53 protein-coding genes and 1 riboswitch (2 of these 54 running past the window's edge) are annotated in these 57,671 nt (G+C 38.7%); of the genes, 21 read left to right on the top strand and 32 right to left on the bottom strand.

What is annotated here, in order from left to right; all coding sequences use genetic code 11:
• The 9 genes from DVJ99_RS12505 to allC form a co-directional block, all read right to left on the bottom strand.
• Positions 1 to 337, bottom strand: partial view of a CynX/NimT family MFS transporter gene (locus tag DVJ99_RS12505; RefSeq protein ID WP_114604497.1) — the beginning only. 884 nt of this gene lie to the left of the window's left edge; 337 of the gene's 1,221 nt are visible here — the first part of the coding sequence; the start codon lies at positions 335 to 337; its stop codon lies off the left edge, out of view.
• Positions 338 to 500: 163 nt separating this feature from the next.
• A complete protein-coding gene (gene arcC / locus DVJ99_RS12500; RefSeq protein WP_114604496.1) occupies positions 501 to 1,442 on the bottom strand; it encodes a carbamate kinase in 942 nt (313 codons plus the stop codon).
• Between the two features lie 7 nt (positions 1,443 to 1,449).
• A complete protein-coding gene (locus DVJ99_RS12495; RefSeq protein ID WP_114604495.1) occupies positions 1,450 to 2,223 on the bottom strand; it encodes an oxamate carbamoyltransferase subunit AllH family protein in 774 nt (257 codons plus the stop codon).
• Positions 2,220 to 3,485, bottom strand: a complete 1,266-nt coding sequence (locus DVJ99_RS12490; RefSeq protein ID WP_114604494.1) for a YlbE family protein — start codon at positions 3,483 to 3,485, stop codon at positions 2,220 to 2,222. Before DVJ99_RS12490 ends, DVJ99_RS12495 begins: the two co-directional genes overlap by 4 nt.
• Entirely contained in the window at positions 3,485 to 5,236 is a 1,752-nt protein-coding gene (locus DVJ99_RS12485) for an acyl-CoA synthetase FdrA (RefSeq protein ID WP_114604493.1), read from the bottom strand. The genes DVJ99_RS12490 and DVJ99_RS12485 overlap by 1 nt, the downstream gene beginning before the upstream one ends.
• A 15-nt stretch (positions 5,237 to 5,251) precedes the next feature.
• Complete coding sequence (allD, locus tag DVJ99_RS12480) at positions 5,252 to 6,301, bottom strand: ureidoglycolate dehydrogenase (RefSeq protein WP_114604492.1); 1,050 nt, start codon at positions 6,299 to 6,301, stop codon at positions 5,252 to 5,254.
• 109 nt (positions 6,302 to 6,410) lie between these two features.
• On the bottom strand, positions 6,411 to 7,442 hold the full coding sequence (gene allD, locus DVJ99_RS12475) for an ureidoglycolate dehydrogenase (RefSeq protein ID WP_114604491.1): 1,032 nt from the start codon (positions 7,440 to 7,442) through the stop codon (positions 6,411 to 6,413).
• Positions 7,443 to 7,459: 17 nt separating this feature from the next.
• Positions 7,460 to 8,248, bottom strand: a complete 789-nt coding sequence (gene allE / locus DVJ99_RS12470; protein WP_114604490.1) for a (S)-ureidoglycine aminohydrolase — start codon at positions 8,246 to 8,248, stop codon at positions 7,460 to 7,462.
• Positions 8,249 to 8,272: 24 nt separating this feature from the next.
• Entirely contained in the window at positions 8,273 to 9,505 is a 1,233-nt protein-coding gene (gene allC / locus DVJ99_RS12465) for an allantoate deiminase (RefSeq protein ID WP_114604489.1), read from the bottom strand.
• Positions 9,506 to 9,695: 190 nt separating this feature from the next.
• Here allC and DVJ99_RS12460 point away from each other — a divergent pair, with 190 nt between their 5' ends.
• Complete coding sequence (locus DVJ99_RS12460) at positions 9,696 to 10,511, top strand: alpha/beta hydrolase (RefSeq protein WP_240430859.1); 816 nt, start codon at positions 9,696 to 9,698, stop codon at positions 10,509 to 10,511.
• A 60-nt stretch (positions 10,512 to 10,571) separates the two neighbouring features.
• On the opposite strand, the gene allB is transcribed toward DVJ99_RS12460, so the two are convergent.
• Both allB and allW read right to left on the bottom strand, forming a co-directional pair.
• Complete coding sequence (gene allB / locus DVJ99_RS12455; RefSeq protein ID WP_114604487.1) at positions 10,572 to 11,933, bottom strand: allantoinase AllB; 1,362 nt, start codon at positions 11,931 to 11,933, stop codon at positions 10,572 to 10,574.
• Entirely contained in the window at positions 11,923 to 13,416 is a 1,494-nt protein-coding gene (gene allW, locus DVJ99_RS12450) for an allantoin permease (RefSeq protein ID WP_114604486.1), read from the bottom strand. The genes allB and allW overlap by 11 nt, the downstream gene beginning before the upstream one ends.
• Positions 13,417 to 13,608: 192 nt before the next feature.
• Between allW and DVJ99_RS12445 the strand changes: the two genes are divergently transcribed.
• Together DVJ99_RS12445 and DVJ99_RS12440 are read left to right on the top strand one after the other, a co-directional pair.
• Entirely contained in the window at positions 13,609 to 15,234 is a 1,626-nt protein-coding gene (locus DVJ99_RS12445; protein ID WP_114604485.1) for a PucR family transcriptional regulator, read from the top strand.
• A 94-nt stretch (positions 15,235 to 15,328) separates the two neighbouring features.
• Positions 15,329 to 16,573 carry a M20 family metallo-hydrolase gene (locus tag DVJ99_RS12440; RefSeq protein WP_114604484.1) on the top strand — a complete coding sequence of 415 codons (1,245 nt, stop codon included), beginning with the start codon at positions 15,329 to 15,331 and terminating at the stop codon, positions 16,571 to 16,573.
• An 83-nt stretch (positions 16,574 to 16,656) separates the two neighbouring features.
• Here DVJ99_RS12440 and DVJ99_RS12435 read toward each other — a convergent pair whose 3' ends face one another.
• Positions 16,657 to 17,133 (bottom strand): hypothetical protein, encoded by a 477-nt coding sequence (locus tag DVJ99_RS12435; protein ID WP_114604483.1) that lies wholly within the window; start codon positions 17,131 to 17,133, stop codon positions 16,657 to 16,659.
• A gap of 29 nt (positions 17,134 to 17,162) precedes the next feature.
• A complete protein-coding gene (locus DVJ99_RS12430; protein WP_114604482.1) occupies positions 17,163 to 17,366 on the bottom strand; it encodes a MerR family transcriptional regulator in 204 nt (67 codons plus the stop codon).
• Positions 17,367 to 17,645: 279 nt separating this feature from the next.
• On the opposite strand from DVJ99_RS12430, the gene DVJ99_RS12425 reads away from it, so the two are divergent.
• From DVJ99_RS12425 to DVJ99_RS12415, 3 genes are all read left to right on the top strand, one after another.
• Positions 17,646 to 18,578, top strand: coding sequence for an NAD-dependent epimerase/dehydratase family protein (locus tag DVJ99_RS12425; protein ID WP_114604481.1), 933 nt, complete (start codon positions 17,646 to 17,648; stop codon positions 18,576 to 18,578).
• Positions 18,579 to 18,873: 295 nt separating this feature from the next.
• Positions 18,874 to 20,487 carry a gamma-glutamyltransferase gene (ggt, locus tag DVJ99_RS12420; RefSeq protein ID WP_114604480.1) on the top strand — a complete coding sequence of 538 codons (1,614 nt, stop codon included), beginning with the start codon at positions 18,874 to 18,876 and terminating at the stop codon, positions 20,485 to 20,487.
• A 37-nt stretch (positions 20,488 to 20,524) separates the two neighbouring features.
• The gene (locus DVJ99_RS12415; protein WP_114604479.1) at positions 20,525 to 21,688 is read left to right on the top strand and encodes a cupin domain-containing protein; all 1,164 of its coding nucleotides are present in this window, start codon (positions 20,525 to 20,527) and stop codon (positions 21,686 to 21,688) included.
• 87 nt (positions 21,689 to 21,775) lie between these two features.
• Here the strand turns inward: DVJ99_RS12415 and DVJ99_RS12410 are convergent, their stop codons facing one another.
• The 6 genes from DVJ99_RS12410 to DVJ99_RS12385 form a co-directional block, all read right to left on the bottom strand.
• Complete coding sequence (locus DVJ99_RS12410; RefSeq protein WP_114604478.1) at positions 21,776 to 22,468, bottom strand: hypothetical protein; 693 nt, start codon at positions 22,466 to 22,468, stop codon at positions 21,776 to 21,778.
• Positions 22,469 to 22,562: 94 nt separating this feature from the next.
• Positions 22,563 to 24,359, bottom strand: coding sequence for a purple acid phosphatase family protein (locus tag DVJ99_RS12405; protein WP_114604506.1), 1,797 nt, complete (start codon positions 24,357 to 24,359; stop codon positions 22,563 to 22,565).
• Between the two features lie 367 nt (positions 24,360 to 24,726).
• Positions 24,727 to 25,890 (bottom strand): N-acetylglucosamine-6-phosphate deacetylase, encoded by a 1,164-nt coding sequence (gene nagA / locus DVJ99_RS12400; protein ID WP_114604477.1) that lies wholly within the window; start codon positions 25,888 to 25,890, stop codon positions 24,727 to 24,729.
• Between the two features lie 374 nt (positions 25,891 to 26,264).
• Complete coding sequence (locus tag DVJ99_RS12395; protein ID WP_114604476.1) at positions 26,265 to 26,681, bottom strand: coiled-coil domain-containing protein; 417 nt, start codon at positions 26,679 to 26,681, stop codon at positions 26,265 to 26,267.
• 36 nt (positions 26,682 to 26,717) lie between these two features.
• The gene (locus tag DVJ99_RS12390; protein ID WP_114604475.1) at positions 26,718 to 27,200 is read right to left on the bottom strand and encodes a hypothetical protein; all 483 of its coding nucleotides are present in this window, start codon (positions 27,198 to 27,200) and stop codon (positions 26,718 to 26,720) included.
• Positions 27,201 to 27,424: 224 nt separating this feature from the next.
• On the bottom strand, positions 27,425 to 28,294 hold the full coding sequence (locus tag DVJ99_RS12385; RefSeq protein WP_114604474.1) for an oxidoreductase: 870 nt from the start codon (positions 28,292 to 28,294) through the stop codon (positions 27,425 to 27,427).
• A 67-nt stretch (positions 28,295 to 28,361) separates the two neighbouring features.
• Here DVJ99_RS12385 and panB point away from each other — a divergent pair, with 67 nt between their 5' ends.
• From panB to DVJ99_RS12340, 9 genes are all read left to right on the top strand, one after another.
• Positions 28,362 to 29,171 (top strand): 3-methyl-2-oxobutanoate hydroxymethyltransferase, encoded by an 810-nt coding sequence (gene panB / locus DVJ99_RS12380; protein WP_114604473.1) that lies wholly within the window; start codon positions 28,362 to 28,364, stop codon positions 29,169 to 29,171.
• Positions 29,171 to 30,025, top strand: coding sequence for a pantoate--beta-alanine ligase (gene panC, locus DVJ99_RS12375; RefSeq protein ID WP_114604472.1), 855 nt, complete (start codon positions 29,171 to 29,173; stop codon positions 30,023 to 30,025). Before panB ends, panC begins: the two co-directional genes overlap by 1 nt.
• Before the next feature lies 1 nt (position 30,026).
• Complete coding sequence (gene panD, locus DVJ99_RS12370) at positions 30,027 to 30,410, top strand: aspartate 1-decarboxylase (RefSeq protein ID WP_105994179.1); 384 nt, start codon at positions 30,027 to 30,029, stop codon at positions 30,408 to 30,410.
• A 260-nt stretch (positions 30,411 to 30,670) separates the two neighbouring features.
• Positions 30,671 to 30,782: riboswitch (TPP riboswitch) on the top strand.
• An 85-nt stretch (positions 30,783 to 30,867) separates the two neighbouring features.
• Positions 30,868 to 31,431, top strand: a complete 564-nt coding sequence (locus tag DVJ99_RS12365) for a thiamine phosphate synthase (RefSeq protein WP_114604471.1) — start codon at positions 30,868 to 30,870, stop codon at positions 31,429 to 31,431.
• A 2-nt stretch (positions 31,432 to 31,433) separates the two neighbouring features.
• Positions 31,434 to 32,564 carry an NAD(P)/FAD-dependent oxidoreductase gene (locus DVJ99_RS12360; protein ID WP_114604470.1) on the top strand — a complete coding sequence of 377 codons (1,131 nt, stop codon included), beginning with the start codon at positions 31,434 to 31,436 and terminating at the stop codon, positions 32,562 to 32,564.
• Complete coding sequence (thiS, locus tag DVJ99_RS12355; protein ID WP_105994176.1) at positions 32,548 to 32,748, top strand: sulfur carrier protein ThiS; 201 nt, start codon at positions 32,548 to 32,550, stop codon at positions 32,746 to 32,748. Before DVJ99_RS12360 ends, thiS begins: the two co-directional genes overlap by 17 nt.
• Before the next feature lies 1 nt (position 32,749).
• Positions 32,750 to 33,517 carry a thiazole synthase gene (locus DVJ99_RS12350; protein WP_114604469.1) on the top strand — a complete coding sequence of 256 codons (768 nt, stop codon included), beginning with the start codon at positions 32,750 to 32,752 and terminating at the stop codon, positions 33,515 to 33,517.
• A complete protein-coding gene (locus DVJ99_RS12345; RefSeq protein ID WP_240430858.1) occupies positions 33,514 to 34,545 on the top strand; it encodes a ThiF family adenylyltransferase in 1,032 nt (343 codons plus the stop codon). Before DVJ99_RS12350 ends, DVJ99_RS12345 begins: the two co-directional genes overlap by 4 nt.
• Before the next feature lie 249 nt (positions 34,546 to 34,794).
• Positions 34,795 to 35,247 (top strand): arginine repressor, encoded by a 453-nt coding sequence (locus tag DVJ99_RS12340; protein ID WP_105994172.1) that lies wholly within the window; start codon positions 34,795 to 34,797, stop codon positions 35,245 to 35,247.
• 74 nt (positions 35,248 to 35,321) lie between these two features.
• Here DVJ99_RS12340 and DVJ99_RS12335 read toward each other — a convergent pair whose 3' ends face one another.
• The 6 genes from DVJ99_RS12335 to DVJ99_RS12310 all read right to left on the bottom strand — a co-directional run bounded on the left by DVJ99_RS12335 (position 35,322) and on the right by DVJ99_RS12310 (position 42,832).
• Positions 35,322 to 35,993 (bottom strand): Crp/Fnr family transcriptional regulator, encoded by a 672-nt coding sequence (locus DVJ99_RS12335; protein WP_105994171.1) that lies wholly within the window; start codon positions 35,991 to 35,993, stop codon positions 35,322 to 35,324.
• A gap of 209 nt (positions 35,994 to 36,202) precedes the next feature.
• Complete coding sequence (gene arcD / locus DVJ99_RS12330; RefSeq protein WP_114604468.1) at positions 36,203 to 37,627, bottom strand: arginine-ornithine antiporter; 1,425 nt, start codon at positions 37,625 to 37,627, stop codon at positions 36,203 to 36,205.
• A gap of 273 nt (positions 37,628 to 37,900) precedes the next feature.
• Positions 37,901 to 39,136: an arginine deiminase gene (arcA, locus tag DVJ99_RS12325; RefSeq protein WP_105994169.1), complete on the bottom strand. Its 1,236-nt coding sequence runs from the start codon at positions 39,134 to 39,136 to the stop codon at positions 37,901 to 37,903.
• A gap of 481 nt (positions 39,137 to 39,617) precedes the next feature.
• Positions 39,618 to 40,304 (bottom strand): hypothetical protein, encoded by a 687-nt coding sequence (locus DVJ99_RS12320; protein WP_114604467.1) that lies wholly within the window; start codon positions 40,302 to 40,304, stop codon positions 39,618 to 39,620.
• Positions 40,305 to 41,456, bottom strand: a complete 1,152-nt coding sequence (locus DVJ99_RS12315; protein ID WP_114604466.1) for a thiolase family protein — start codon at positions 41,454 to 41,456, stop codon at positions 40,305 to 40,307. It abuts the gene before it with no gap.
• On the bottom strand, positions 41,456 to 42,832 hold the full coding sequence (locus DVJ99_RS12310; protein WP_114604465.1) for an AMP-binding protein: 1,377 nt from the start codon (positions 42,830 to 42,832) through the stop codon (positions 41,456 to 41,458). Before DVJ99_RS12310 ends, DVJ99_RS12315 begins: the two co-directional genes overlap by 1 nt.
• Before the next feature lie 270 nt (positions 42,833 to 43,102).
• On the opposite strand from DVJ99_RS12310, the gene DVJ99_RS12305 reads away from it, so the two are divergent.
• The 3 genes from DVJ99_RS12305 to DVJ99_RS12295 all read left to right on the top strand — a co-directional run bounded on the left by DVJ99_RS12305 (position 43,103) and on the right by DVJ99_RS12295 (position 48,231).
• Positions 43,103 to 43,987, top strand: coding sequence for a helix-turn-helix transcriptional regulator (locus DVJ99_RS12305; protein ID WP_114604464.1), 885 nt, complete (start codon positions 43,103 to 43,105; stop codon positions 43,985 to 43,987).
• A gap of 338 nt (positions 43,988 to 44,325) precedes the next feature.
• On the top strand, positions 44,326 to 45,654 hold the full coding sequence (locus DVJ99_RS12300; RefSeq protein ID WP_114604463.1) for a YSIRK-type signal peptide-containing protein: 1,329 nt from the start codon (positions 44,326 to 44,328) through the stop codon (positions 45,652 to 45,654).
• A gap of 315 nt (positions 45,655 to 45,969) precedes the next feature.
• Positions 45,970 to 48,231, top strand: a complete 2,262-nt coding sequence (locus DVJ99_RS12295) for a YSIRK-type signal peptide-containing protein (protein WP_162912215.1) — start codon at positions 45,970 to 45,972, stop codon at positions 48,229 to 48,231.
• A 103-nt stretch (positions 48,232 to 48,334) separates the two neighbouring features.
• Here the strand turns inward: DVJ99_RS12295 and DVJ99_RS12290 are convergent, their stop codons facing one another.
• The 5 genes from DVJ99_RS12290 to DVJ99_RS12270 all read right to left on the bottom strand — a co-directional run bounded on the left by DVJ99_RS12290 (position 48,335) and on the right by DVJ99_RS12270 (position 54,124).
• Complete coding sequence (locus DVJ99_RS12290; protein WP_114604461.1) at positions 48,335 to 49,114, bottom strand: glucose 1-dehydrogenase; 780 nt, start codon at positions 49,112 to 49,114, stop codon at positions 48,335 to 48,337.
• Between the two features lie 17 nt (positions 49,115 to 49,131).
• Positions 49,132 to 50,400 carry an MFS transporter gene (locus DVJ99_RS12285; RefSeq protein WP_114604460.1) on the bottom strand — a complete coding sequence of 423 codons (1,269 nt, stop codon included), beginning with the start codon at positions 50,398 to 50,400 and terminating at the stop codon, positions 49,132 to 49,134.
• Complete coding sequence (locus DVJ99_RS12280; RefSeq protein WP_114604459.1) at positions 50,401 to 52,011, bottom strand: xylulokinase; 1,611 nt, start codon at positions 52,009 to 52,011, stop codon at positions 50,401 to 50,403.
• 267 nt (positions 52,012 to 52,278) lie between these two features.
• The gene (locus tag DVJ99_RS12275; RefSeq protein WP_114604458.1) at positions 52,279 to 53,394 is read right to left on the bottom strand and encodes an ABC transporter permease; all 1,116 of its coding nucleotides are present in this window, start codon (positions 53,392 to 53,394) and stop codon (positions 52,279 to 52,281) included.
• Positions 53,384 to 54,124: an ABC transporter ATP-binding protein gene (locus tag DVJ99_RS12270; RefSeq protein WP_114604457.1), complete on the bottom strand. Its 741-nt coding sequence runs from the start codon at positions 54,122 to 54,124 to the stop codon at positions 53,384 to 53,386. The genes DVJ99_RS12275 and DVJ99_RS12270 overlap by 11 nt, the downstream gene beginning before the upstream one ends.
• A 166-nt stretch (positions 54,125 to 54,290) precedes the next feature.
• Here DVJ99_RS12270 and DVJ99_RS12265 point away from each other — a divergent pair, with 166 nt between their 5' ends.
• From DVJ99_RS12265 to DVJ99_RS12255, 3 genes are all read left to right on the top strand, one after another.
• Entirely contained in the window at positions 54,291 to 54,548 is a 258-nt protein-coding gene (locus DVJ99_RS12265; protein ID WP_114604456.1) for a hypothetical protein, read from the top strand.
• 110 nt (positions 54,549 to 54,658) lie between these two features.
• Positions 54,659 to 54,955: a hypothetical protein gene (locus DVJ99_RS12260; protein ID WP_114604455.1), complete on the top strand. Its 297-nt coding sequence runs from the start codon at positions 54,659 to 54,661 to the stop codon at positions 54,953 to 54,955.
• Between the two features lie 15 nt (positions 54,956 to 54,970).
• Entirely contained in the window at positions 54,971 to 55,228 is a 258-nt protein-coding gene (locus DVJ99_RS12255) for a hypothetical protein (protein WP_114604454.1), read from the top strand.
• A 56-nt stretch (positions 55,229 to 55,284) separates the two neighbouring features.
• On the opposite strand, the gene DVJ99_RS12250 is transcribed toward DVJ99_RS12255, so the two are convergent.
• Together DVJ99_RS12250 and DVJ99_RS12245 are read right to left on the bottom strand one after the other, a co-directional pair.
• Positions 55,285 to 56,430 carry a glycosyltransferase family 2 protein gene (locus tag DVJ99_RS12250; protein WP_114604453.1) on the bottom strand — a complete coding sequence of 382 codons (1,146 nt, stop codon included), beginning with the start codon at positions 56,428 to 56,430 and terminating at the stop codon, positions 55,285 to 55,287.
• 322 nt (positions 56,431 to 56,752) lie between these two features.
• Positions 56,753 to 57,671, bottom strand: partial view of an aldehyde dehydrogenase family protein gene (locus DVJ99_RS12245; RefSeq protein WP_114604452.1) — the 3' portion only. It continues 569 nt past the right edge of the window; only the last 919 of its 1,488 coding nucleotides appear in the window; the start codon falls outside the window, past its right edge — the gene reads right to left on this strand; its stop codon occupies positions 56,753 to 56,755.

Genomic DNA, 57,671 nt, shown 5'->3' with positions numbered 1-57,671 from the left:
AGATTGTCCCTAGGATGAATATCGGAAAGCCTCCTGACACACGTATAATTAAAGCGAGAATAACGACAATTGTAGAAAAGAATACTGTCTTAGACATTGTTAAGCGTGATGATACTTTTGATACAAAAGGAGACACAATCCCGAAGATTAATAAAGGAATTGTAGTCAGAATCCCTGCCACACTATTGTTGATTGAAAGTGCATCTTTAATCTGATCAATGACCGGTCCTACAGACGTTAATGGTGCTCGCAAAGTAGAAGCGACAAAGACCATCGCTAAAACAATCAACCATGAATCTCTTAATCTATGTTTTTGGTAGAGTTCATTCTGTGCCATGTGCTCACCCTTTCTTCCTATATAGGTTCATTTTTAAATAAAGAGAGAGGCAGGACAGATTTTAAAATCTACCCACCTCATTGATTTAACTTTATTTTATGGCTTATCTCATATCAATGCAAGCGCAGGCGCAGAATATCAACCCTTGCATGAAAGATTAAGCTTATTTATTCGGAACGATACGTGTACCTGCTTTACCTTCTAAAGCTTCTACAGCATCAGCTAATGCGCAAATAATTGATTCTTTGCCTGTTTCCGCAAATTCGATAGCAGCTTGGATTTTCGGCAACATGCTTCCAGCTGGGAATTGTCCGTCAGCCACATGTTTTTTCGCTTCATCCACTGTAATCGTTTCAAGTTTTGCTTCATTTTCTTTGCCGTAGTTAATATAAACATTCGGTACATCTGTCAACATGATGAACGTATCCGCATTCACTTGTTCAGCTAATTTCAAGCCTGAACGGTCTTTATCGATAACCGCTTCTAAACCGTGAATCTCATTATTATCATCACGATATACAGGAATACCGCCGCCGCCTGATGAAATAACAACAGTGTCTTCCATTAAGCGTTTAATCGCATCTACACCGTTAATTACCATCGGTTCTGGTGAAGGTACTACACGACGGTAGCCGCGGCCAGCATCTTCAACCATAGTGAATCCTTCTTCTTCTTCCATCAATCTTGCTTGTTCTTCAGTGAAGAACACACCGATTGGTTTTGATGGATTTTTGAATGCCGGATCATCTTTGTCTACTTCTACCATAGTCAATAATGATACGACTCTTGGATCCATATTGCGTCGGATCAAATCATTTTTAAGTGCACTTTCTAACATATAACCGATGAAACCTTGTGATTCAGCGTTGCACACATCAATCGGCATAGGCGCAACTTGATCTTTTGCGGCTTCATTTTGCACGATAATGTTTCCGACTTGCGGTCCGTTACCATGTGTTACAACGATTTGGTGGCCGCTTTCTTTAATATCAGCCATTCTGCTCGCTGCATTTTTAACGTTGTTATATTGATTTTCAAAAGTTGTTTCTTGGCCAGGCTGCAAGATTGCGTTACCGCCAAGTGCTAAAACAACATATTTACCCATTCTTCTTTCACTCCTTCAATAAAGCTGTATACATTCCGTATAATGTGTCTTTACCTGATGATGAGCCTACTTGGAGGAGTTGTTTCAATGTTGACTGAGAGGCATCTTCCATCAAATCAGTTAATCTAGAACTAAAAATACCTTGAATCGCATAAGATAAAAAGGTTTGGCTGACTAATGTCGTTAAAGGTTGTGAGACAAGTTGTTCAATTTGTGCCATATGCGCTTTGGTGATGAAAGGCTGGATAAAATGAATGAATAACAATCCGACTAATATATCATCGCCTGAGGGCGTCAAACCTTGTCCCCGTCCAATCAAATAAGTTAATTCAGACTTCGCATCTCCATGTGGGTTTGACAACGCTTCGTACACAGACAGGATTTTGGCTTTGTCGAAATCACCGTCGGCATATTCACTGAAATCAAATGCTTGGATATTTGATTTTAATGCATTGACATCAACCTGCTCGAAATTTTGACTCCCTTTATAAACTTCAGCATTTAAACTGAGTTGCAGATGACGATCAAACGCTAAAGCTGTTGGTCTGACCTTCAGCGTTTGACCGACTGAAACCGATGCGAGCAACTGGTCTCTTGTATACGCATCGACTACAACTCCAAATGGAAACATACCATTTTCTGTGGTTCCGATAAAGATGAGATTGTCATCTTTATCCACCACATTAAAACCTTTATTAAAGCGACTATGCACTTTAAGTTCTGTTGTATTGTTAATTATCTTAATTGCACTTGCTCCGATAGCTTGTGCTGCTAAAATCATCCATTAAATCCTAGTTTTTCAGCATAAGCTGTGATTGCTTTTTCGAAGCATTCGATTGGAGGGTGTACTGTACCCGCACCGATTTGTCCGAAGCCTGCAATTTTGTGTGCAATACCTGTGTTGATAACTGGTGTGATACCTTTCTCAACAACTAAACGTGCGTCGATACCTAAGCAAGCACCTTTGAAGTCCCATGTAGGAATTGAGAAGTTAGGGTTCTCGCCTACACAGATTTCAGTCATTTCATCTGATGTTGCTAAAGCATCTTGGAATCCGCCAGTACCAACGAAACGTGTTACTGCTGGTGCTGCGATCATTGCCATACCGCCGACACCGATTGTCTCAGTAATTGCTGAGTCGCCGATATCAGGGTTCGCATCGTCTGCTGAATAGCCAGTGAAATATAAACCTTGCGGTGTATTAACAGGTGCTGTGAACCATTCGTCGCCCATACCTGCAATACGGATACCGAAGTTTTCACCGTTACGGCACATAGCTGTAACGATTGTACCATGTTGGATTTCACGTGCAGCATCCATCATTGCTTTACCTGTAGCCATAGCTACGTTTAAGAAGAATTGGTCAGTGTCTGCTAAGAACTGAATTACTTCTGTACGTTTTTCAGGCGCAACATCTTCTAATTCAGAGATGATTGGTGCCACTTCTTTTAAGAATGCTAATGAAGCTGCAATATTACGTTGGTGGAATTCGTCGCCCATCGCAATTGCTTTTGCGATTAATACGTTAACGTTTAAACCGTCTTCCATTTGACGAACCGCTTTGCCTAATACCGGACCTAATACGTCTTTCATCCAGTGTAAACGATTCACAACTGTTTCATTGTAAGCACCGAAACGTAATACTGCGCCGATACCTTCGTTCATTTGACAATATGCTTCATTGCCGCTTTCTCTGTTTTCAACAACCAATACAGGCATGTTCATTGAAGTAATACCGCCCATTGGTCCTACTGCATTAACATGGTGACAAGGGATGAACGTGATTTCATCGTTTTCTAATAATTTACGTGCACCTTCTTCATCTTTTGCCCATCCTTCAAATAGGATAGCGCCGACACATGCGCCTTTCATAGGATCTGTCATGTTTTCATATTTAATCGGCGGGCCGGCATGTAATAAAACACGCTCTTTCAGTTCAGAAATTTTATCTTTTGCAGGTACCACGTCAACTAGGAATGGTGCCGCTGCAATCATTTTATCTATGACAGCTTGGTTTGCTTCATCAATTGTTTGGTAACCCATTATACAGACTCTCCTTCGAAGTTGTTTAAGAATTGTAATACTTTCATTAGTTTTTCATTTCCGCCAGCAACCGGTCTCCAGTTGAATTGCACAACGTCTGCGCCGCTTTCGTCAATTGCTGTCGCAAAGCTTTTCAGTCCAACGTTGATAACGCTTGGTGTTGTGTTGATTAATTGAAGAATCTTATCATCTACTGATAAGTCAACCGGTGTTGCTTCGAATGACTCTTCTTTCAATTCAGGTTGTTCAGCTTTATGATCTGTTAATTCGATTGCTGAACGTACCATTTGGTCGTTTGTTTCGCAGATTTGTGCTCCTGCTGCTTCTAATGTTTTGATTTGTTGTTCATAGTTTTGAGGATCGTGTTCTGTACCTACAACAGTCGCAAGAACAGCGATGTCGCGTCCAGCAGCTTTTGCTTCACTGATGATATCTTCAATTGCTGGTGCTAATTGACTTGCCATATCTTCATGGCTGCCGTAACCGATCACGTTGTCTAACATGATGACTGCAGTGTTTTCGTCTTTAGCTGCTTCTTGTAATTTTTCGATACGTTTGCCTGGGTCGATCATTGGGTGAGGACGGCCTTGTGTATACATGTCATCACCTAAGTCAATGATTTCGTGGTTGCCTGCTTTGTAAGTGAAACCTTCTGTCGTTTCATCTTTCAAGCCGTCGAACGCATCTTTAACAAGCATTGCTGCTTCACTTGCTAATGTACCGCCTGAATAGTAACCTTTGATGCCGTCTTGGCCATCTTTCAATGAAGCATTGATTGCTTTTGTTGCTGGTTTGAATTCAGGTTTTTCGCCATTAGAAAGTTGAACTGATACACGTGCAGCTTCTTCTAAAGTATAAGCATGGTAAATGTTTGCTTCAGTGTATTCTGGTTTGTGACCTAAGAATAATGTCACAACTGGTTTGTCGATATTACGAAGCAAGTTCAATACTTTTTCTTCTACTTCTTTAGCTGGCGGTTTTGAAACAACTGTAATCACTTTAACAGTCGGATCTTGTGCTAACGCTTTGATACTGTCCATCATTGTGATAGCGCCGACTTCTGTTGATAAGTCGCGGCCGCCTGTACCGATTGCGTTTGTTACACCTTTGCCTTCGCGGTCAACGATTGTAGTTACTTCTTGGATACCTGTACCTGAAGCACCTACGATACCGATGTCGCCTTTGTTAACGATGTTTGTGAATGCTAATGGCAATGAGTGGATAATACCTGTACCGCAGTCAGGCCCCATTACTAATAAGCCTTTGTCATGTGCCATTTCTTTCAAACGTACTTCATCATCTTTAGGTACGTTGTCACTGAACATGAAGACATGCAAGTTGTTTCTTAATGCTGTTTCAGCTTCCATTGCCGCATATTGGCCAGGAACTGAAATCAATGCAAGGTTCGGATTATTTGCTTTATCTAACGCTTGGTTCCAGTTAGACACTTCTTGTTGTTTGTCAGCTTTATCATCTTCGCCTTTACCTTTCAACTCGTCTTCAACTTGTTGATTCACTTCATCAACCATTGACTCATCGTCTGTATCAATCATGATAACGATGTCGTTTGGTTTTGCTTCGTCTAATTCTGGTGAATCGAAACCTGAAGCTCTGAAGATATCTTTGTTTGCGGGTGTACCCATCATAATTGATACTTTGTTAACGCCATCCATTGCTGATAATTTGTTCGATAACAACATCAATACAATAGAGTCTTGATACGTATTCTCTTTAATAATTGTATATAACATAACTGTCCTCCATTATTATTCTGCAAATCTGTTTTTACCGTGATAACGGTCGTAATGAACATCATCTGACTTTAAGTAGTCATAGATATCATCAACAATTTCAATACCATCTTGGTCGTATTTTTCACTGCGCAAGCGGCCGCGTTCACCTGGATAGTAAACTTCGCCGTAACCTTTTGCTGCAGGTTGTGCTTTCAGCTCATCGAGCATCGTAGAAAGCTGTGCTTTGAATTGTTTTGCGTCTGTGAAGTACGCCGGGTTGATTACTACGTGCAATTGGCCTAAATCTCTGCCTTTTGTTAAATCTTTATACATAGATGAAACATGACCGCCAAACGGCAAGCCGAGCAAGCTGCCTGATAAGATGTCTACCATCATCATCAAGCCGTAGCCTTTAGGACCAGCAACAGGTACTAAAGCATGTACTGCACGAGAATCTGTTGTAGGCTCGCCATTCTCATCTACTGCCCAAGTATCTGGAATAGATTGGCCTTTAGAACGTGCATCTAATACTTTGCCCCATGCTTGTACAGTTGTCGCCATATCAAATGTAATCACGCGATCATCATTTGTCGGTGCACTGAATGCAATAGGGTTTGTACCGAAGTATGGTTCTGTTCCGCCGAATGGTACAACCATCGGGTCAGATTGACACATACTGATACCGACCATATCTTGGTCTGCAGCCATTTCTACGAAATAACCTAACGCACCGCTGTGACTGATGTTTTTCACACCGACTACTGCAATGCCGTTTTCTTTCGCCATTTCAATCGCTTTATCCATTGCTTGTTTCGCTGCTTGATGTCCTGGGCCGTTGTCGCCGTGGAACACCGCTGAAGATGGGCCTGTTTTTTCAAACTCATAATTAGGATGTGCATTAATGCCGCCTTTTGCTATACGTTCTGCATAGTATTCAACACGTACTGCACCATGAGAATGGATACCGCGATGGTCCGCAAATGTTAATACATCTGATACATCGCTTGCCGCATCTTCTTGAAGGCCAGCTTTCATTAATTTATTTTTCATTAACTCATAAAGCTCTTTTTTAGTAACACGCATCACAAAAACCCTCCTGACTTATTTGAATATTCTATTAATTTATTAATCTGCAAAATCAAGAAAATAAGCGGTGCCGGTGCAACGACCAGCACCGCTCATTCAATTTCAATTAGTAAACTTGTTCTGACTTCATATAGTCATAGATAGATTGCGGAATCGGAATACCTGTTTCTTTGTATTTGCTTTCCACATCTTCTTGTATTTCTCCTGGGTAGTAAACTTGATCAAAGCCTTTTGCAGGATCAATGTCGTGAAGTTCTTGAACCATTTGTTCCATTTGAGACAAGAATTGTGTTTCATCGCCAAAGTAGCTTGGATTAATGACCAAGTGGAATTGGCCTAAACGACGATATGCACTGTAATCTTCATACATTGAAGACACATGTTGTCCAAACGGCAATCCAAGCAAGCTGCCTGATAAGATGTCTACCATCATCATCAAGCCGTAGCCTTTAGGTCCGGCAACCGGAAGCAAGGCACTTACTTTATAAGGATCTGTTGTCGGTTCGCCTTTATCATCCACTGCCCAAGTATCTGGGATAGAATGATTTTTAGAACGTGCATCCAAGATTTTGCCCCACGCTTGTACTGTCGTCGCCATATCAAAGACGATCGCTTTGCCGTCTTTTCTTGGTGCGCCGAACGCGATAGGGTTCGTACCGAAGTACGGTTTAGTACCGCCGAATGGTACGACCATCGGGTCAGATTGGCACACACTTAGTGAGACTAAGCCTTGCTGTGCTGCCATTTTAGTGTAATAACCGATAGCACCGCTATGGCCCATTTCTTTTACACCGACAGCCGCAATACCGTTTTCTTTCGCCATTTTAATCGCTTCTTCCATTGCATGGTAAGCAGCGTAATGGCCGACAGTATTATCTGCGTAGTAAATCCCGCTGGATGGTCCTGTTTTTTCAAACTTGATATTCGGTTCTAGATTGAACCCGCCTTTTGCTGTACGTTCTGCGTAATATTGCAGACGCACGGCACCATGTGAATGGATACCGCGTGCATCCGCAAACATCATCAGTTCCGCAACTTTATCTGCGTACTTCTTCGGCATACCTGCAAGCATTAGTTTATCTGTAAATAATTGGCGTAATTCATCAAAGCCAACGTAAACTAAATTTTCTTCACTCATGTTTTAGAAACCCTCTCTTATAGTTCGATGTCGCGGTTCGCATCTTTAGAGTAGATATATGCGAATGGTTCTTCTAATCCGATCGCATAAGTTGCTTGTGGTGCATAAGCGCCCATGAAGATGTAGTCGCCTTTGTCTACTGGAAGCCAGTCATTGTCAAGGTTGTACATACCGCGGCCGCTTAATACGTAAGCGCCGTGTTCTTGAACGTGTGTTTCGATATAACCATGTGAAGCACCTGGTTCGAACGCTAAGATATGAATGTTCATGTCATAAGCGATATCTTTTGGTAATAAGTCTTGTACTGTAACTTCTTTCATACCTTCATATGGTTCTTTAGGTAAGTTGTTAACGTTGCCAGTTACTACTTCTGGTTTGTGGCCTTCAAGTGGTTGGTAACGTTTTTTGTATAAGAACACACGGCTGTCTTCATTGTTGTTATTGTTTTCGAATTTCATCACTTGATCAGCTGGTACATATAAGTAGCCGCCTTGTGATAATTCGTATTTTTCGTCTCCAGCGTAAGCATTGATGTTTCCGTATACAACATAGATAAATGTTTGGATACCGTCTCCTCCGAATCCTGCCATGTTGCCGCCTTGGTCTTTCAATGTAACTAAGTAGTCAACGAAACGTGCACCTAAACGAGGTGAACCTAAAATTGTAACGTCGCAGTCGTCAAAGTTAGGAACAACGTTGTTCACTAAGCCGTCTGGAGTAATTACTGCGTAATTATCTTTTTTGATCACTGCTCTTGTTTCTAATAAACCTTCTCTATAACCTTGATTATGATTTAAGTAACCCATTATTAAAATCTCCTTTTACATTAATTATTCTTTATAAGCTAATTCATATAAAACTTCTTTTAATACTTCGATTCCTTTAACTAAGTCTTCGATGTTTGTTTCTTCTTCAACGTTATGACTGATACCATTGATAGATGGCACAAATAACATTGCTGTCGGTACGAATTTCGCAAAGATTTGCGAATCGTGTCCAGCACCAGATGCCATCACTTTATATTGGTCTTTACCCACTACACTGTCTGCTGATTGCTCAATCTTATCGACTAAGTTTTCATCCATCAGTACAGGCGCTTCATCCATCCATAAATCAATATCGTATTCTAAACCTTCTTGTTCAGAAACAGATTGGATAGTTTGTGAAATTTCTTCTGCGAATTGATTCAAGACATCTTGATCAATGTGGCGTGTATCAATACTGAAGACAATTTCACCCGGCACAACGTTTACTGTGTTCGGTACAGGATCGACTCTGCCGAAAGTCAGTACTAACGGATCGCCGATTTCTCTAGCACGTTGTGTCAATTTAGAAGCGATTTCGCTGAAGCCGACAACCGCGTCTTTTCTTAAGCCCATCGGTGTCGTACCTGCATGGTTGGCTTCGCCTTTAAGGGTAATTGTGTAACGTTTTTGTCCGACAATCCCGTTTACAACACCAATTGATTTGTTTTCAGTTTCAAGCACTTTCCCCTGCTCGATGTGAACTTCAACAAAGGCTTTGATGTCATCGTGGTTATTGTCTTGCTTTCTGTAATCGAAGCCTGAATCTCTCATCGCATCTTCAAAGCGTACGCCTTCAGCGTCCGCAATCTCTTCAACTTCTTTCTTGTCTACAAGGTTGAAGAAATTTTTACTGCCCCAGAATGCGAATGGGAAACGGCTGCCTTCTTCTTCGGCTAGGCCTAGTACTTCAAGTGAACGAAGCGGCTGGCCGTATTCTTCTTTCAGTGCTTTCATTGCTGTTACAGCTGCTAAGATTCCATATTGACCATCTAAGTGACCGCCTTCAACAACGGTATCAATATGTGAACCCGAAACAATTGTTTCATCTGGATATTTGCTGCCTTCTAAACGACCTGTGATATTGCCGATGTCGTCGAATTTTGTTTCAAAACCAGATGATTCCAATGTTTCTTTTAAAGCGTGCACTGCTTGCTGCCATTCATTTGAATAAAGCAAGCGTGTAATTCCTCCGCCAATTAAACCGCCGTAAGCAGTAAATTGGTTGTCTAAAGCTTCAAAAGAGGAACGGATGTTCATATTCAACAACTCCTTTTCATCTCACTACCTATTATAAATGTTTACTTTTGTTACTACATCAACATTTCCTACAAGAAAACACGGCGTATTTATTCATTTTGTACAAATACGCGCAATAAAAGATTTGTGATAATTATTTTGGGTAACTATGGAATTTAAAAACAATGATGAATTAAAGGAGGCGCTCTTGTTGTCTGAAACGATTCAAATCACTACACCCGATCAATTCCAATTAAAACAATTGACGACACCAGCCAAAAATAAAGCAAAAGGCATTATCCTCTACTTTCATGGCGGCGGTTTGATTTTCGGCCAGCCTGATGATTTGCCGAAAAGCTATATCGATATCTTAACTGAAGACTATATCTTCATTTCTGCCGACTATCGGCTTGCGCCTGAAAGCAAGATTGATACGATTATTCAAGATGCATTAACACAATTCGATGCAGTTAAAGCAAACTATCCTGACATGCCGATATTTGTCTTCGGCCGTTCTGCAGGTGCATTTTTATCACTGATGATTGCATCGAAACGCGAAGTCCAAGGTATATTAGACTTTTACGGTTACAGCCGTTTCCATGTACCGCAGTTCTTACGTCCGAATCCGCAATACAAAGCAATGTCTGCACAAATCACACCGCAATTATTGAATCAGATGATTCAAAGCGAACCGCTCACACAAGGTGATTTGCAGACACGTTATCTCATTTACCTTTATGCGCGCGGACAAAACCAATGGCTTGATCTGCTCGGCATCCAGCAATCTTCTGATGCTGCTTACAACATTATGCCTAAGACACTTAAAAGCTTCCCGCCGACATTTATTGTGCATGGTAAACAGGATCCGGATGTTCCTTTCAGCGAAGGACAGCATTTAAATCGATTGATTCCGGATACAACGTTCATTGCTTTAGATAATAATGAACATGATTTTGACCGAGAAGTCTCTGACTTTAACCTAGATATCTATCAACAAGCTAAATCATTCTTAGACCAAATGGTTTAAGCAAAACAAAAAGACCTCCAGAGCAGGAGGTCTTTTGTTTCGCTTATATAATTGTCAGCCTTAGATAAATTCACCGCGGAAGTCTTCTGAAACGCCATCTTCTAAGTTGTACGTTTCTTCTCCGCGCAAGATTGTTCTCGCAACTTGTGCGTTGATTGTACGTCCGACATAAGGACTTAATTTATTACGGTATTCTAAATCATCTGCTTCTAACGTATATGCAGTTTCTGGTTGAATGAATACGAAGTCTGCATCTTTACCTACTGAGATACTGCCTTTGTTTTCTAAACCAAAGCGTTTAGCAGGTTCAGCCGCAATAATTTCCGCAAAGCGTGATAATGGCATATTGCGTTTTTGAACACCTTCATCGAATAAAATGTCCACGTTGTTTTGGATACCTGCGATACCGCCCCATGCTTCAAATGCATTGTCAGTATCTTTTAAATCAGGTGTACATGGTGAGTGGTCTGAAGTTACAAAGTTGATATCGCCTTTAAGAACACGATCCCACATACCTTCTAAACGTGATTTTTCACGAATCGGCGGTGAACATTTTGCAACGGCACCGATATCATCTAATTCTTCTTTGTAGAAGTAAAGATAGTGTGTACAAGTTTCGCAAGTAACATCTACACCTTCTTGTTGTGCTTTGATGATTTCATTGACGCCTTCTTCACATGCAACGTGTACGATGTGCAAGCGGCAGCCTGTTTCTTTCGCAAATAAGATTAATTTGCGGATTGGTTCAACTTCTGTGAAGACAGGTCTTGATTCAACGTATGCTGCCATTGAAGTTTCGCCGTTTTTATATGCAATTTCGCCTAAACGGTCAGTGATATCTGCGTTTTCTGCGTGTACAGATAAGATTTTGCCTGTTTTAGCGATTTGTTTCATACCTTCATAAAGTGAGTAATCGTCCACATTTTGGAAGTCGCCTTCGATAGAACGGTCACCGCAAGTTGCTAAGAATGCTTTGTATGCTACAACGCCTTCTTCGTCTAACTCTTGAATGCCGCCGTCTAAGTTATAAGGAACTAAACCGCCGTAGCTTGCAACGTCAGCTGATAATTTGCCTTTACCAGCTTCGACTTTCTCGTCGAAAGATGCTTTATCTGTTGTCGCAGGCACTTGGTTTAAAGGCATTTCAACGATTGTTGTTACACCGCCTTTAGCAGCACCTTTCAATCCAGTTTCATAACCTTCCCAGCTGTCGCGGTAGCCGCCGCCTGGTTCAGTGATGTGTACGTGTGCATCAACCATACCTGGTGCTACGATTTGTCCTTTAGCATCGATTACTTTTTCTGCATCTCCTAAGTCATGTCCGATGCTTACAATTTTGCCGTCTTTGACAGCAACTTCTACTTCTTGTTCGCCTTCATCTAAAATGACACGGCCGTTTTTAATTAGTAAATCATATTTCATTGGCTTTCTCTCCTTTGTTTTTTCTAAATCTCTTCTCTAAAAGATATAAAATAATGTAAGAAACGCCTGCGATGATAAATCCGATAAACCATGAGAAGTCAGAAATGACTTGGAATTTCGGAATGAAACCTAATAGTGATACAACAACACCTAAGATTGTTGCCACATAGGCTGAAAAGTTGAATCTTAATCCATTATGATTCGGATCATTTAAATCAAAGTACAATCTTTCAATGTCTACCTTGCATCTGTTGATTAAGTAGAAATGCACAATCAGCACACCAGAAACAGGTCCTAAGATTGCACCGATCATGTTTAAGAAAACGAAAATACTATCTTCATTTTCCATTAATTTCCATGGCATAATCAAAATACTGACTACAGAAGCTAAGATAACACCGCGACGGTAATTAATCCATTTCGGCATCAATACACTTAATTGATAAGCTGCCGGGATAATGTTGCTTGTCGCGTTAGTAGATATCGTTGTCATTAATAATACACCTGTTGCGATTAAAATCATCCAAACATTGTCCCAGTTATTAATAATCGTCAAGATGTTCCACTCTTGGTGACCCAAGAAGATAGAACCGCCGATGATAATGAAGACACTGCTGAATGCAAACAGTAAGTGCGCAACAACAATACCTGAAACTTGTCCGATAATTTGTGAACGTGTTGAAACTGCTTTTTGTGTAAAGTCAGCAACACTTGAACCTGGTCCAGCCCATACACCCATCATTGAGTTGAAAATCAAAATGAATGATAGGATAGCCGGATAAATAATACCTGATGATTTCGTATGAATTTCATACGTCATGATGTTGTGCCATCCGCCGGCAACCACAAATCCCCAGATTGCCATTCCGCCGAATACAATGTAAATCAACGGGTTTAAGACGGCTGTGAATTTATTCAGCGTTTCTCCGCCGCCGATACCGATTGCGAAGTTGATCGCCCAGAATGCTAAGAATGCAATTAATCCAGGTATTGTAATACCTAAGATTGTTGTACCATTACCCAAATGCTCGAACCCCGGGAAGAATTTAATCAGCAAAATGAGTAAGGCTTGCGAACCTGCAAAGGTCTGCAGACCGAACCAGCCGATACCTGCAATTACACCACGTAAAACGCCTGGTAGTTTTGCCCCGATGTCTCCATACGTTTGACGTAATTGCATCGCAAATGGAATGCCGTATTTAGAACCTGCATATCCGTTTACAGCCAATAATGATGCAATGATAAACGAACTGAAAATCAATGCGAAAATGACTTGCAACGGAGAAAGTCCTAAGAGTAAAAATCCGCCTACAGCAGTATAATTGGGAATATTATGCACAGCGCCCATCCAAAGCGTGAAAAAGTTGAATGTCGTGTTATTTCTTTGTTCAGATGTTTTAGGCATAACATCCTTGTTATAACCCCTGCGTTCAAAGAAAGCCGCATCAAACGTGCCGCTTTGCTTTTGCCCCTGTTTCGTCATTGCTATATCTCCTTTGAATTGGAATAAATAATGACTATACGTATAATCTTTAACTTAAATTTTACATTGGGCAGATTTGTTTTTCTTTGTGCAGAATGACAGTTATTTTTTTAAAAATTATCGATTTCGGACAAATTATAGTATTCGTGTTAGAATTTATTTCAGAAAAAGAGAAATAAGGAAGGTGATAACATGCCGACATTACAAAATATTTTAGCAGCACCGAGGTTTGCCGGATTGGAACTTATCAATCAAAACGGTGATTTGCAAAGAGAGGTAAAACACTTGGATATCACAGAAAATGTGGATATCAAAGACTATACAGCTGAGCAATCTTTTATCCTCACAACCGGACTCTTGTTTCAAGAGGATCAGCAAGGACTTAAAAAGATGATTAAAGAACTCGATGACATCAATACAGCTGGTTTAGGCATCAAAACATCACGCTACTTGAAACAAATCGATCAAGACGTGATTGATTATGCTAACCAATTAGAATTTCCGCTGATTGAAATCTCTGAAGAATGGAATTTAGGCGAAATCACAAGACAGGTTTCAACTTACATCTCTGATGAGAAAACAACTAAACTCAACTATGCCTTGAATATTCAACAAGAACTCAACGATATGCTGATTAAAGGGTTCGGCGTTGAAACAATGATTGAAAGAATGAGCCGTATTCTAGGCGTACCCGTACTGCTGTTCAATCCATTTTGTATGATTGATTCGCAAAGTTGGCATTATCAGCAAGACAATATCTTGAGACAAGCACACATTAAATACTTCTTAGAGTATTTGCGTGCCGAAAATAAAAATACGATTACACGCAACCAAACAAAGTTCACAAATGATATCGCAATCTTTAAAGTTCAAGCTTATTCCTACTTCCCATATTATTTAATGGTGGCAGATATTAATAAGCTTTCTTACCCATTCAGTTTATTAACGATAGAACAGATTGTCACAACACTCAGCTTTGCGATTTATAAAAATAAAAAGATTGAAGAAGCTGAACATCTAGACATCAACCGCTTCTTCGAATCTCTCATCACCAATCGTTCTGACGAGTCGTTATCTGTACATAATCATCCTATCTTATTTAAACAATACGGCATCTACCCTTCTGATTATTATCAGGTAATTATATGTGCAATCGATCCGACGGACAATTTAGAAAACAGTCAATACGTTGAAGAGCGCTATCAATTTGTCTATGCCTGGCTGCAGCACAAACTGACAGATATTGATACACGTATCAGTGTCTACAGCCTGCCAAGCAACCGCAGATTCGCAATCTTATTACAATCACAACACGAATATTACTTAAACTATCTCAAACATATCCAAAAAGAATACCATGAATTCTTCGACAGCAGTATCTCATTCGGTATCGGCAATAAAGTCACAGAGTTTACGCAATTATCTACTTCCTTTATGGAAGCGAATGAAGCTTACGAAGGCGGCTTAGATAAAATGCGCAAAGAATTCATGAACTTCTATCAATCTAAAAGCATGAAAGAACTGCTTCAATTGATACCGCCAAGCAAATTAAAGCCTTTCATCCAGCATACATTAGGAGACCTCAGTTATCCTAAAACGAAAAAGGATGAAGAATTGAAAGATACATTAAGAATCTATATGGACTATCAATGCGATATTACCAAGACGGCTAAGAAAATGTATATTCATAGAAATACGGTGAAATACCGTATTAAAAACTGCGAAGAAATTTTAGGATGCAGCGTTGAAGAACCATTCAACTCCTTAAATATCCGCTTAGCGCTCTTTGCTTCAGAAGAAATTACGTTTGATGATTAAGAAAAAATCAAATAAAGCATTATCAAGATATATCGCACGCAATGATGTGCTAAAATAAGATAAATCAAGCATCCAATAAACAGGGGGAAGACGCATGAATATAGATACAGTCATGTCTCATTTAGATACTTTTAACAATTACGGTTTTAATACTGAAACCGGCGGTACCAACCGTATTGCCTTTCGCCACGCAGAACGTTTAGCCGCATTGAAATTTTCAATGTTATGCCGAGAAGCAGGATTAGAAGTCCGCTTCGACTACTTCGGCAATGTCATTGCAAGAAGACCAGGCAAATACAATGTTTTACCGCCGGTTATGATCGGTTCTCACATCGATACAGTTAAAGACGGCGGCCGCTATGACGGCTTATTAGGTGTCGTCGCAGCACTTCAACTCATGATGCACTTGAACGAACATCAAATCGAAACCGATCACCCGATTGAAATCGTCGCATTTACCGCAGAAGAATCTGCACGTTTTAATACTGCGACACTCGGCAGTAAATATATGATCGGCGATTTATCACAAGAAGCCATGAAAAATATTACCGACAATGAAGGCAAAACACTTTTCCATTTAGTCGATACATTAAAACAAAGCATGCCTTCAGATAAAGATATTTACGGTAAAGGCGACATTAAAGCCTTCTTAGAATTGCATATCGAACAAGGTCCTATCTTGCAAAACAAACATAAAGATATCGGGATTGTGACACATATTGCGGCGCCCCACCGTTTCAAAGTTCAGCTGACAGGTGAAACCAGCCATTCAGGTTCAACACCGATGCCGATGCGTTATGATGCATTGACAGCTGCTTCAGAAATCATTTTGAAAGTCGAAGCCATTGCTCAGCACTATCATAAAGCAGGTGTCGTTGCGACAGTCGGCCATCTGAATGCTTTCCCTAACATCATGAATGCCATTCCTGGAGAAGTCACATTGCTGATTGATATCAGAGGCAAAGAATTAGAATCTCGCGAACAAGTCGTCACAGAAGTAGAACAAGCAATTACAGCGATCACACAAAACAGACAAATTCATGCTGAAGTCACTGACTTAGGTCAAGAAGTGCCGGTCAACTTAGACAGAGATATCTCAAAAATCACCAAAAATGTATGCGACCGCTTAGGCTACAGCTACCGCTTTATGTTCAGCGGTGCCGGTCATGACTCCATGAACATGGCATTAATCTGTCCAACAAGTATGATTTTCATTCCTTGTAAAGACGGTATCAGCCACTCGCCTAAAGAATCGGTAGAACCAGAAGAAATCGAAAAAGGGATTCAAACATTGATTGAAACAGTGATTGAAGTTGCGAAAGCTGAGGTTAAATTCTAGCCAATAATTCAATAGTTTCATAAATATAAATGGGAAAGGTTCAATAAGAGCCTTTCCCTTTTTACATATTAACCATGATTTCATTACTGCGCAGCGATTTCAATACAATAATGCGTTTCACCGCAGTGAGGACAAGTTAATCTACGTGTTTTAAACGTATGATTGGCAAAAATCATGTGACTTAATTTCGGTTTGAAGACTGTTTGGCAATTAGGACAAACATAATTGACGTTCTTGTAGTAATACGCTGTGAAGCCTGCCGCAAACAACATTCTGAATGGAATTGCTCGTGCCCATATCTTCCAATCTTTTTGAGTGAGTGCGCGTACTAAAGTACTGACTTGATATCCTCCAACCGCAATACCTGCGATTAACATATTGCGGCGTATTTTACTCATTTGATCCATCCGCTCTGATATTGCTTCGAATTGCTGCGCATTATCTAAGATACTTGGGTCATTGCCCCCTACCAATTCATCTAATTTTTGAAGTCGGTCTAATTGCTGTTTTGTTTGTGCTAAAGCATGCTTTAATTCTGTTTCTTTCTTTTTCAGAAGCACTTTTAATGTCGCGGTATCTTCTGCTTCATTCAGAATATGATGAATTTCTTGAAGCGATACCCCATGCTTTTTAATAAGACTATGCTTTCTAACTGTGTTTTGTCTGCTTCACTGTATATTCTGCGCTGATGTTCCACACGACTTGGTCGAAGCAATCCTTTTTGATCATAATACTGTACTGTTCTGACTGATACGTCGCACGCTTTTGCGAGTTCGCCTGTTGAATATTCCATAATTCAACGCCTCCGCTTCTATGATTATTATATGATTCATCCTGTCTTCAATGTACGCTATGACGCAACGTGACATGCAAGTACTTTATTAAAAATAATTACAAATTTAAGACTGCCTACCGTCTTGTAATGCTTGTAGTTGCACAATTTGCGCCTTTACAGATTTTTAAACTTATATATTAGGTTTTATCTTTCATCTTCTATAGTATAATGCTACACTTTAACATATACATAATAGAAAAAGAGTGATAAATAAAGTAAACAAGGATGGTCCATATTATGAAAATATTGATTACCGGCGGAGCTGGTTTTATTGGTTCGCATATTGCTGAAAAGTTTAATAATGAAGGCGGAGAGGTTTTTATTGTCGATAATCTATCTACCGGCAAAAGAGAAAATGTGTCATTTATCGATGATGACCATTTCTACCAAAATGATGTGAAAGACTTTGAATTATTATCTGAACTTGTAAAGGTACATCAATTTGATTATGTCTTTCATCTAGCTGCTATGGTCAGTGTAGTTGAAACTGTAGAAAAACCTGTAGCATCAAACGGAGATAATATCGATTCAACGATTCACTTATTAGAAGCCAATCGTGAACATAATTCGAATTTGAAAAAATTCTTATTCGCATCTTCAGCTGCTATTTACGGCGACTTGCCTGATTTGCCGAAATCAACGGATTCTAAAATCAATCCTTTGTCACCTTATGCAGTACAAAAATTTGCAAGTGAACAATACACAAAAATCTATCATACCCTTTATGGATTGCCTACAGTATCATTACGTTTCTTCAACGTATATGGTCCTAGACAAAATCCAGAGTCAGACTATTCAGGTGTACTTTCCATCTTGAATCAGAAATTCTTAAATAAAGCGCCTTTTACTTTCTTCGGAGACGGTAAACAAACACGCGACTTTATTTATATCAAAGACTTGCTTCAAGCAATTTGGTTAGTCATTAATGATGAACAAACCAACGGCAAAATTTATAATGCAGGTACTGGTGATCAAACTGAATTAAAAACAGTCTTCAATGCTTTCGCAGAATACTTCGGTTATGAAGTACCTTATTCATTTGAAGATGCACGTAAAGGCGATATCAAATATTCCTACTCTGATGTATCTCCATTAAAAGCATTAGGCTATCAACCAGACTACCCTATTAACAAAGGTATCGCAGCTTACTTGGACTACAACGAACAATAAATAGTCAAAATAGAAATATAGAAAATAACAGTTAAATAAGCATAAAAAAATTCCCAAGCGGCAATCGTTCGCTTGGGAATTTCAGCATTTCAATTCATTAGGGTACTAATAAGAAATCAACTTCTGTTACGTATCATAGCACACCTCCCTGCTTAGTTATATGTGCACTTTGTACAAATATTTAAAAATCTCTGTCTACTCTTTGTGTTATTTTAACAATAGATTGGGCTAAACACATATATATACACGATTACAATGCACTTGTAATGTGACAATTTAGAGGGAGTTGTTCATTATGGGGGATCAAGTGAAAGACCCAAGATATGGTAAACCGTTTATCGGTCGTTCTGCCGCTGTCGCAAGTCCGAATGATATTGCGACAATTGTAGGACATAATATCTCGCTTAAAGGCGGGAATGCTATCGATACGATGGTCGCAGTCAATGCGGCACTGAGTGTTGTCTTTCCGCATATGACAGGTATCGGCGGAGATAGTTTCTGGTTGATTTACGACGCAGAAACGAAGCAGCAATACGTGTTGAATGCGACAGGACACAGCGGGCAGCATGTCCAAGCTGAACTCTTTAAAGATAAAAATGAAATTCCAAACCGCGGTGCACGTGCAGCTATTACAGTACCTGGTGCAGTCGACGGTTGGTACAAAGCGCATGAACGCTTTGGCAAATTACCTTTTAAAGATTGTTTAGCACCCGCCATCTATTATGCACGCGAAGGTTTTCCAGTAAGTACTTCGTTAGCGCGCTTTTCTGAATCCAAACTCAACACATTGCGTTCTTTCGAAGAAACAGCGAAAACTTTCTTAAAAGATGGCGTAGCGCCATACAGAATCGGCCAAATCATGAGAAATGAAAATATTGCTGATTTATTATCTGAAATTGCAGAACATGGCAGAGATGCATTTTATAAAGGGGAAATTCCTAAACGCATCGCACAATCCATTCAAGCTCATGGCGGTTACCTTACTGCACAGGATTTTGAGAACTATGAAGCTGAATGGACACGTCCGATTTCTGTTCAATACAGAGACTATATCATTTCTTCACCACCGCCTAACTCAGAAGGCATTGCGACCTTGCAAGTGTTAGGTATGTTAAATAAATTCTCACCTGAAAAGCTGCATCGCTCTCACGATGCCTTCATCGATATTTTCACCAGAGCGACTGAGCTGGCATTTATCGACCGCAACCACTATGTTTCAGATCCGGACTTCTATGAAGTGCCGACAGAAACATTACTCCAAGAAGATTATTTATATAATCGTGCCGAAAACATCTTTTACAATTATCCGGAAACACCTGAAACATACATTAACGCAGACGGCGATACAACTTTCAGTTGTGCGTGTGATGAAGTAGGCAACGTTGTCGGTGTCATCCAAAGTGTTTATTGGGAATGGGGCTCTGCTTTCGTTCCGGATGACATGGGCTTTGTGATGCAGAACAGAGGTACTTCATTCTCATTAGATCAAGATGTACGCAACTTCTTAGAACCTAACAAACGACCGGCACACACATTAACGTGCACAATGGTTTCAAGAAACAATCGACCGGAAATCATTTTAGGTTCTATGGGCGGAGATGGCCAACCGCAAACACAAGCGATGCTGGTCTCACGCATTGTTGATCAAAAATATAATGTACAAAACGCAATCGATCGTCCAAGATGGCTGCTGGGCAGAACTTGGGGCGAGAAATCCAACGGATTGCGTGTAGAAGACCGCTTCGGCAGCGATATTATTGAAAAGCTTGAGAAAAAAGGTCATCGACATGTCTCCTTTATTCATCCTTACAGTGACCTTGTCGGCCACTCTCAGGCAATTCAAATCTTCAAAGACCATGTCGAAGCAGCCGCAGACCCTCGTGCATTAGGCTTAGCTTTAGGTTATTAACAGTCATGAGAAAAATTTTGAAAAGGAGTTTTTATGAATGACACAATTTAATCAAAACAGACCAGAACCAATCAGAGGCAATAAAGGGGCAACAGACAATGGACCTAGAAATATCGAAAGAGATTTACAAAACCCAGATATGATTGTACCTCCAGAAACAGACGGCGGTACATTAGACAATATGAAATTCTCTTTCTCTGACGTTCACGTTCGACTAGAAGAAGGCGGTTGGTCTCGAGAAGTCACTAAACGCGAATTACCGATTTCTGAACCGATTGCTTCTGTTAATATGCGCTTAACACCAGGCGGTGTACGTGAACTGCATTGGCACAAAGAAGCAGAATGGGCTATTGTATTAAATGGCTCAGTCCGCGTCACATCAGTCGACCAAGACGGCAAAGTATGGATCGACATTGTACGTGAAAATGAATTATGGTACTTCCCTGCAGGCATCCCGCATTCATTAAAAGGTATGGAAGACGGCGCAGAATTCTTGCTTGTCTTTGATGATGGCGGCTTCTCAGAAAACAGTACTTTCTCTATTACAGACTGGTTCTCATCTACACCCAATGATGTATTAGCGAAAAACTTCGGTGTACCGCCAGAATCATTTGAAGGTTTTCCTAAAGGCGAAACGTATATTTACCAAGGCGAACAACCTTATAAAGAAGAAGAAGAAAATATCTTAAAAGCAGTTGAACAAGTACCTAACCCATTTACGTTCAAACTTAAAGATGAAGTAGAACCTATCCAAACAAGCGGCGGTCAAGTATGGATTGCGGATTCTAACAACTTCAAAGCTTCAACAACTGTAACAGGTGCTTTAGTCGAAGTAGAACCAGGCGGCATGCGTGAAATGCATTGGCATCCTAACGCATCTGAATGGCAATATTATATTCAAGGCCAAGCACGTATGACAGTCTTCGCCGCTGAAAGCCACGCACGTACATTCAACTATAGAGCTGGAGACGTGGGTTATGTACCATTTGCGATGGGACACTATGTTGAGAATATCGGCGATGAACCTTTAGTATTCCTAGAAATGTTCAAGAGCGACCACTTCGCAGACGTTTCATTAAATCAATGGATGGCAAATACACCGAAAGATTTACTCAAAGAACATCTTCCGCTGGATGATGACTTTATCAACAATCATTTATCACATGATAAACATCCAAACGTTAAACATGACGAACACTAAAGAATAAGCGCACCTTCAATCAGTACGCTCATAATAAAGGCAGAGCACACGCTCTGCCTTTTTAATACATATGAATGAGAAACCTTATTATTGTTTACCGTAGGTTTTGACTAAACGACTCATTAATTCTGACGCTGACTCATCTTCACTGACTTTGAATAATTCATCTGGTCGTAAGTTAGGATCTTTGTCATTATGATCCTTCGGCGCAAAGCCTGAAGATAATGTCACTTGTTGGCCTGAATCAAATTGGCATTCATAGACTTTCCCATCGTCTGTAAATAAGTATTTTGTGACGGGTTGGGTTAAATCAGCAACATTGCGATACCCTTCAACATTAGATAAATCTTTCGCATTTTCATCAAAACCTGTAACACCTTTATTCGAATGATACATTACCACACCTACTAAATTATGACGTTCGAAGGCTTTAGGTCCCGGATCGTTTTGATTGCTGACTTGCACCTCGCCTTTAGGTGTCATCGCATACCAGTCTCCTGTTGTAATTTCTCCTGCACCGAAGTAACGGTTAGAAGCAGCTAACCCTTCTTGTTTGGCACGCTGATCTGCCCATTTCATGACTTCGGCTTTCATATTTTTCATATCTTTTTCAGATAATTTTTCTTTATTGATTTTGATAGCTTTAGAAGTTGAGGCAGCTTGAGTTTGCTCGGTCTGTGCTTTAGCATCACTTGTCTTTTTCTCTTGTTGGCCGCTGCACCCGGTTAAAACCAAACTTAAACTTGCGACTGCTGTTGTATATGTTAAAAATTTCTTCATTTTGTTGCCTCCTATGTATAAAGGCAGAGGACTCGTATATATACACGAGTCCATACCTTAGTTCAATTGCCTATGTGTGCCTATTTAGTTGCGCCTATTTTTTGGCAGTTTTTGAAATACCGAATTGGTCAATTAATTTAACTGTTCTTGGTTCGCCTTTGCTGATGTCGCCGCGTAATTGATAGATTTTCACAATCAATTTGTCGCCTTTTACTTCATAAACTGAGAAGTTTTGTGCTGATGAGTCACGGTTATTCTCATGGCTTGTGTTGAACGCATCTGTTTTTTGAGGTTGTTCACCTACTGCGAATAAGTTGTTGTACTCTTGGCGTTGCGCTTCTGTTAACCAGCTTAATTTCGGACGGATTTTCTTGATGTGGTCTAATGATTTGCTGTAGATATCATCATATGCTTTTGTACCGCCTGTGTTCGGTAATACATACACAGAGCCTTTTGGATTATCGTAGTATGTTACACCATCTTCACCTTTAACTTGTTTAGCGTCTTCGATTTTAGCGTTGACGAAACTGTTATTTGTAGAAGTATGTTGAAGCATCTTAGTTCTTGCTAATACGTGGTCATGACCTTGCAATACTAAGTCTACATCTAAATCATCGATTTCTTTCGTTAATTCAGCACGTAATTTCTTAATGTCTTCGTCTTCTAAAGCGTGGTAAGACTTAGAGTACATTGGTTTATGCAAGTTCAAGATCACCCATTTAGAACCATTTGCACGGGCTTTTTTGATATCTTGTTTAATCCATTCCATTTGTTTTTTACCGATTGCTTTACCTTCAGGGTTGTCTGCGCCTTTTTTATTGTCGTTAGTATTTGCGACAACCATGTGCGCACCATTGTAATCGAATGAGTAGTATGAACCGCCATTCACCGCATTGTTTTCTTTTGGTACGTTAACGTGACGGTTGAAACGGTCTAATAACTTTTTATCTTTTTCATCGAATGCATATTCATCATGGTTGCCGGCAGCTGCTGCTAATGGTAATGACATGAATGATGGACGAGATTGATCGTAGATATCATTCCACTCATCTTCGACTTGCGAGTTTTCTACGAAGTCACCTGTATGCAATGCAAAGTTAGGGTTGCCTGCAGTTTTGATTGCCTCTGCGATTGTGTTCGCACCGAATTTTGCTTCGTTGCGTACATGTTCGTTCCAGTAAGCATTTTGTGTATCTGTATATTGTACGAATTTGAACGGATCGCCAGCATTACCAGATGTTCTGAAAGTACCCACTTGGCTTTGTTTGCCTTTTTTGCTTCCTACTTTGTAGTAGTATGTTGTATTAGGTTTTAAACCTGTTGCTTGTGCTTTGTAGTTGTATTCTTTGACGTTTGTTAAAGAAGCTTTACCGTGCTGGTCGCCGCTTGTCCATTCTGGACCGCCGGCACCTTTATCAGTGTAGTAGCCTTTAACTTTTGGTTTGCCGTTTTCATCTTTAACGGTTTTGCCGTTATCATCTTTTTCAACATCTGCGAAAATGAAGTGGCCGGATTGGTCTCTTTCTATGTATTGAGAATCCACTTGTTCAGCTTTTGCTGTGAAAGTTTTAGCATCTTTCATATTTTTAGAAGTTGATACCCATACTTGAGCATCTTCTGCTTTATCAGTAGTGAACCAGTTGAAGCCCATTTGTGTTTTAGTGTCGCCGTTAAAGTTAGTAATAATACGGTTCGGGCTGTTTTTCTTAGGAACTGGTGCAACTTTTGGTTTTTCTTTTAATAATTTAATACCGTTTTGTTGTTGAGCTTGAGGTTGTTGCTGCTGTTGCGCTTGTGGTGCTGCTTTACCGCTCGCATCTGCACTATTAGCTGTCCCAGTTGCTAATAAAAGCATTAAACTTGCCATACTTCCTGCTACAATTTTAGTCATCTTGATATTTTTCAATGCGCTACCTCCAAAATAGGTTGTTATTTAAAGGAAGTTCTAAAATTTTTTCATAAAATTAATAGACACCCTGACATCAGCCGTCAACTGGCTCTCACTTCCTCTCAATTCAAATTGTAGCAACTCATCGTTAAGCTATTATTAAGATGGTGTTTGGATTGTAAATTTTATTTAAGCAAAATGATAATAAATAAGAAGTTGAACTATGCCCGCTGATACTGTATAGAAAATAATCATGTTTCTATGACATAATTGCAACCGTTTACATACAATTTTATGTAGTAATATCGCTATCAATATATCAAACCTATAAAAAAGCACTCGCTTTCTAAAGCGAGTACTGATTTACGTTCTATTGTGTTTTAAAATCATGTAGCTTACCATTTTTAATGGTCGTACTTACATTTATTTCATTATCTAATACTACGATATCCGCATCTTTTCCTTTTTGAATACTGCCTTTTTGCTGATCAATACCTAAGGCGATGGCTTGGTTTAAACTTGCAACACGCCACATCTCTTCTAAAGATGCACCTGTAAAGTTGAGCATATTACGTAAACCATCATTCATTTTTAAAATACTTCCGGCTAAAGCACCTGAAGCTAAGCGTGCCTCGGAACCTTTCACAATGACATTTTGTCCGCCTAAATCATATTCTCCGTCACTCATGCCTTTTGCGCGCATTGCATCAGTAATTAAATAGAAGCGCTGATTCCCTTTCATCGTATAGGCAATTTTGACAGCGGCTGGATGCGAATGTATACCATCTGCGATAAGTTCTGTATGAATACCGTCATTAGTCCATGCTGCACCGAATAAACCTGGATGGCGATGCTCAAACGGTGTACCTGCATTATAAAGATGTGTCGCATGTTTTGCGCCATGTTCCACCGCTTCATTCACTTCATCGAATGTCGCTACAGTATGTCCCATAGAAAAGATAATTTCATCTGATAACTTTTCTAACACTGCTTGTGCATCTTCCACTTCTGGTGCGAAAGTAATAATTTTAATATTGCCCTCTGCAGTATGTTGGAAATGTTCAATCGCTTCTACTGAAGGACGTTGTACATACTTAGGATTTTGAGCCCCTACTTTATGTTCTGAGATAAACGGTCCTTCTAAATGCACACCTGCAATTTCAGCCGCTTCTTCTTTATTCTGACTGCTTTTATACTTCACAATATTAGTTAAAGCACGATCAATATTTTCTTTAGATTGTGTCATTGTAGTTGCTAAGTAAGAAGTTGTGCCTTCAGATAATAAAGACTCAGATAAATGTTTCAATCCATCATACGATGCATCCATAGCATCTTCTCCGTAACCGCCATGAATGTGAATATCAATGAATCCCGGCAAAACATGTCTGCCTGCCGCATCCACAACTTCTAAATTGCCCGTATATTCACCTTGACCGACTTCTGAAATCTTTCCTTCAGAAATCTTAACATAACCAGGATCTAAGACACCTTCTTCTGTATAAACCTTACCGTTTGCTACTACATATTCAACCATGTTTTATCCCTCTTTTATCATAATAGATATCATCAATATTTTATCACAAACCTCACCCTGCAATTTGAAAATTAATTTCAAAACGCAACAAAAAACAGAAGTCCCAAAAAGACCTCTGTTCTTTACTAGTGCTATAACTGTCTTAATTATAAGAAGAAATGTTGAAAGGCAGTTAAAATTGACATAAAACCAATGATGACCCCTACCATTAATTTCAAATCACTTTTCAAACCATCTATTTTTCTATCAATCTTTTCATCAAGGTGCTTGATTTCCCCACTTACTTCTTTGAACTTCTCACCTATTTTTTCGAACTTTTTATTAAATATATCATGGTCATTGTTTTCTTCTTTCTCGTTGATGTCATTGATTTATTAACCAAAAATCATACGTTGGATCACTGTCAATATAGTCATGAAGCCAGTGATCAGCCCAACCGTTAGTTTTAAATCATCTCTCATTTCTTTTCTTAAACCGCTTATCTTTTCATCTGTCTTTTCGAATCTTTCATCCATCTTCTCGAATCTTTTATCTATCTTCTCGAATCTTTTATCTACCTTTTCATCGAGGCGCTTGATTTCCCCTCTTACTTCTTTGAAGTTCTCATCTATTTTTTCGAACTTTTTATTAAATGTGTCATGGTCATTATTTTGTTTTTCAATTAACCAGTCAATTCTTTCTGTCACAACCTGAATTTTGTTGTACTTTTGGTTCTCTTCCAGACGTTCTATTCTTGTGGCGAGTTCAGAAATTTGAGGTTTTTGTCGATTGATTTGGTGTGATGCACTCATGTTGTTTACTTCTTTCTCATTGATATCATTTGTTTATTAACCAAAAATCATACGCTGGATCACTGTCAATATAGTCATGAAACCAGTTATCAGCCCAACCGTTAGTTTTAAATCATCTCTCATTTCTTTTCTTAAACCGCTTATCTTTTCATCTGACTTCTCGAAACCTATAACCATATCTTGTCTTAGGTTGTTGATCTTTTCGTCTGACTTCTCAAAACCTATAACCATATCTTGTCTTAGGCTGTTGATCTTTTCGTCTGACTTCTCGAATCTATTATCTATCTTTTCATCAAGGCGCTTGATTTCCCCTCTTACTTCTTTGAAGTTCTCATCTATTTTTTCGAACTTTTTATTAAATGTGTCATGGTCATTGTTTTGTCTCTCAATGAGCCAGTCAATGCGTTCTGTCACAACTTGAAGGTTGTTGTACTTTTGGTTCTCTTCCAGACGTTCTATTCTAATGGCAAGTTCAGAAATTTGCGGTTTCTGTCGATTGATTTGGTGTGATGCACTCATGTTGTTTCCTTCTTTCTTCTATAATTTTTGTGAAGTACCTGCAAATTTGAGATTTGAGTTAATCGCTATGAAGGTTTCACGCATTCAATATTCAATTGGGGGATGAAATTACGCTGTATCTTATTCATAAGCTATTAACCGCCTTTCGCCATTTTCCATTTATGATATGTTTGGATATTTATTAAAATTATTATACTATAGATGACCAAAGAGAGCTATCACTTTTAGTTTACTTTTTTAGTAAATTTAAGGATGCTGAAGATGGTTTCTAGGTATGGTGTATACAAACCATGAGACTGTCCGGTTTGATAGATATAACCTTGTATTGCATCGACTTCTAAAGGTCTGCCGGCAAGAATATCATAATACATACTCGTTCCCATATCTTCAGGGTAGCCTGTATATATTTTCATAATATCTTCTACTATTGTTTCAGGCAGATTTACCTCATGTGCCGCTGCGATACGCTGTCCTTCTTCAAGCAGATTACGGCATAAATTGCGTGCTTCTGGCGATTTTAATATGGCTACAGGATGTCTGCTTACTGCTGTGATGGAATTAATCCCTAAATTAACAAGAAGTTTATACCAAATATATTCCTCTATGTCTTCTTTGAGCTGCAGTTCTAAATTTGTTGTCTGCAATTCTTCTTTTAACCATTCTGTTGTATCATCTTGTTGAAGCTGAAGGATACGATCACGATAATGTATCACTTTTGAATCTTGTTTTTGACCGCTGATATAAACGACAGCTTGATAAACATGCGGATGTTCTATTTTATCAATTTGACCATGTCCGTTCTGCGCTAAAATAATAATTGTTTCATCATCAATCACATGTTCCATCTGCAAAATAACTTGATCTAACTGCGGTGTTTTGACCGCAATAAACAAAACATCCAAATGTCCTTCAAAGTGTGTGATGGGTGTGTAATGCAGCACAGCAGAATCATGAGTATCCCTTTGTTGGTAAGAGACACTGCCTTCTTGTCTTCCGAATAAGTGTACGTGTGCAAGATCAAATGACTGCATCAGCTCATAAGCAATCGTAGTACCGACAGCACCAGGTCCGATAACACCGAAATGTAAATCCACTCAAACCACCTCTAATTTTCAATTAATGTGTTATTCTAATATTACATTAAATAAAGGAATTGGTGTTATGAAACATTTAAACAATTTATTTGAAATGAAAAGCAACAAAGAAAAAATTTCAATGGTTACTGCGTATGATTATCCAAGTGCCAAACAAGTTGAAGCAGCTGGCATTGATACAATTTTAGTCGGTGACTCGCTTGGTATGACTGTTCTTGGATATGAGAGCACAGTACAAGTGACACTTTCTGATATGATTCATCATGCTAAAGCCGTTCGCCGCGGTGCACCAGACACATTTATCGTAGTAGATCTTCCTATCGGCGCAGTCGGTATTAATGATGAGAGCGACTTGAAAAATGCGTTAAAATTGTATCAAGCAACTGATGCGAATGCTTTAAAAGCAGAAGGTGCACATTTAATCAGCTTTATTACAAAAGCGCGTGCAATGGGCATCCCTGTAGTTTCGCATTTAGGACTGACGCCGCAAAGTGTCGGTGTAATGGGGTATAAAATGCAAGGTGCAACCAAAGAAGATGCATTACAGTTATTAAATGATGCACAGGCTGTGGAAGAAGCAGGTGCAGTGATGTTAGTACTAGAAGCCGTTCCAAACGATTTAGCAGCCCTTATTTCAGAACGTTTAACGATTCCAGTCATCGGTATCGGCGCAGGCAAAGCCACTGACGGACAAGTACTGGTCTATCATGACATGCTGAATTATGGTCAGGATCATCATGCTAAATTCGTTAAACAATATGGTGATTTCTCACAAGGTGTTTCAGCTTTAAAACACTATCATGAAGAAGTACGTGCTGGACAATTCCCTTCCGATGCCCATACGTATAAGAAACAAATACTGGGGGAATTAGAGTAATGGTACAAGTTATTACCTCTATCTCAGAGATGCAGCAGCTGGCTCAATCATTCAAGTGCCAAGGCAAAACAATCGGCTTTATTCCGACAATGGGTGCTTTGCATGACGGCCACTTGACTATGATGACACGTTCAACTAAAGAAAATGATGTTACGGTCGCGAGTGTGTTTGTTAATCCGCTTCAATTCGCACCTGATGAAGATTATGACGCCTATCCTAGACAAATTGAACAAGATACTGAATCGGCACAATCTGCTGGTGTGGATTATATCTTTCACCCCAGTGCAGAAGCTATGTACCCAGATGAAATCGGTATTGCCCTTAAAGTCGGGCGTCTTGCTGAAGTGTTAGAAGGTGCACAGCGTCCGATTCACTTCAACGGAGTAGTCACTGTTGTCAATAAACTCTTTAATATCGTTCAGCCTGATCGTGCTTATTTCGGACAAAAAGATGCGCAGCAATTAGCTATCGTAGAAAAAATGGTGAAAGACTTTAATCACCCGATTGAAATTGTGGGACAAGCGATTGTACGTGAAGCAGACGGTCTTGCAAAGAGTTCTCGAAATGTATATTTAACTGAACAAGAACGCGAAGAAGCTCCCGCTCTGCAAGAGAGCCTGCAGCTGGCGAAACAATACTATCAAGATGGCGAAAGAGACAGCAAAGTCATTATCGACCGCATCACAGATTATTTACAGCAACATACAAGCGGCCATATTGATGAAGTAGCTGTATACAGTTATCCAGAGCTGGTCGAGCAGTCGCACATTGAAGGGCGATTTTTCATTTCGCTCGCAGTTAAATTTTCTAAAGCACGCTTGATCGATAATATTATTCTTGGAGATGACCAATAAAATGATAAGAACTATGATGAACGCTAAAATTCACCGTGCACGTGTGACAGAATCAAATTTGAATTACGTAGGGAGTATAACGATTGATGAGGCAATATTAGAAGCGGTAGATATTTTACCGAATGAGAAAGTTGCGATTGTAAACAATAATAATGGTGCACGCTTTGAAACCTACGTAATTAAAGGTGAAAGAGGCAGCGGAAAAATCTGTTTAAACGGTGCTGCTTCACGTTTAGTTGAAGTCGATGACATCGTCATTATTATGACATATGCACAATTGAATGAAGAAGAACTCAAACACCACACTCCTAAAGTTGCTGTAATGAATGCACATAATGAAATTGTTGAAATGATTCATGAGAAAGAAAACTCTATCGTATTATAATCACAATAAATTGGTTTTATTTGTCATCTTTTTTCGCTGATTCTATAAAGCCAGTCCCTGTCATCCCCTGAATTCCTGGTATAGACTTGGTCTGCTATTGCTTTTTCTATCAAAGTGATTTATGATGATTTTGTAATGAAAAGAAAGTAGTAATTTCAAGAATGAAAATTACAGTCCAATACGTTAACGCCTCGCTACACGAATTGTTAAAGTATTGATGTTTGCTGCTTTCTTATTCTGCTAAGAATTGAATAATACAATAAGTCCACTGGAAGTGCCTGTTCCTACAGGCTGAGATCCTCGTGTTTGATGAGGAAATTCTTGGAACCTGATCCAGTTCATACTGGCGTAGGAAAGTGGCGTATTGCACTTTTTAATGCGCTGTTTTCCTGTACGGAAATAGCGCTTTTTTTTATTTATTTTATTTCCAGTAGAGACTTTTCAAAGGGTGAAAGCAATGTGGGTTGCGATTTCTAAACAAACAATAACCCCTGAATTAATAAAACAGTACGCGGCGATTGAACCTGTAATAGATCAATTAATTTTACGTACGCGTCCAAAAGAACAAGCGAAAGCAATAGAAGCATTACTCAAAAATGATTTTCCGATAGATAAAATAACAGTACATTCTGACAGTGAAGTTTTAAATCGATTCAACTTAACACATATTCACTTTAAAGAAATGGATGAACGTGCCTTTCACTTGAAACAAACACATCCAGATTTATGTGTCAGCATGTCGACACATAGTCAAGCAAGTGCACAAGCAGCAAAACGCCATCATTTAGACTATGTCTTGTTCGGACATTTATTCAAAACAGCATCTAAACCTGGTCTGCCGCCGCGCACACAAGAAGAAATCGATTCAGTTTTAACCGCAGATATTCCAGTGATTGCGTTAGGCGGTATCAACTTCGATACTTTATCTGAAGTGCCACAAGGCTTCTCAGGTATCGCAGCAATTTCACTCTTCGCACATCACGATTTACACACACTAAATTCATTAAAGGAAGGTGAATAACTATGTATGATGCAGCAATTATCGGTGCTGGTGTAATGGGTATGTCCATTGCACGTCATTTAAAAGACAGCGGTCTGAGTATTGCATTAATAGATAGAGATATTGAAGGCAAACATGCGTCTTATAAAGCCGGAGGCATGTTAGGGGCACAAAATGAATTTACCGAAGACAGTCCCCTGTTTCGTCTAGCACTGGCATCACGTTCAAAATTCGATGCTTTAAGCAAAGCTTTATTGGCTGAAACAGGTATTGATATCCAGTACCAGCAAAATGGTTTAATCAAATTAGCTGCGACTAAAGCAGATATCCCATCACTTCAACAACAATATGCATTCTTGCACGACAATGATCCGGATGTCTGTACATTAACAGAAGAAGACTTAAATCAATTAACGCATGGTTTAGTCAAAGGTACAGAAGCAATGATGTTTGTGCCGCACGACCATCAAATTAATGCGAATCATTATACGAAAGCACTGCATGCCTCATTGAAGGATGAGCCGAACATCGACCGCTTCACCAACACCAATGTCACTGCCATCCACCGTGTCGGCGACGGTTATGAAATCGAAGCAGAACGTAATGGCCGCCGCACCATTACACGCGCCTATAAAATTATCGAAACAGCAGGTGCATGGGCAGGCAATGTTACAGAACAGCCTGACATTCAAGCAACTGTCAGCGGTGTTAAAGGCGAAGTCTTATTAGTCGAAAATGAAAGTTTAGATTTAAAACAAACTTTGTTTATGACCAACGGCTGTTATATCGTACCGAAACCGCCCCACCGTTTCCTAATCGGTGCCACAAGCTACTTCGACGATTATTCTGTCGGTGTATCTGACCAAGGCAAAACATGGCTGCTGAATCAAGCTATAGAACGTGTTCCAAAACTTAAACACAGCAAAGCACTCAAACATTGGTCTGGTGTCAGACCGTGGACAGAAGGAGAACAGCCGATTATGGATGAAATCCAAGACAACTTATGGATTATCACCGGCCATTACCGCAACGGTATTTTATTATCACCGATTATCGGAGAACTGATGGCAGAGTGGATTATCACAGATACTTGTCCAAAAGCTTTAGAACCATTTCATAAAAACAGGAGGGAACATTATGAAGTGCATCATTAACGGCGACCCTTTCACATTTGACGAAGCTTTAAGCATTCAAAGTATTTTAGAACAGCTTGAACTTGATCCGAAACGTGTGATTGCGGAGCATAACCAAAACTTAATACAACGTGATGACTTTGCGCATCAAATGGTACGCGAAGATGATCGTTTAGAATTATTAGAATTTGTTGGAGGCGGATAAAATGTTAAAAATCGGACCTTATGAAATGGAATCAAGATTATTACTCGGAACTGGAAAATTTGATAATGAAGAAGTACAAACGAAAGCAATCGAAGCTTCAGGCACAAACGTACTGACATTTGCGGTACGTCGTATGAACTTATATGACAAAAACCTGCCTAACCCGCTTGCGAATGTCAACTTGAAAGACTTTGTGACTTTCCCGAATACTGCTGGTGCTAAAACTGTTGAAGAAGCAGTACGTATCGCAGAAATTGCTAAACATGCGGGTGTATGCGACATGATTAAAGTTGAGATTATCGGAGATGACGAAACATTATTGCCTGACCCGATTGCGACATACGAAGCATGTAAAATCTTATTAGAACGCGGCTATACTGTATGTCCTTATATCTCAGAAGATCCTGTACTCGCAAAACGTTTAGAAGAATTAGGTGTACACGCTGTAATGCCGTTAGCTTCGCCTATCGGTACCGGCCGCGGTATCAATAACCCGCTTAACTTAAGCTATATCATTAAAAATGCGAATGTACCGATTATCGTCGATGCTGGTATCGGCTCAGCTAAAGATGCGGCACAAGCGATGGAACTCGGTGCAGATGGTATCTTATTAAACTCAGCGGTTTCACGTGCCAAAGATCCTGTGAAAATGGCAGAAGCAATGAAACTTGGTGTAGAAGCTGGACGTTTAAGCTATGAAGCAGGCCGTATTCCGGTTAAATATACAGCACAAGCTTCAAGCCCTAGCGAAGGTTTAGGATTCCTATGATGCACCAGTCAGACAATATGCCTGACATCGATGAACGATATAGCCGCCAATCCCGCTTTGCGCCCTTTGGCGCACAAGGTCAAAAGGCACTTGAACAGACACATGTCATGGTAATGGGTGCCGGTGCACTCGGAAGCCATCTCGCAGAATATCTCGTGCGCATGGGTGTCGGTACATTAACTATCGTCGATATGGATATTGTTGAAATGTCCAACCTGCATCGTCAAACACTCTTTGATGAAACAGATGTGAAGGAAATGCGTCCTAAAGTCTTCGCACTCGAAAATAAATTAAAAGCAATTAATTCAAATGTAAAGATTCATCCCATCTACCAAGAAATTACGACGACCAATATCGAACGTATGATTTCAGAAGCACAGCCTGATATTTTAATGGATGGCATGGACCACTTTGCGATTCGCTTCTTATTCAATGAAATCTGTCACAAACTGAACCTTCCTTGGATATACGGCGCCGCAGTCGGAGGTAAAGGCTCTGTTTATGCGATTGATTATACAGGTCCTTGCTTGCGCTGTTTAATGGAAGAAGCACCAGAAACCGCTGAAAGCTGTGCAATCAACGGCGTTATTCCGCCTGTGATCATGCAAGTTGTCAGCTATCAGATTGCGGAACTGATGCGCTTTGTTTCAGGCAAAGGCTTCTCAGGCAAACTGATTACTGTGTCACCTTTTGATTTGAAGCAGCAAAGCATGGATGTCAGCCGTATGAAAAACCCGGATTGTCCAGTATGCAGTAATGGTCAATATGATTACCTAGGCCGACATCAGCCTAAAAACATCGAAGGCAGCTGCGGTGACACTTATGTCTTTCGTTTCAAACCAGAACACTTTGACCATGCGGAATTATTTCCCGGGAAAATCAATAAAGCCAATCCTTACGTTAAACAATTAGAGGTCAACGGCTATCACGCAACATTATTCAAAGATGGACGTATGAATGTACATCATTTAGAAGATGACAACACAGCAGAAACGTTATATCAAAACTTATTAAAAACAATGAAATAATCTCTTAAAGAAGTGTACATTGAGAACAGATGTGCACTTCTTTCCTTTAAGTTATCTAGTATGGGGTATCCTATAATACATAGTCGAATTTATTACCATCTGTTCAAGTAAAGTGATTTTCTATAAGTCAGCTGCTTAAACCATCAAATACTTAGTAAGAATATTGATGTTATATGTAAAAATGATTTGAGTTCATTTACCTTATAGAATACAATTAAACTGTATAATTATTAATTGAGGGATGAAGCTATGGAAAGAGAGAAACGTCTTGAATTAATTAAATTATTGTTGAAGAACAATCGTATTTCGACAGTGCGTGAACTTGCGGAAATCATGGAAGAACAATACAACTTGATTTTCAGCATGACAACAGTCGCAAAGGACCTGCAGCAATTAAATGTGACTAAGGTGCCTAACGGCTCTGAACCATCTTATTATGTGTTGCCTGAAAAGAGCGCTGCGAATACGTTTCGAGAAGCTTTCAAGAAATATCGTGATGACAGTATCAATTCCATTATTGTGAAAGACAGCTATATTTTAATTAAGACAGAACCTGGTTTTGCGCGTACGATTAATTACTGCATCGACCAAATGCAGCTGCCGCATGTGCTTGGCACAGTCAGCGGCAATGACGTCATTATGATGTTGATGAAATCACATGAAGAAGCAGAATATATCCGCTATTTATTGTTAAAACCATAAAAGCAACGGAGGATCAGATGCACAATTATGCACCTGATCCTCTGTTTTATTGTTTCATCATTTTAATGCTTTGTTTATAGTGATTTACTTACTGTCCACGTTTGATGATTCTTCAGTACTAGATTTCTCTTGCTTAAATCTCTGATGATATGACTCGCTTTTTCTCGCGATACGCCTGCTAATTCACTCAGCAATGTGACAGTCATAATTTTGTCCATTTCATAATAAGCGCCGTGATCGGTACCTACTGTTTCGCACATGACACGTAATGTATTAACGACCTTTTGTTCAGCATTGCGTCCAAGCAGTGCCATATTGCGCTCGATACTTTGCTGTGCTTCCATACGCATTAAGTCATAAATCTTAATAAAAGTATCTTCATTATTCTTGCATAGGTATTCGATGACGTTCTTTGGTACTCTGACGATTAAGCTGCTCGTTAAAGCGGTACAAGATTCATGATAATGGTCTGAATGGAATAAGTGATTCAATGGAAACATAGTGACCGGCTTATTTAATAATAGGTAGTCATCACCGTTTTCATTGAGCAGTTCTCTAGAAACATAACCCTCTAAGAGTAAATAAATGCTGTCTGCTTCTGATCCTTGATAGTAAATCACTTGTCCCTTTTCATAATTTCTCACATAAATCTCAGAAAGATGAGGAACAATCAGTCCTGAGGGTACTTCTAGTATTTTAGATAATGCTTGTATCGATGTTTGGTAAGCTTCAGTACTATTGCTCATACACGTTCACCTCATCTCTTTATCGTTTAATAATGAATGTGCGTTCGTTTTGCGCAAAGGCTCAAAAAGCCTTGCAAGCATTGTTATTATTGTATCATATTCAAGGCAGTCCACACATTCTTATGTATAAAAACAGCAGCCTACAGGAGGTGGAGTAACCTGTAAGCTGCCATTTCTGATGTTATATCAAGATCATGCGCAAGGGAGCTTTAGAAGACACTTACCGCACCGCTGAATAATCTTATTAAACCTAAGATGGCAAAGATTACAATGAATCCCATTAACACATAGTCTCTTGTGATAAGTTTGATACCGTTGTTCTTTTGAACAAACATGTAAACGAAAAGTCCTGGTACATATAACAGCATTGTCAACAGCAAGTAGTCCACACCCGCTGCGTAAATGAGCCAGATAGCATATATAGATGCGATAATACCTACGGCCATTTGCACAGTGCTGTTTCGATCTTGTTGTAATGTATATTTGAATTGATAGAATGCACTGAATGCATAAGGTACCAAGATGGCACTAGATGCGAGTGAGAATGCGAATTGGTACGCACTATCAGTGAATAACATACTTACTAAGAATAATTGTACTAAGATATTCGTGATTAATAATGAGTTGACAGGTGCGCCGTTTGCGTTTTGTTTTGCAAACCATTTAGGGAACATTTTATCTTTTGCAACGATGAATGGTAATTCACCTGCTAGCAATGTCCAACCTAACCAAGCACCGAGTACTGAGATGATTAAACCAATGTTTGTCACAACTGAACCCCAATGGCCGACGATGTGTGCTAATAATGCTGCCATTGATGGGCTGCTTAATTCAGAGATTTGGTTTTGTTCGATAACACCTTGTGCAAGTACTGTTAATAAGAAGTAGATGACTAATACAATCAATAGACCAAGTACTGTTGCTGTCCCTACGTCTTTTTTAGTTTTCGCACGGCCAGAGAATACGACCGCACCTTCAATACCTGTAAATACCCAAACAGTGATCAACATTGTACTCTTAACTTGTTCCATGATGTTAGAGAAGTTAATCGGTAATGCAATGTTGTCTTTCATTCCTGCAAATCCAGCCATAAAAGTGTCAAAGTTGAATGCGACAATCATACATACAATCGCAAGGAAGATAGGAATCAATTTAGCCACTGTTACGATACTGTTGATTAATGCGGCAGTTTCGACTCCGCGCAAAATCAGGAAGTGTACACCCCATAGTAAGATGGAGGCTACGATAATACTAGGAAGTGTGTTGCCGCCTTTGAATATCGGGAAGAAGTTGCCGACTGCTGACATCAGCAACGTAGCATAAGCGACGTTTCCTAAGAATGCTGCGAACCAGTATCCCCATGCACTAGAGAAACCGACGAAGTCACCGAAACCTGCACGTGCGTAACTGTAAATACCACCGTCTAAATCCGGTCGTTTATTTGTTAAATTCTGGAAGACGAATGCGAGTGATATCATACCGACTGCGGTAATGATCCAACCGATAATAATCGCCAATCCGCCGGCATTGCTGCCCATGTCTGAAATAATATTGAAGGCACCGCCGCCGATCATTGAACCAATGACCAAACCGATTAAAGCCGTTTTATTGAGTTTATTTTGTTCTCCGCTCATTTTCAAAACTCCTTTAATGCTCGAGATTGCCTCAAAGCATGTCTTGTCAATTTATTTAATTTTTTGACGCTATACTGCTTTAATTGATGTTAAGGGCATGTGCCTCTTGCTCATTTTCAAAATCATAGGCCATGTTTTAAACACGTTGCCGTGAATAGGTATCATTTTTATTTCAAAGCAGTATTTCAATCTAAAGGCAAAGCTTTAAGTGATGACGTCGAACCACTTCTATTGATGCAATCCTTACCACTTAAAGCGTTGCTGTATTCAGATTTAGATATCTTCACGGTATAGCGGTTGACTCATGCAACGTGGGCCCCCGCGTCCGCGAACCAATTCACTACCAGTGATTTCAATAACTTTAATACCTTTGTCGCGTAATAATTGGTTTGATACATAGTTACGGTCATAAGTGACAACAACACCTGGACGGATAGTCAATGTGTTAGAACCATCATTCCATTGTTCACGAGGACCAACGATTGGGTCGCCGTTACCAGTAGGAATGAATTCGATGTGATCTAAGTGCAATGCGTCTTTTAATGTTTCTTTCAAGTCTGTAGTACGTGTGATAGTAATATCTTTTCCATCTTCTGTTGGTTCAAGAGTGAAGATATTCATATCGTCGCCTTTTTTCTCGATTGCTGAGTGAATTGTGAATTTATCGTAGTCAATCATTGTGAATACTGTGTCTAAGTGCATGAATGCACGTGTATTCGCAATTTCAATAGCTACAACTTTTTTAATTTTAGATTCAGGGTTCGCAAAGATTTGACGTGCTAATTTTTCAATTGCTTGTGCTGATGTTCTTTCAGAGATACCTACTGCTACAACTTCTTCAGAAAGCACTAATTCGTCTCCGCCTTCAATGTTGTAATCAGAGTTTCTGTCTAACCATACAGGTACATCTGCATCTTTGAATCTTGGGTGATGTTTTAAGATATAAGTGAAGAAGATAGATTCTCTGCGACGTGCCGGCCAGAACATACGGTTGATTGTCATACCATTTCCGATTGATGCTTGCGGGTCACGTGTAAAGTAAAGGTTAGGCATTGGGTTCATATAGAATGGATAAGAATCATCTAGGTATTCCACTAAGTGTGATTTACCAGTTTCAACTTCTTCTTTACGTACACCTGCCATTACTTTTTCAACTAAGTCTTTGTTATTTAAACCATCGAATAATTTTCTAACTGCATCTTCATGTCCTAATAATGTGTCTTCAGATTCAGCTAAAACGTCTTCAATGAATTGTTTGCGCACTTCAGGATCTTCAATCGCTTCTGCTGCTAAGTCTTCAAGGTAGACAACTTCTACACCTTCATCGCGTAGCACTTGTGCAAATTTATCATGCTCTTCTTGCGCTACTTTCAAGTACGGGATATCATCAAATAACAATCCTTCTAGATACTCAGGTACTAAATTTTCTAATTCTTTCCCAGGTCTTTTAAGCAATACCGTTTTCAATTTACCGATCTCACTGTTTACTTTAATTGGATGTTCATTCATTTGTGAAACCTCCTTGTTTTATTTATCTACATTGTAAGCCCTTTCAACTAATACTCATGTGAATTAAATCACATTATAAGTGTTGTATATTTCACACTTATTCTTTTATTCATTGCATGTTTTTGTATATTTAATACATTTTCATGGGTTTTGCATGCATAAAACCGAATAATCCCTTGATTTACAGAGTCATAATTCTCAAATAAAATATTTTATTCATTTTTTAGAGAATCTATGCATTATCCTTATTCGATTTCACTTATGTGGCTGAATTAACACCATAAACCCACAATCCTAATGAGGGCGCAAGAATAAAATTGAGCATTACTTTATAAACAATCCCTCCTAATGTGGCTATACCCTGCTAACGCAGAAATACAGATAATTTACATTATTTTAAAATTGCACATAATATAGCTTAAAAAAACAAGGAAACTGCATATGCAATTTCCTTGTTGAACCTTTCCTATTGAGTTGTATGTCACACTTTAACCCACACTTCAACACAAGTCTCCGCTGCTTGATTAACGATTTGAATCTTAATCAATGAACGCTCTTCTTTCAAGTTCATCCATAGTTGATCTGTTCGATGCATCATCTTCTTGTATTTTACTTCTATTTCTTGGACAGTGTTTAAATTTTCTTGATGCTTAGACAATGTCTCTAATGCGGCCATTACAATATAGTCGCCCGGCAAAATATGGTTTTGAAGATGTATCGGGTTATAATCATTCACTTGTTTCAAATAATCTAATACATCTTCCCAGTCTATAGCTAAAGGAATATATTGAGATGATATTGTTGACTGTTTTGTTGGTTGTTTGGCCTTTTGTTCTATCTTAAATGATGAATCAGGCTGTTCAATGAATGTTGTTGTTATTTCCATACACATTTTATTGTCACCCAATGATGCTATTGTAAGTACATAACAGTAGTGTGTAAACTGTCGAAGTTTCCTTTGTGATCTGCATATTAATTCTGCTTCATAGCTTTCCCCTTCAATTAAAGGTGCATATTGACAGATGACTTTGTTTCTTAAAATCAAAGGTGCTTGGTGCTGTTGTTGAAAGTCATCAAAAGTATGCCATACCTTCGTCAGATAAAAGGCATCTAAATTCAATGAACGATGCGCTGGTTTCGGCGATTGCCATATCAAAGTTTGTTTCATTTAATCTTCTGCCTTTTCAAATAGGGATGCGATACCTAAACCGCCTCCGATACCGATTGCGGCTAACAATTGATTACCCGGGGAATAAGCTTGAATAGAAAGCAGACGTGCTACTAAATTAGCACCGCTGGCACCGTAAGGATGCCCTTCTGCTAAAGCACCGCCGAACGGATTGACTTTTTGTTCATCTAATCCTAATAAATCTATAGAAGCTAATACTTGCGAACTGAATGCTTCATTAAACGCTGTCCAATCTATATCAGCAACTGACAGATTGCGGCGCATCAATAATTGTTCTGTTGCTGGAACAGGACCGATGCCGAGTAATTTAGGATTCACACCTGCGGTTTGTGCATCTGTAAATTTAAGTAAAGGCTTTAAGCCTAAAGCTTCTGCTTTTTCTTTCGACATAATCAACACTAATGCGGCACCATCGCTTTTTGGACATGCATTCCCTACTGTAACAGTTCCGTCTTTAAATAATGGTTTTAAACGTGATAACCGTTGCGCTGTCATCTTTTGTTTTGGTGATTCATCTTGCGTTACTGCTTCGCCATGAACCGTTAACGGTATAATTTCTTGCTGGATTTGGGATTGATAGGCAAAGTATTGATGATGACTGCGTGCAGCCCATGCATCTTGGCGTTCTCGGGAAACTTGATAAACTTGTGCGACATTTTCAGCTGCTTCTAACATACTTGGATCTCCCATAGTTTCTGGTGTGAACGGTGCACGTTCATAAATCTCTGGAGGATGTTTCTCATACAGTGATTGCGGTTTTTGAATTTTCCAAGGTGCACGACTGACAGACTCGACACCGCCAGCTAAATAGATATCGCCTGCGCCAGCTTGTACCATGCGGCATGCGATATTGACAGCTTCTAAACCTGAACCGCATTGGCGATCTACTGTCATACCGGGAATATGATATGAAAGGCCAGCATGCAGCAGTGATTTGCGTGCGATATTACCGCCGTTGCCGACTGTATTGCCGATAATGACATCATTAATATTTTCTGCAATAGCAGGATGCAGTTGTGTCATATGCTTTATCAGCGGTTGAAGCAAGTCTTCTGGTTCTAAGTGTTTGAATAAGCCTCCGTATTGACCGATAGGCGTACGTTTTGCCTCAATAATCACTGCTTCTCTCATTATGATTGCCTCCCGTATTTTTCAATCATTTGCTGACGTGCAACTTTACCGCTGGAAGTCCAAAGCATTTCTGGAACTCTAATAAATCGCATCGGTACTTTATAACGTTCTAAATGATTGCGTAATATTTGTTTCACTTCACGAATCTCTAAATCCGTTTCTGATTGATAGTAAGCAATCAGTACTTCTCCGAGTTCAAAATGCGGTACGCCATTAACCATAACATGTTGAATAGGTGTCGTTTCAGTAATCACACGTTCAACTTCTTCAGGATAGACATTCATACCGCCGACAATGACCTTATTATTTACACGACCTTCTAAAATCAGTTCTTGGTCATCTGTCATTCTGGCATAGTCTCCTGTCGCAATGGTATCTTCGCTTGAAATAGATTCAGCGCCTACATAACCTGAAAAGACCATTTCACTTTGTACGTGAAGCTGACCGACTTGTTTAGAATCAGGCAATTGTTTTCCGCTGTCATCTGTTAAAATGACTTTCACGCCTTTAAATAACTTTCCGACATTTTTCGGTGCGTAATCTGTTACATGGTGATATGAAATAAAACTCGCTTCACTCGTGCCGAAGAATTCAATCACTTGTGCATTCGGCAGTTTCTGTTTGAATTTTTGAATGGTATGCGGTTCTAACTTTGCGCCTGAAGATAAAAACGTTACTGAAACTTCGGATAATTGTTTCGCATCAAACTGCAATAGCTGTTCTAGTACCGAAGGTACAATAAAAACGGCCGCACCATTTTGTTCTTGTAATTGATGCAGCAGCTGCACAGGGTGATATTCCATTTGCATATAGCATGTCAATTCTGAATGATAAGCATACATCATCGCATAAAGCGTTAAAGAATGAGCCAATGGCCCCGGTGCAATAATACAAGAAGGCTTCGTCTCTAAAATTGCATCGTTGGCATCATAACTGACATCCCATGAATGACGGTTGCGATAATAGGCTTTAGGCATGCCAGTTGTGCCTGAAGTAAAGCCAATGTGCAATAAGTCATTTGGCGGCATATGCAATTCATGCAGTTCCTCTGAAGCTTCTGCTTCATTTAATTGTTCCAGTCTGACTGTATGTACATCTTCAATCTGTTTATCCGCAATCACTTGTGTCACTTCGTAATGCGCTAAGATTTCATGCAGCTGTTCAGATGTCCATTTTGAATCTAATACCACAGGCAAGTAGCCTGCCCCTTGAATTGCTTGATAAACACGCATAAATTGAGCAGGATCTTGTATTAAAATACCGATACGTTCATGTGTTGCCCATTGTTGTATAAACGGTACATCTGATTTCAAATAATGATTCAGCTCTGACTGTGTTAATCGGCTTGCTTCAGTTTGAACCACATTCAAAGACATTGTCTTTCCACCTTCCTCTTTGCTATAAAATAATCATTTTTATTTTAGCATATTTCCTTTAAATCAATCTTAATTAGTACAAATTTAAATATAAAATACTTTTGATTCCTTATATCCACGTCACTAAAATTATTGTATACTAACCTTGAATAAGAATTTAGCAAAAGTGTTTTTACAAATAAAATAAGATGACCCACATCCTATTTTATTCACATACAGTGTTTTATCCTCTCAAACTAGAAGTATCATCTTAAGAAATGGAGGTCGTTTATGGAACAAGCACATAGAATATTGAGCATCTATACACGTCTGATTCAGCAAAAAGTGGTTAATAAGCACGAACTTTCAAATGAATGGGGTGTCTCTTCGAGAACGATACAGCGTGATATCGATAATATTCGGAATTTTCTATATGACACCGATGAATGGCATGGTTACCGAAAAGAAATCACCTATAATCATAGAATGGGCACCTATGAAATGGACAGTTCAATTTCCAACCACGAAGTTTCGCTGTATTTCTTGCTGGCGCTATTAGAAACCGTTTCACCTGAAATCGATCAGCATCTCTACAATTATTTAGAATTACTGATTACAACCTTCCATACCCAACATGAAACAGAATTACGTACACATTTATCCAAACTAAAGGTTGTTAAGCGGTATGAACAGTTAAGTAACATTGTACTTGCTTCTAGAGCGATTCACACCTCTCGCAAGCTCTATGTGGATTCAAATAAAGAAATTACTCCTATCGGAATCCAGTATAATAACTTCACTTTCAAATTAATGTATAAGATAGACGATCATATTCAATCTACAGATTTAAACCAAAAAACCATCACTCTGAGTCCTAACCATTTCCATGCTCAATCTATTTATAACACGATTCACTGGGTTACGTTTGAACTTGTGCCTGAACTTTACCAATTAATCCGTCATAAATACCCGCATGAAATTATTAAATTAGTAGATAAAAAGTATTATGTCATCCGTATCAAATTGTGTGTAGAAGACGCGATTAACTTTTGTTTCACTGCAAGAAATCAAGCACGCCTCATAGGACCAGAAAGTACGTATCAAATTGTGATGAAAGAATTATTAAAACTCCAAGAGTCTTATCTGTTTACACGTTTAAGCAACAGCGAATACTAACCTGCTAGCTGCAAGTACTCAAAACAATGAGTATCTGCAGCTTTTTTCATTTTCAGTTCTTTCCTATATATATGTGAATTCTAGATATTCTCCCACTACATAGTCATGAACAACAAGATAATTATAGCAATATTATTCATCAGGTCATCTGATGACATTATGTGTCATATACTGTGGATAAGAGCAAAACAATTTAATAAAAAAACGTATTCATTTTTCTAATAAATGAAAATACATGTCTATAGGCGTTGTGTAGAATTAATACATAAGCAATTTATATTTATTTCATCTTTGTAAGTCTATCAATGTATACTCACTTTATTTAGGAGGATTGGAAAATGAAAAAGAAACAAATATTTTCTTTACGCAAATTTTCTGCGGGCATTGCATCAGTTTCATTAGGGACACTTGTATTTTTAGGGGGAAGCCAAGCTGTAAATGCGGAAACACAAGACTTGAACCAAGCAACTCAAGAAGCTTACAACACGATCAATAACTTGCCTAGTCTGTCTGACGCACAAAAAGATGCGTACAATCAGCAAATTTTAGTTGAAAGCGGTCAAAACAGCACACAAAAATTCGATGCTATTTTAGCTGACGCGCAAAATATGAATTCGCAAAACGCACAAGCACAACAAGCGGCAGCTGAAGAATTGAATCAAAAAACTGCAGATGCATACGCAGTCATCAACAACTTGCCAAGTCTGTCTGATGCACAAAAAGATGCATTCAACCAACAAATCTTAGTTGAAAGCGGACAAAACAGCACGCAAAAATTTGATGCTATCTTAGCTGATGCTCAAAACTTGAACGATCAAAACGCACAAGCACAACAAGCTGCAGTTGAAGAGTTAAACCAAAAAACTGCAGATGCTTACGCAGTCATCAACAACTTGCCAAACTTATCGGATGCACAAAAAGATGCATTCAACCAACAAATCTTAGTTGAAAGCGGACAAAACAGCACACAAAGATTCGATGCTATCTTAGCTGATGCTCAAAACTTAAATGCACAACAAGCTCCAGCCGAAGAACAAACACCAACTGAAGAACAAGCACCAACTGAAGAACAAACATCAACTGAAGAACAAACATCAACTGAAGAACAAGCACCTACAGAAGAACAAGCTCCTGCTGAAGAGAATAAAGCAGAAGACAAAACAACAGATGAAACTACAACAAAAGAAGATAAAGCAGCTGAAGAGAATGCAAAAGCTGATGATAAAGCAGAAGCGCCAAAAGCTGACGAGGCGCAATCATTAGATGAAAAAGCAGAAAAAGCACATGATGCAATCGACAAATTAGAAAACTTATCTCAAAAACAAAAAGATACTTTCCATACACAAGTTGCCAAATCCCAAAAAGAAGATAAAGGTTCTAAAATCGAAGCTATCTTAGCTGATGCTGAACAATTAAATGATCAAGCTGCACCTAACAGCACTCAAGCTGATGCTGTGAAAGATACAAAAGCACCAGAAGCTGCTGCTAAAGAACAAGCTGCTGCTGAAGCAACAAAAGCTGACGGCAAAAAAGAAGAAAACAAAGTGAAAGAATTACCTGCGACTGGTGAAAATGATCAAGTATTATTCGGATTGCTTTCAGGTTCACTATTTGCAAGTGCAGGAACTTTATTCTTATTGAATGCACGTCGTCGCAACGAAAAATAATTAAGTATAATCTCTCTATTTGTAATAAGTCTTAAAAAATAACTCCCCAATATCCCTTTGAAGTCTGGCAAATGATTTGTCAGGCTTCTCTCTTTGACAGCAAAATTAAGTATTCCACTTATAAATCAACTATAAGTGTCATAATATGTCACTCTGTTAATGAAATCGGACGTTAAATTTACATAAAATTTTCATAATATTTTGTATAGTGCACATATCCGTCTATGTATGTTGTGTAAAATAGTTACATATCTATATATTATCCATATATTTATCACTGTTACTATGCATAGTTACTATAGGAGGAATAACACCATGAAGAAAAAACAACTATTTTCTTTACGTAAATTATCAGTCGGTATCGCATCTGTATCATTAGGTACAGCATTAGTATTCGGAGGAAGCAGTGCACAAGCTGAAACTCAAAGCAGCCCTGCTCAAGCTGCTTATCAAAAAGTAGACGCTTTACAACACTTAACACCTCAAGAAAAAGCAAACTTCAAAAAACGTATCGAACAAAGTGCTCAAACTCAACAACCACCTGTTGAAGCAGTACTTAACGATGCAGTTCAAGCAGACCAAGCAAATGCTAACCAAGCTGCTGTTAAAAAACAAGTTCAAACTGCTCAAAATGTAGCTAAAGAACAAGTTGAAAAAGCACAAGCTGAAGTTAACAAATTAGCTAACATCTCTAAAGAAAACAAAGCTATCTACAATGCTAAAATTGCTAAAGCTGGTGTAGCTGAAATCCCTGGTATCGTTAAAGATGCTAAAGCAGTAGATGCTCAAGTTCAACTTGCTAAAAATGCTGCTAAAGAACAAGAACAAAAACAAAAAGCTGCAGGTCAAACTCAACGCTCAATCGACGCATTGAAAAACCTTTCTGCTAAAGAAAAAGCTGGTTTCCACAAACAAGTTCTTAGAAACGTTGAAGTTGGACAATCAACTGAACCAGTTCTTAAAGACGCTAAACAATTAGATGCAATCAATGGTGCTACAGCTAAAATCGCTGCTTTACACAACTTAACTGACCAACAAAAAAATGGTTTCTACAACCAAGTGAAACGTAATGCACAAGTTGGCGCTGCTGTTGAATCTGTAGTTAAAGATGCTACACAACTTGATAAAATCAACAGCGAAGAAAAAAATGTTAAAGAAAACCATTCACAAGATGCACCTAAAACCACTAAAGATTTAGCTCAACACGCTTTTGATACTATCAGCGGTTTAACTAACTTAACTGATCAACAAAAAGGTGCTTTCAACAAACAAATCAATAGCGATATCTCTAACAACAACTCTGCTAACCTTGAAAACATCTTAAACAACGCTAGAGTCTTAAATGCTAAAAACGCTAAAGACAAAAACGTTAAAGAAGATCATTCACAAGATGCACCTAAAACTACTCAAGATTTAGCTCAACACGCTTTTGATACTATCAGCGGTTTAACTAACTTAACTGATCAACAAAAAGGCGCTTTCAACAAACAAATCAACAGCGACATCGCTAACAACAACTCTGCTAACCTTGAAAACATCTTAAACAACGCTAGAGTCTTAAATGCTAAAAACGCTAAAGATAAAAACGTTAAAGAAGATCATTCACAAGATGCACCTAAAACTACTAAAGATTTAGCTCAATACGCTTTTGATACTATCAGCGGTTTAAACGACTTAACTGATCAACAAAAAGGCGCATTCAATAAACAAATCAACAGCGACATCGCTAACAACAACTCTGCTAACCTTGAAAACATCTTAAACAACGCTAGAGTCTTAAACGCTAAAAACGCTAAAGACAAAAACGTTAAAGAAAATCATTCACAAGATGCACCTAAAACTACTCAAGATTTAGCTCAATACGCTTTCGATACTATCAGTGGTTTAACTAACTTAACTGATCAACAAAAAGGCGCATTCAACAAACAAATCAACAGCGACATCGCTAACAACAACTCTGCTAACCTTGAAAACATCTTAAACAACGCTAGAGTCTTAAACGCTAAAAATGCAAAAGATAAAAACGTTAAAGAAGCAGGTTCTTCACAAGCTCTTTCTAAAGCTGTTTTAGATAAAGCAAACGCAGCACACAAAGCTGTAGCTGCTTTGAAAAACTTAACACCTGCAGAAAAAGCTGCTTTCCAAACTGAAATTGCTGAAGCTGCACACCAAGGTAAAGATTTACAAGCAATTGTTAAAGCTGCTAAAGATGCAGATGCATTAAAAGCTAAAGTTGTTAAAAAAGATGATAAAAAAGCAACTACTACAACTCCTGCTAAAACTACAAATAAAGTAGATAACTCAGGAAAAACTACTGGTAACACTACTGGTAAAGACCAAGTAACTAAAGACGGTAAAAAAGCACCTGCTCAAGGCGTAAAAGCTCCTCAAAAAGCTGCAGACCAAAAAGCTGCACCTAAAGCTGCTGCTGCTCAAAAAGCTAAAGACGCTAAAAAACAATTACCTGCAACTGGTGAACAAGATCAAGTATTATTCGGTTTACTTTCTGGTTCAGTAATCGCAAGTGCTGGTACATTATTCTTATTAAATGCACGTCGTCGTAAAGAAAACGAATAATCAATTCATTATTCTTTCCATAATTTAACCCACCTATAACAAAACCCGACTGGGAAATGGTTTAACACCGTTTCTCGTCGGGTTTTCGTTTATTTCTTTTAATTTAAAGTGCTGTGTAGCCTCCATCAATTGTGAAAACACTACCTTGTGCAAATGATGATGCATCTGAGGCTAAGTAAACAACTATGCCGCCTAGTTCTTCAGGTAAACCAGGTCGTCCCATAGGAGTGAAGCCCATCCAATCATCAATCATTGCTCCTCCTTGTTCAAAAAATGGTTTAGTCAATTCTGTTTTCATATATCCTGGTGCAATCGTATTTACTTTAATATTATATTTTGACCATTCCATCGCTAAACTTTTAGTCAACATAATTACGCCTGCTTTTGAAGCATTGTATGAACATTGTTCTTGGGGTTTATTAGCAATAATACCTGACATACTTGAAGTATTAATAATATTACCATAGCCTTGTTCAATCATTTGACGACCAACTGCTTGGGCAACTAAAAAGACTCCATTTAAATTTAAATTAATCACTTTATTCCATTGTTCATAAGTCATTTCTTCCGCTTTAGCATTTATAGTCATTCCAGCATTATTAATCAAAATATCAATTTTACCAAACTCATCTACAACATCATCCACCATTTTTTGGACATCATCAGGATTGGTAACGTCTACTTTTAATGATGTTGCCTTAACACCCTCAGTTTCTCGAATAGTTGTTGCAGTAGCTGCAGCAACATCTTCTTGGATATCTGCAATCACAATATTTGCACCTGCTTGTGCAAGTGCTGTTGCCATTGCTTGTCCTAATCCCATTGCTCCTCCAGTTACAATCGCTACTTTATCATCTAATCTGAACTGTTCTAAAATATTCATATAAATCACCTTTCTATTTATTTTTGTAGTGATGGTTGTTTAACTTTCATAAAGAAGGTCAAAACAAATCCTATACAATAGATAGCCGCATAGACCCAAATTGTTGTTAAAGCATTACTAAACATAAGGACTATTGTTGCTATTGCAGGTCCTAAGAAGTTACTTAACCCTGCTGATAAATTGTGAATTGAAACAGCTGCACCTTTATGTGTCGGCTCAAGTGTAGGGAATATTGCGGACATCGGTACAAATGCTGCAACGGCAAATCCAAATGCAATTGCAACGATACATGTTATCCAAAAATTAGGTCCGAACCATAACGGTACATAGTAAAATGCTAGTGTAGAAACTGCCATACCTATACAGCCAAACCACCTTATTTGCTTAACCCAACCAATCTTATCACCAACAATTCCCCAAAATAGGTTAGTAAAGATTGTCACAATATACATGAAGCCCCAAATTTGAAGCCATTGAGATGTACTGAATCCAAAGTCATCAGTAAATACCGATGGCATGAAAGCAACTAAACCAAATAAAGAAAGCTGATTAATAATTCGAACTAAACATGCAATTGCAATTTGAGGGTTGCGTAATATTGTCACACCTCGAAGTATTTCACCAAACATCTCTTTAGCATTGAGTTTATCACTTTCTTTAACTTTACCTTTTTGATCTTTAACTAAGAAAAATGCCATTAATCCGCCTATTGCAATAAAGATTATTGAACTCCACAGTGTTCCCATGAATCCAATAAATGGTATTGTAAAGCTTGGTAAGTAAGAACCTAATACTCCAATACCTACTGAATACATAGCCCAAAACCATCCCATTGCAGATGCAAGACGTTGAGGAGGAGCTGAGTATGTAATCCACACAACAAAGCTATAGATAAACATCGGATAAGCTAATCCTCTGATACTATACATGATTACCATCATCATATAATTATGTGTCTCTAAGCCCAACACTAAAAACCCTACATGGAACACTATCCATGTTATAAATGCAAAAGTCATCAATCGTCTTGGACTGAATACTTCTGCTAAAACACCGGATAACCATGATGCAATCGCTACAACCAGCCCGTACGTTGTGAGTACTGTAGAAGCTTGGCTAGCACTGAAGCCTATATGTTGTATGTACTTAGATAAGAATGCTTGTTCAATACCATCACCGGTCATGAATACAGCGACTGCCACATAACCCCATATTAAAGTCATGGGCAGTCCTAAAAACTGTTTCGATTGATTTCTCTCTATAGTTTTCAATTTATTCACCTTCATCTATTTTTCTGACTTAAAATCTTCAAAATATTGCTCCGCATTTCTTTCAAGCGGTAAACCTGCTTCAAATCGTTGAATATAGTTTTTAAAGCTTTCGATATCTTCTTGTTTAGGGTTGATGACTAGGTCATCAGTGCCTTTGAATGCTTGTTGGTTAAGATAGTCCGATAACTTTTTGTCGTTTCCGTCTACTAGGTAGCGTGCAAGTACAGCGATACCCCAAGCACCGCCTTCACTTGCCGTCTGCATAACACTGACCGGACTTTCTAACGCTGCAGCTAAGAAGCTCTGTGCAACGCGTTCTGTCTTGAAGATACCGCCATGTCCAATCATACTGTCTATTTCGAGTGCTTCATTTTGTTTTAATAAATCAATACCGATTTTCAGCGTACTGAACGCACTGAAGATATGTGTTTTCATCACATTCGCTAAGTTGAATTGACTGTCTACACTGCGGATGAACATAGGATAACCTTGTTTGACATCAGTGATGAATTCACCAGATACATAACCATAAGAAAGCAAGTGTCCTAAAGCCTTATCTCCTTCTAAAGCCTTCTCAAACATACGTGTAAACAGGTCTTCTTTTGTATATTTTGCCCCCATAGTATCTAATACTTCCGCAAAGAGGTTCATCCATGCATTGATATCAGAAGTACAGTTATTAGCATGAATCATTGCGACCTCATCACCGGCTGGCGTTGTGACTAAATCTACTTCAGGATATAAACGTTTAAGCTGATGATCTAATACAATCATAGAGAAGATGCTTGTTCCGGCAGATACATTACCCGTTCTTGGCGCTACACTGTTCGTTGCGACCATTCCAGTCGCCGCATCTCCTTCAGGTGCACACATAGGACAGCCCGCTTCTAACTCATGATTCGGGTCAATAAGTTTTGCGCCGATTTCTGTGAGATACCCTGCATCCTCACCAGATGTTAAAACCTTAGGCAGCACATCACGCACATCTTGTGTATAGCCTTGTGCATGATACAGCTCATTAAAATGGTCTAATAAATCTTCACGAAAAGCATGTGTCTTAGGATCGATTGGGAACATACCTGAAGCATCGCCCACACCTAATACACGTTCTCCAGTGAGATACCAATGTACATAACCTGATAAAGTAGTCATGTAGCGGACTTTGCTTGTATGCGGTGCATCTTGAAGTGCAGCATCATAAAGCTGCGCTATACTCCATCGTTCAGGTATATTCACTCCAAAAGCTTCTGTTAATTGTCTTGCGGCATCATGCGCATTATTATTTCTCCATGTACGAAACGGAACGAGTAAATCATCCTTTTCATCAAATGCAAGATAACCATGCATCATCCCGCTGATACCTAACGATTGAATTTGTTTAACCGTTGTACCATATTCTGCTTTAATCGCATCTGTCATGGCACTGTAGCTGATTTGCAGGCCATTCCATACATCATTTAATGAATAGGTCCAAAATCCATCTTTAAACACGTTCTCCCATTCAAATGATCCCGTCGCTATTGTTTCGCATGCTTCGTTTACTGCGACTGTTTTAATACGTGTCGAACCTAATTCAATCCCCACACTGATATTGCCTGCTTCAATTTGTTGTTTGATAGTATTCACTGTATCCACCTACTCTAAGTTATCAATTTAAGGCAAACTCTATGTATATGTTAGCGTTTGCATAAATATTAGAGTAACAAGTAAGCGTTGTCAATATAATCACACTCCAATGTATATATTTACACAATAACTTTCTAGTTACTTTATATTTTATGTACATATTTAAGTTCTAATCACTTATTTTGTTTTTTTATTTAGAGTGGCCACAAATTAATGAGAATCATAAAAAAAGGCCTGCCCCCGTCAAAGAAGCAGACCTGATTCACCTTATACTTTTCTATAGCGTTTTAATCCTACAATGTTCAGTGTAGTAAAGACGAGAATAAACAGCAGAAGCATTACCACATCAAACCAGAAATCTCCGATACCTTGTGCTTTAATCATGATTTTAGTCAAAGCATCACCTGCATAACGTAATGGGAATAAATATCCGATACTTGCGATAAAGCGGTTCACATTATCGAGTGGAATAATACCCGAGAATAAAACTTGCGGAACTACAATTATCGGAATGAATTGCAGCATTTGAAATTCTGAATTTGCAAATGTAGATATGAATAATCCCATAGATAATGCGGCGAAGGCGATGAGTATATTAATCAACAGTACCCATAGTAAATTGCCTGCCATCTCGACTTTCAATAAGTAAATTGAGAATAAGACAATAATCAATGTTTGTACGACCGCAAAGATACCATAGCCAGCGAGATAACCAAAGACAATCTCGCTGCGCTTAACAGATGTCGCAAGGATACGTTCTAATGTCCCTGAAGTACGCTCTCTTAATAAAGCAATACCTGAAATCAAGAAGACAAATAAGAATACAAAGAACCCCATTAAGATTGGGAACATTTTATCAAAATAACTGCTGTCTTGATCACCGTATAAATAATGTGCTTTTAATGACGGCATCTCAGATTGTGTTGTTGATTGTTTAGGCTTTTCTCCCGGCATTTGAGACATTTTTGTTTGGATGGATTTCATTTGATGTTCGACTGTCTGCATTTTCTCTTTTTGAAGCGCACTTGCGAGTAATTGTTTTACAGCCGACGTTTTACTTGGGTTTTCATTGGTATAAGTAACTACTAACTGGTCACCTTTCTTCTCTACATATGCATCTAATTGATGTTGTTCGATTACATCTTGTACCTTGTTGGTCTTTTGGTACGTGTGTGTATGTGCTTTATCATCAGGCAAAGCTTTAATAAGCGAATGCGGTACGTCTTTCGCAAAACCGATTTCTAATTGTTCTTCGTTATCGCTGTTAAACAAGAAGAACATTATCGTAAGGATGACCAAAGGGACAAGGAACATCAGTGCCAATGTTCTTTTATCACGGATTAAGTCTGTAATAACACGTTTTAATATTGCTTTAAATCTCATGCCCTTTCGCCTCCTCTGCTTTTAAGAACACTTCTTCGATACTTTGTGCATTAAATTTTTGTTTCAAGTCTTTTGGAGAGCCTAAGGCAAAGATTTCGCCATCTACTAACAATCCAACTTGGTCGCATCGTTCCGCTTCATCCATAACATGTGTAGTCATCAGTATGGTTTGACCTTGTTTTGCGAGTTGGCGCAATTCATGCCAGATTTTTTGACGCAGACTCGGATCAATCCCTACAGTCGGTTCGTCTAAAATCAACAAATCCGGATGCCCTAATAATGTGACTGCTAAAGAGAGTCTGCGTTTCATACCCCCTGAAAATTGATGGACAATTTGCGTCAATTTATCTTCTAAATCCACCAGCTGCATATAACGCTTGATTTCATCATTGAGCTTTTGTCCTGACAAACCTTTCAGATTCCCAAAGAATACTAAATTCTCTTTAGCGCTTAAATTTTCATAAAGAGCAAGAGTCTGTCCCATATAACCGACATGGCTCAATACCTTTCGATTCGGCATAGGCTGGTCATAGATTTCAGCTTTCCCTTTATCTAAAGCTTCCATACCCAACCAGCATTTAATTGCGGTCGTTTTACCTGATCCGCTTGGACCGATTAGTCCCATAATTTGACCTTTCTTTAAAGCAATCGATATATCTTCAAGTACTGTTTGTTTACCAAAAGCTTTATGTGCATGCGCTAACTGTGCTACAACCTTATCCAATTGCATCCCCTCATTTCTTTACTTTGCATCTCTTACCTTCATTATAATAGATTTGTACATAAACGAAATGCTTATGTGCATTGTATTAAAATCTGATTGATTTGCTTAACCTATAATCTGGCTTTACAATGAATATAAGTGTTAAAGCACATTATGAAAGGAGGATGTATCCATGTCTCCAGTGTTAAGTTGGATTGTTTCACTTATCATTTTTGCGATTGTTATCGGTGCCGAAGCGACATTAATGAAACGCATTAAAGGCGACTTTAACTTAATCGTTCCAGTCATTGCAGTCTTATTAATGACAGGTCTGTTTATCACAAATGTATTGAATATTCCATTCTTTATACTCTTTATTATTGTCAGTGCTTTCTTTGTATATAACTTATCAGACGGTACAGTCAAAGGGTTTAAAGGATTTCAACGCTAAATCTCTTCAACATATCCAATCAAATTGGGTATGTTTTTTTATGCATTTCTGGCTGTCTGGTGAATTATGATACGATAATCATAGTATAAGTGGTAAAGGAGGTTAGCATCATGCGTCTTGCGTTTAGTCTTGTAGGTGTTGTTGTATTGTACCTAGCGGCATTCTTTTCACAGAATTATATTATCCAGCATACTAACAAAAAGTATAAGTATGTGGTCCCCACACTCTTCTTGATAATTATGCTGGTCTTGCTTTTAACAAAAATCATTACGTTTTCTACTTTTATCATTTTCTCAGTAATAGGTGCCTTGCAGCTTTTTGGTTTAGAACAGCAACTCAAACGTAATAAACAAAATAAAGCTTTGGCTAAGAAGAAAGAACATAACGAGAAATCAGATCTTAAATAAAGGAGCATCTTAATAATGTCAGATAGTGTTATGCACTGGGTTATTCCGATTTTGGCACTTATCATTGCGGTCATTTTACAAAAGCTGGTCGCATCCAAACTCGGTGGCAATTGGAAATTCATCGTTCCTGTCATTTATTTAATTGTGATGATTGGCTTTTACATTGCCCATCTCTCATCACTTTCTTCAACAATCATTTTAATCGTATTGGGCGAATTCTTTATCGTGTCCCAAGGTTATAAATCCGACCGTTCACATGATGAAACCGCCTAAAAACAAAGGAGAAGCGACACATACATTGTGCTGCTTCTCCTTTGTTTATCAAATCTTTAAAAATTCATTTGTTTAATTCTATGTGCTTGTTCTGTCTTTTCATCTGCTTCTCTTTGTTCACGCTCTTGTAAATTCGTTTTATAGGATACCGGCTCTTCTGGTTTAGCCATTGCGTGATGCAGCGGTTCAATATTGCGATGGCGTTTATCTCTGCTGTTGACCGCATAGAAATGTTCTCTGCGTTTCTTTTCTTCTGATGCTTCATTTAGATTAGAATCTTGCTGAAGATATTTCGGACGGTTCTTCACTTCATAATAAATACGTCCGATATATTCTCCCATAACACCGAGTGAAATTAATTGAATACTGCCTAAGAATAGAATCGCAAAAATAGTTGTGAAGTAACCTGGTGCTTTAATGCCGTTAAATAGGATTAACAAGAAGTTGATTAATAGATAAATGATACTGATACCAAAGATACCAATACCGAAATACATAATCGTACGCAGCGGCTTATTGTTAAATGAAATAATACCGTCTACGCCGTAATCTAATAGTTTAAAGAATGACCACTTAGAATCCCCTGCAATACGCTCTTGGTTTTCATATTCAATTGTTTCGGTTTTATAACCGACCCAAGAGAATAATCCTTTAGAGAAGCGCTGTGTTTCATCTAATTCAGCCAATGTTTTGACAACACGCTGGCTAAGCAAGCGGAAATCGCCGACACCGTCTTCAATCGGCACATCTACAAAGCGGTTAATCAATTTATAATAACAATGCGTCATCAATTTACGCGTCGCTTTTTCGCCTTCTCTGTTGCGTTTTGCGATAACTTGGTCTGTACCATTTTCTAAATACTTTTCAATCATTTGCGGAATCAATTCAGGCGGGTGCTGCAAATCACCGTCTAAAATAATGACCGCATCTACATCTTGGCTTTGTTCCAAACCAGCATACATTGCTGCTTCTTTGCCGAAGTTTCGGCTGAATTCGATATATTTTACATGTGAATCATACTTACTATAATCTTTCACCATTTCAATCGTACGATCTTTACTGCCGTCATCCACAAAGAGCAGATCGTAATCGTAATGTTTCGCTTTAGAATCTTGGTCTAATACTTTTCTTAGTTCTTTGTATGTGTAATTGATAACATCTTCCTCATTAAAACATGGGATTAACATTCTTACTTTAACCATTCTATAGCTCCGTTCTATTTTAAAATGTCGCCACTTAATATACATCATTATGGGTTATTTCATACTATACCCGCTTTCGAACATTAAATTTAAACATCTCCTGCTTTTCAATGCATATCTATGATTTTGATTCACATTATACGTGATAGCTCTAGGTTTTTTCTAATAAAACCTTACATTTTTACAGAAACTAAATATTATTAATCTCATTGAAATAATAGCCTTAGAATTAAGCAAGAAAAACATAAAAAAAGCCCGAAGGCAAGGGCTGTACCGCTTGCCTTTGGGCTGAAAAGCTACCTTTTTAAAGAATGGTCGGCTCTTAATATAAGCCTTTTGTTTGGTTGCTTGTATCGATATAGATATTTTTAACTTGTTGATAGTTTTGGATAGCTGCTTTGTAAGTTTCACGGCCGATACCTGATTTTTTGTAGCCGCCGAATGGTGCGCCTTCAGGTACTTGGTTGTAAGTGTTGACCCACATACGGCCCGTTCTTACTGCACGCGCAACTTTTAATGCACGGTTGATGTTTTCTGTGAATACACCGCCGGCAAGACCATATTCTGAATCGTTCGCGACTTTAATTGCTTCTTCTTCGTCTTTTACTTTAATTACTGTTAAAACAGGTCCGAAGATTTCTTCTTGTGCTAATTTGTTGTCATTATTGTCTACAGCAATAATAGTTGGTTCGAAGAAGTAGCCGTTCGCTAATTCGCCTTCTGTTTTACGATTGCCGCCGACTAAGATTTCAGCACCTGATTCTTTTGCGTAATCTACATAACTTTGGATTTTATCCATTTGTGCTTTACCTGTTTGAGAACCCATTTGGATATTTTCATCTAATGGGTCGCCGACTTTAATACGTGCGAATGCATCTTTAAGACGATCCATTAATTTATCATAAATGCCTTCTTGTACAAGTAATCTTGAACCTGCACTGCAGACTTCGCCTTGGTTGAATAAGATACCTAATTGGATACCTTCAACAGCAACATCTAAGTTTGCATCATCTAAAATAATGTTGGCTGATTTACCGCCAAGTTCTAATGTTGCAGGAACAAGACGTTTTGCTGCTGCATCCGCAACTTGATAGCCGACATCTGTTGAACCAGTGAATGATAATTTGTCGACACCTTCATGGTTGAAGATTGCATTACCAGATTCAGAACCTTTACCAGTTAAGACGTTCACAACACCGTTCGGTAATACTTCTTGGAAGATTTTAGCTAATTCAATTAAG

Origin of the sequence: Staphylococcus sp. EZ-P03 (genome assembly GCF_003344575.1) — a bacterium.
Classification (GTDB): Bacteria; Bacillota; Bacilli; order Staphylococcales; family Staphylococcaceae; genus Staphylococcus; species Staphylococcus simulans_B.
This window is presented reverse-complemented; position numbering and strand designations above follow the sequence as displayed.

Excerpts from the sequence above, each read along its gene's own strand:
- arcC (WP_114604496.1), bottom strand. The coding sequence starts at position 1,442 with ATGGGTAAATATGTTGTTTTAGCACTTGGCGGTAACGCAATCTTGCAG.
- DVJ99_RS12495 (WP_114604495.1), bottom strand. The coding sequence starts at position 2,223 with ATGATTTTAGCAGCACAAGCTATCGGAGCAAGTGCAATTAAGATAATT.
- DVJ99_RS12490 (WP_114604494.1), bottom strand. The coding sequence starts at position 3,485 with ATGGGTTACCAAACAATTGATGAAGCAAACCAAGCTGTCATAGATAAA.
- DVJ99_RS12485 (WP_114604493.1), bottom strand. The coding sequence starts at position 5,236 with ATGTTATATACAATTATTAAAGAGAATACGTATCAAGACTCTATTGTA.
- allD (WP_114604492.1), bottom strand. The coding sequence starts at position 6,301 with ATGCGTGTTACTAAAAAAGAGCTTTATGAGTTAATGAAAAATAAATTA.
- allD (WP_114604491.1), bottom strand. The coding sequence starts at position 7,442 with ATGAGTGAAGAAAATTTAGTTTACGTTGGCTTTGATGAATTACGCCAA.
- allE (WP_114604490.1), bottom strand. The coding sequence starts at position 8,248 with ATGGGTTACTTAAATCATAATCAAGGTTATAGAGAAGGTTTATTAGAA.
- allC (WP_114604489.1), bottom strand. The coding sequence starts at position 9,505 with ATGAACATCCGTTCCTCTTTTGAAGCTTTAGACAACCAATTTACTGCT.
- allB (WP_114604487.1), bottom strand. The coding sequence starts at position 11,933 with ATGAAATATGATTTACTAATTAAAAACGGCCGTGTCATTTTAGATGAA.
- allW (WP_114604486.1), bottom strand. The coding sequence starts at position 13,416 with ATGACGAAACAGGGGCAAAAGCAAAGCGGCACGTTTGATGCGGCTTTC.
- DVJ99_RS12445 (WP_114604485.1), top strand. The coding sequence starts at position 13,609 with ATGCCGACATTACAAAATATTTTAGCAGCACCGAGGTTTGCCGGATTG.
- DVJ99_RS12440 (WP_114604484.1), top strand. The coding sequence starts at position 15,329 with ATGAATATAGATACAGTCATGTCTCATTTAGATACTTTTAACAATTAC.
- DVJ99_RS12430 (WP_114604482.1), bottom strand. The coding sequence starts at position 17,366 with ATGGAATATTCAACAGGCGAACTCGCAAAAGCGTGCGACGTATCAGTC.
- DVJ99_RS12425 (WP_114604481.1), top strand. The coding sequence starts at position 17,646 with ATGAAAATATTGATTACCGGCGGAGCTGGTTTTATTGGTTCGCATATT.
- ggt (WP_114604480.1), top strand. The coding sequence starts at position 18,874 with ATGGGGGATCAAGTGAAAGACCCAAGATATGGTAAACCGTTTATCGGT.
- DVJ99_RS12415 (WP_114604479.1), top strand. The coding sequence starts at position 20,525 with ATGACACAATTTAATCAAAACAGACCAGAACCAATCAGAGGCAATAAA.
- DVJ99_RS12410 (WP_114604478.1), bottom strand. The coding sequence starts at position 22,468 with ATGAAGAAATTTTTAACATATACAACAGCAGTCGCAAGTTTAAGTTTG.
- DVJ99_RS12405 (WP_114604506.1), bottom strand. The coding sequence starts at position 24,359 with ATGACTAAAATTGTAGCAGGAAGTATGGCAAGTTTAATGCTTTTATTA.
- nagA (WP_114604477.1), bottom strand. The coding sequence starts at position 25,890 with ATGGTTGAATATGTAGTAGCAAACGGTAAGGTTTATACAGAAGAAGGT.
- DVJ99_RS12395 (WP_114604476.1), bottom strand. The coding sequence starts at position 26,681 with ATGAGTGCATCACACCAAATCAATCGACAAAAACCTCAAATTTCTGAA.
- DVJ99_RS12390 (WP_114604475.1), bottom strand. The coding sequence starts at position 27,200 with ATGAGTGCATCACACCAAATCAATCGACAGAAACCGCAAATTTCTGAA.
- panB (WP_114604473.1), top strand. The coding sequence starts at position 28,362 with ATGAAACATTTAAACAATTTATTTGAAATGAAAAGCAACAAAGAAAAA.
- panC (WP_114604472.1), top strand. The coding sequence starts at position 29,171 with ATGGTACAAGTTATTACCTCTATCTCAGAGATGCAGCAGCTGGCTCAA.
- panD (WP_105994179.1), top strand. The coding sequence starts at position 30,027 with ATGATAAGAACTATGATGAACGCTAAAATTCACCGTGCACGTGTGACA.
- DVJ99_RS12365 (WP_114604471.1), top strand. The coding sequence starts at position 30,868 with ATGTGGGTTGCGATTTCTAAACAAACAATAACCCCTGAATTAATAAAA.
- DVJ99_RS12360 (WP_114604470.1), top strand. The coding sequence starts at position 31,434 with ATGTATGATGCAGCAATTATCGGTGCTGGTGTAATGGGTATGTCCATT.
- thiS (WP_105994176.1), top strand. The coding sequence starts at position 32,548 with ATGAAGTGCATCATTAACGGCGACCCTTTCACATTTGACGAAGCTTTA.
- DVJ99_RS12350 (WP_114604469.1), top strand. The coding sequence starts at position 32,750 with ATGTTAAAAATCGGACCTTATGAAATGGAATCAAGATTATTACTCGGA.
- DVJ99_RS12345 (WP_240430858.1), top strand. The coding sequence starts at position 33,514 with ATGATGCACCAGTCAGACAATATGCCTGACATCGATGAACGATATAGC.
- DVJ99_RS12340 (WP_105994172.1), top strand. The coding sequence starts at position 34,795 with ATGGAAAGAGAGAAACGTCTTGAATTAATTAAATTATTGTTGAAGAAC.
- DVJ99_RS12335 (WP_105994171.1), bottom strand. The coding sequence starts at position 35,993 with ATGAGCAATAGTACTGAAGCTTACCAAACATCGATACAAGCATTATCT.
- arcD (WP_114604468.1), bottom strand. The coding sequence starts at position 37,627 with ATGAGCGGAGAACAAAATAAACTCAATAAAACGGCTTTAATCGGTTTG.
- arcA (WP_105994169.1), bottom strand. The coding sequence starts at position 39,136 with ATGAATGAACATCCAATTAAAGTAAACAGTGAGATCGGTAAATTGAAA.
- DVJ99_RS12320 (WP_114604467.1), bottom strand. The coding sequence starts at position 40,304 with ATGAAACAAACTTTGATATGGCAATCGCCGAAACCAGCGCATCGTTCA.
- DVJ99_RS12315 (WP_114604466.1), bottom strand. The coding sequence starts at position 41,456 with ATGAGAGAAGCAGTGATTATTGAGGCAAAACGTACGCCTATCGGTCAA.
- DVJ99_RS12310 (WP_114604465.1), bottom strand. The coding sequence starts at position 42,832 with ATGTCTTTGAATGTGGTTCAAACTGAAGCAAGCCGATTAACACAGTCA.
- DVJ99_RS12305 (WP_114604464.1), top strand. The coding sequence starts at position 43,103 with ATGGAACAAGCACATAGAATATTGAGCATCTATACACGTCTGATTCAG.
- DVJ99_RS12300 (WP_114604463.1), top strand. The coding sequence starts at position 44,326 with ATGAAAAAGAAACAAATATTTTCTTTACGCAAATTTTCTGCGGGCATT.
- DVJ99_RS12295 (WP_162912215.1), top strand. The coding sequence starts at position 45,970 with ATGAAGAAAAAACAACTATTTTCTTTACGTAAATTATCAGTCGGTATC.
- DVJ99_RS12290 (WP_114604461.1), bottom strand. The coding sequence starts at position 49,114 with ATGAATATTTTAGAACAGTTCAGATTAGATGATAAAGTAGCGATTGTA.
- DVJ99_RS12285 (WP_114604460.1), bottom strand. The coding sequence starts at position 50,400 with ATGAAGGTGAATAAATTGAAAACTATAGAGAGAAATCAATCGAAACAG.
- DVJ99_RS12275 (WP_114604458.1), bottom strand. The coding sequence starts at position 53,394 with ATGAGATTTAAAGCAATATTAAAACGTGTTATTACAGACTTAATCCGT.
- DVJ99_RS12270 (WP_114604457.1), bottom strand. The coding sequence starts at position 54,124 with ATGCAATTGGATAAGGTTGTAGCACAGTTAGCGCATGCACATAAAGCT.
- DVJ99_RS12265 (WP_114604456.1), top strand. The coding sequence starts at position 54,291 with ATGTCTCCAGTGTTAAGTTGGATTGTTTCACTTATCATTTTTGCGATT.
- DVJ99_RS12260 (WP_114604455.1), top strand. The coding sequence starts at position 54,659 with ATGCGTCTTGCGTTTAGTCTTGTAGGTGTTGTTGTATTGTACCTAGCG.
- DVJ99_RS12255 (WP_114604454.1), top strand. The coding sequence starts at position 54,971 with ATGTCAGATAGTGTTATGCACTGGGTTATTCCGATTTTGGCACTTATC.
- DVJ99_RS12250 (WP_114604453.1), bottom strand. The coding sequence starts at position 56,430 with ATGGTTAAAGTAAGAATGTTAATCCCATGTTTTAATGAGGAAGATGTT.